The following is a 57,671-nucleotide window of genomic DNA, read 5'->3' as shown; positions in this document are numbered from 1 at the left end:
CAGGCGAGTATGCACGCCGTGGACGTGGGCCTGCCGCAGCTGGCCATGCACTCGAGCTACGAGACCGGTGGTGTGCGCGACGTGATGTACGCGATCCGTGCCCTCACGGCTTTCTACAAGCGCGACCTAAACATCAACGGTGCCGAAAGTGTGGAGCTCTAAAACCTGCCAAAAAAAGGACGGGTTTATTTTGGCAGGTTTTATCTGGGCAAATGCCGCAATGTCAACGGTAAGACGGAGCTGCTAAGGCTTGCAGATGAAGCCGACGCCAGCGGAACCGCCGCAGGTAGAGCAAAAGTCAGCGAGAGCCCGCCGTTTGAGCCAAGGTGCCGTGAAATGAAAAGGCGCTGACCTTCTGGTCGCGCCTTTGAAATTGAACGGCAGATTGGCCAAACGGCGGGCTCGCAGCGTCGAGGGGTTCCGGCGTTTGGTAAAACGCCGGAACAATCTAATGATCAATCCAACAACGTAAAGTTTCGCCAGCCAGCAGGTGACGCAGATTCTCCGCGGCGATGTCGACCACGTTATTGAGCGTGGCGGCCAGGTGGAACCAACCCGAGACGTGCGGCGTGATGAGCATGTTGGGTGCATCCCACAGCGGGCTTGTGGCGGGCAGCGGCTCGGGATCGGTGACGTCGACCGCGGCGCCGGCGAGATGTCCCGATTCCAGAGCGGCAACCAGGTCGTCGGCAACAACAAGATCGCCGCGGCCGCCGTTGGCAAAGAACGCGCCCGGTTTCATCGCGGCGAAGAACTCGGCGTTCGCCAGGCCGCGGGTCTCGGGCGTGCTGGGCATAAAGGATGCGACGATGTCGGCCTCTGCCAGGCGCTCAGACAGGGCATCCATGCCGTCCATGTCCTCAAACACAATGGGGTAGACGAGCGGATGGCGCTTGATGCCGCGGACGTGCGCACCCATGCTGCGGCAGAGCGTGGCAAAGTGGCCACCGATATCGCCTGCGCCCAGCACCAGCACGTTGGCGTTTTTGAGCGAGGTGACCGGCCCCAAATCCTCCCAGCGATGCTCGCGCTGCAAGTCGTGATAGCCGGGCAGGCGCTTCATCATGGAAAGGACCATGGCAAACATGTGCTCGCTCACGGCCTGACCGTAGGCGCCGATCGAGCAAGACAGCTTGGCTTCAGCCGGCACGGTGCCGGCGGCAAGGTAGTCGTCATAGCCGGCGGTCTGCAATTGCAACAGCTGGAGATGGTCGCATGCCGTGAGCATGTCAGGGTCGATGTTGCCCAGGATCACGTCGGCATCGGCGACCTGTTCGCGCGTGATGTCGCCGGCGCTCGTGTAGATAAAATCCTCGCCCGGAGCGCTCGACTCAAGAATTGCACGATGGCGGTCGTTGACGGGCAGCAAAACCAGGATGTTCACAAGCATTCCTCTCCGCTCAACCTGCCAAAAAGGGACAGGTTTATTTTGGCAGGTTTTATCAGGCAAAACGTTCAAATAAAACGCCGGATGTAAGACGAGCGTGCCCGTCAGCATCTGGCGCATCTACGGCTACCAGCTCAGCAGCTCGTAGCCGTCCTCGGTCACCACGAGCTGTACCTCGCACTGGGCCGAGTCGCTGCCGTCCTTGGTGCGCACGCACCACCCATCGCCCTTGCTAATCTTAATGTCGGGTGCTCCGGCGTTGACCATGGGCTCGATAGTAAAGACCATGCCCGGAACCATGATAGTGTCCACGTCGGGCGCCTCGGTGGTAAAGCCCACAAACGGGTCCTCGTGGAACTCCTTGCCAATGCCGTGGCCACCATACTCGCGCACCACGCTAAAGCCGGCGTCCTCGACCGTCTTTTGTACGGCCTCGGCCATCACGGAGAGCGGCAGCCATGGCTTGACGGCTGCCAGACCCGCCTCCACGCTGGCGCGGGTGACGTCGACCAAGCGCTGGCGCTCGGCCGAGACCTTGCCGATGCAGAACATGCGGCTCGAGTCGCTAAAATAGCTGTCTAAGATCGTTGAGCAGTCCACGTTGATGATGTCGCCCTCGTGCAGTACGTCCGTATCGCAAGGAATGCCGTGGCAGACTACGTCATTGATCGAGGTGCACACGCTCTTGGGGTAGCCCTCGTAGTTGAGGTCGGCCGGCGTTCCACCATGCTCGACGGTGTAGTCGTAGATCATCTGGTCGATCTGGTTGGTGGTCATGCCCGCGGTGATATGCTCACCCACATAATCGAGCACGCCCACGTTGATGGCGGCCGAGCGCTTGATGCCCTCGATATCGGCAGGCGTCTTATAGAGCGTGCGGGGCAGGACGTTCCAGCCCTCTTCCCACAGGCGCTCGAGGCGCTCATCAAAGGAGCTGTGACATTTCTTGTATTTTTTGCCGCTGCCGCACCAGCAAGCGTCGTTGCGGCCAGGCACGGGTCCTTTGTCATACATGGCTAACTTCCTTTCATCCGAGGCTAGTATAGTCCACCCGCAGAGCAGCTAATTTGGGACGGGGCTTTTTTGACTGCTTTTGTCCGCGCGGCCTTGCGCCGCCCATATCGCTCCCAAAAGCAGTCAAAAAAGCCCCGTCCCAAATTAGCTGCTCTTGGGCAGACGGGTGCTAGTAACTCACCTGGCAGGGGATGCCGAGGGCGCGCACGCGTGCGGCAATCGCGTCGAGCGTCTCGGGAGCCGCTTTAGCAAGGCCGGCGACTGGTGTCTCGCGCGCCACCGTGTAGATGGTCGCCTCCTGCGGACGAATGCGCTCGAGCGCCGCAAGCCAAGGGCCGACGTATTCGTCGCCCGTGTTGTCAATAGACTTGCCTTGGTACTCGCCGGTGAGGAATATCGTCTGAATGATAACGTGGCCATCAAAGCTCGCGAACGTCTCGATCTGGTGCTCGACGTCGTAGGGACCAACGGGCTGTTCGAGCAGCTGGATAAATGCCGGATCGACCGTATCGAGCTTGAGGATGTTGTCGTCGACCATCATGAGCGCATCATGCACCTGGGGACGGTCGGCGCGCGTGCCGTTGGAAAGCACGGCAATCTTGGTGTTCGGGGCCAACTGGTCGCGAAGCGCGACAGCGCCGGCGATAGCCTGCGGGAACTCCGGTGCGGCGGTGGGCTCGCCGTTGCCGGCAAACGTGATTACATCGGGCAGCTCACCCTCGACTGTCATCTCGCGTAGTTTGGCTTCGAGTGCGTCGAGCACCACGGCAGCCGTGTTGTGTGACTCGTGGCAGGGGCGTTCGGCGTTGAGTCCGTTTTCGCAGTAAATGCAGTCAAAGGTGCAAATCTTGCCGCTGGCAGGCATCATGTTGACGCCGAGCGAGAGTCCAAGGCGTCGGCTGCGGACGGGCCCAAAGATGGGGCTGGCATTCAAATACGTAGACATAGGCATATGCTCCTCTAGACAATTGTGCCTAAGCATAGCATCGGCTCCAAAACAAGGTGCGGGCTCCTGCTTTACAAGTTTCGTTTTTTCACGTCGCTCATGATGCTGTGCCATGAAAAGCCTCGGCTCGGGTACAGTTAATCTGTTAACAAGGCATAAGGCAATGCGGGTCCATCCAACCGTACTGACGCGCAACTGGATGGGCATTGATGATGGGGGCACAACATGGATTTTACGGTCGAGAATGCGGGCACCACGATTGCCTGTCGCGAATATGCCGGCCCGGATGTGTCGCCTGATACTCCTGCCTTGGTGTGCGTGCACGGTGCTTGTGTCGACGGCACATTTTTCGACGGCATCGCTTGTGAGCTCAGCCGCAACTACCGCGTAATTGCCTACGACCGCCGTGGCTGTGGTGGCAGCAGCGAAGCGGCAGACGGCAGCTATGATCTTTCCACTCAGGCCGCCGACCTGCAGGCCGTGATCGAACACGTTGGCGCTTCGACAAATGTGCTTGCGCATAGCGCCGGTACGTTGGTGGCGCTGGAGCTTCTTCGCACCGAACCCCATCTCGTCGCCCGTGCGATTCTGCATGAGCCGGCTGTGTCGGCCGAAGGCGTCGGCATGGGCGCAGCTCCGGTTTTGCTCGATATGATTGCGGCTGGAAAGGTTTCAAGGGCACTCCGGCTTTTCTTGGGAGCCCTCGGCGACTTGGACCCCGAGGCTCCTGGGACGACCGAAGCGGAAGCCAAACATGCCCTGCGCAATGGTCGTTGCTTCATGGCCAATGAATACGGAACAAATATGACTTACGTTCCCAATTGGGATAGTGTCCGCGCATCGAAGTCCGTTGCTGCTGTGCTTCTCGGCGAGCTTTCGGTCGGTACGCCCCGCGAGGCTGGTACGCGAGCGGCTGCCGAATATCTCGATTGCCCCCTCGTGACGATCCCGGGCGCGCATAACGGTCTGCGCGATCGTCCCGTTACGGCGGCAAACGCCGTTCGCGATGTCTTGGAGCGTTAGCGCGCTCGATGACCTGCGGGGAGGGGGACTGTTGGCGTTTCGTCATTGTTAACGAATGCGCCCATAGCCGTGCGCCCGCGGCTCCATTACCGCTGTTTGCCAGGTCATAAAAATGCAACGATAATCGCGCATTTGCCTGCAGCTGTTAGATGATACCCTTGTATCATTTGATATGCGCCGTTGCCGTGCGTGACGATAGAAAGGGCCCCATATGCTCAATAATCACGAGGCAAATCTAACCGACGAGGAGGCTGCCGCTGAGGTCGCCCGCGTCGCGAAGACCTACCCCGTGGTGCGTTTGCTGTCGGCCGATCAGATTAAGAGCGAGCCTAACTGCTTGCTCGCCGGCGATCGCTGCCCTTGTCTGCGTCAGTCGAGTCTTGAGGCCTTGGAAGACTCCGATGAGGTATCGGAGCAACTGCTCAATGATGGTGTTGAGTACCGCGCCCGTCTGCGCCCTCTAAAGGTCGAGGGCGAGCCTCACGTCTTGCTGATGGTGCGTCCGATTGATGAGCAAGAGGCCACAGAAGAGGACCTTGTCTACACCGACGTGCTGACGGGCGTGCGCAATCGCCGATATTACGAGGAAAAGCTCCGTAGCGCCCGCATGAATGCCGGCGTTGCGATGATCGACCTTGATGATTTTAGGGTCTTCAACGATACGTGTGGCCGTCATGCCGGCGACCTTGCGCTCGGTGCTGTGGCGACAGCAATGCGCAGCGGAATCCGTTCGACTGACGAGCTTGTGCACTATGGCTGCGACAAGTTTGTGGTTGTCATGCCCAATATTCCCTCCGATGACTTCACCCGTCGCCTGCATCAGGTATCCGATGCCGTTCATGCCACGATTATTCCGGGCCATGAGCACGCGAGCTTGACGGCATGTGTTGGTGGCGTTCTCATTCATGGCGAGACGGTCGATGAGGGCGTTGGCCGCGCCGTCCAGTTATTGAGCCGCGCTAAGGCAAAAGCCGGTACGGTCGTGACCGATGCCGATTCCATCGAGACCTTCCAAAGCGAAAAGCCTTTGGTGCTTATTGTCGATGACTCCGAGATGAACCGAGCCATTCTCAACGAGATGCTTAAGGATGAGTATTGCATCCTCGAGGCTGATAACGGTCGTGCGGCGCTCGACATGGTCGACCGCTATGGCGATGAGTTGTCGCTTGTGCTGCTGGATATTGTCATGCCGGGCGTAAGCGGCTTTGAGGTGCTGGCCGATCTGTCGCGCCGATCGGTTAGTGACAATCTACCTGTCATCATGATTTCGAGCGAAGATTCCGATGATATGGTTCTGCGCGCGTACGAGCTGGGCGCCTCGGACTATATCAGTCGCCCGTTCGATGACCGAATTGTGCGTCGTCGCGTCAACAATATTATTCGACTGTATGCCAAACAGCGTCGTCTGACGAGTCTGCTGTCGCAGCAGTACAATGCGCGCGTCAATAACAGCCGTATACTCGTCGACATCATGGCGAGCGTCATGGAAGTCCGTAATGGCGAAAGCGGCAGGCATGTCACGCATATCGAGAAGTTGACTGAGCTGCTGCTTGGCGACTTGGCGCGACGGAGCGACAAGTACTCTCTTGGCAACGAGGAGCGTTCTTCGATTGCGTTGGCGTCGGCGCTGCACGATATCGGCAAGATGTCGATTGACGATGCGATTCTCAACAAGCCCGGACGTCTGACGCCCGAAGAGTTTGAAATAATGAAGACGCATACTACCATTGGCGCCGACATGCTGCGCAATCTGGGCAGAAACCATGAAGGAAGTGCCCTTTTGGACTATGCGTACCAAATCGCCCGCTGGCATCATGAACGTTGGGATGGTACGGGCTATCCTGACGGTCTTAAGGGCGACGATATCCCCATTGCCGCTCAGGTGGTCTCGGTGGCCGATGTGTACGATGCGTTGACGAGCGTGCGTGTGTACAAGGACGCCATTTCGCAAGAAGAGGCGATTCGGATGATTCTGGACGGTGAGTGCGGCGCTTTCAATCCGCTGCTTATCGAGTGTCTGCTCGAAGTGCGCGATCGCATTGCCGAGACGCTGGAGCGTCCTGCGGACGTTGTCGCGTTCCCTTCGGTTTAAGCTAGGCAAAGGGACGCCCCGTCGGACCATGTGGCCGGCGGGGCGTCCTTGTCTGTTGTGCGGTTCGTAAACTAGCGGGCCTGCTTTACCTTGGCCGCCGCCTCGACAAACGACTTCCACAGGTTAAAGTCGGTCTCGAGCGTCTGCCAGGTGTACTCGGGATGCCATTGCACGCCCAGGCAGAAAGGCTGGCCTTCGACCTCGATGCACTCGGGAACGCCGTCGGTTGCCTTGGCGACCAAGCGCGTGCTCTTACCCAGACGCTCGACGCAGCAGTGGTGTGCGGAGTTGGTCTGGATAAGCCTGTGCCCGCCAACCGCGCGCTCCAGAAGCGAGCCCGGCACGACCTCGACGGGATGCACAGGGTCGTTGAGCACGTGGGTATGGCGCCACTGCGTGCGCCCCTCGCGAGCGCCCAGGCTCGGTACGTCCATGCACAGGGTGCCGCCAGTGGCGACATTGAGCAGCTGCGTGCCGCGGCAGGTGGTAAAGAGCGGCTTTTTGGCGCGGAGTACCTCGTCGACCAGCTTAAACTCAAAGCTATCGCGGATCTCGCAGCAGAGGGTGGGGTCGTAGGGTCGATCATCGCCCCAACGTTTGGGATTGACATCGGGGCCGCCGGGAATGGCGATGCCGTCGGCGATATCGACGTAATGACGGATGACCTCAATGTCCTCGGTGATGGACATCTGCAGCGGCAGGCCGCCGGCGGCAAGGATGGCATCGACAAAGACACTTGCGATTTCCTCGTTGGGGGAGAGCGTCTCGCTTAAAAACGGCTTTGCCTCTTCCCAGCGCGGCGCCACCAGGATGAGCGGGCGGTCGGCGGGGGCAACGTCGACGTGCGGGGTATAGGACGAGGAGGTACGTGTTCCGATCATGGGTGCTGCTTTCGAATCTGAAGATGACAGGGCGCATGAAAGACGTGGGACAACACTTTCAATGGATTTGTCCCACGGGGTTGCTGGTTAGTGGCCCTTGATGGAGTTGAGGAAGTCCTGGGCGCGCTTGGTCTGGGGGTGGTCGAAGAACTCGTCAGGCGTGCCGGTTTCCACGATTTGGCCGTCGGCCATAAACACGACGCGATCGGCCACGCGGCGGGCAAAGTTCATCTCGTGCGTAATGACGATCATCGTCATGCCCTGCTGGGCCAGACGGACCATGACCTCGAGCACCTCATTGATCATCTCGGGGTCAAGGGCGCTCGTGGGCTCGTCAAAAAGCATGGCCTTGGGTTGCATGGCAAGCGAGCGGGCGATGGCTACGCGCTGCTGCTGGCCGCCCGAGAGCTGTGCGGGCACCTTATCGGCCTGTTCGGCAACGCCCACGCGGCCCAGCAGGTCCATGGCGCGCTCGCGGGCCTCGTCCTTGGAGACGCCCAGCACGTCGACCGGTCCCAGCATGACGTTCTGCAGCACGGTCATATGTGCGAACAGGTTGAACTGCTGAAACACCATGCCCAGCTCGGCACGCATACGGGCAAGGTCCTTGCCTTCCTGCGGCAGGGGCTCGCCCTCGATGAGGATCTCGCCCGAGTTGATGGTTTCCAAGCGGTTGATGGTTCGGCACATGGTCGACTTGCCCGAGCCCGAGGGGCCGATCACGACGACGACCTCGCCGCGGTCGACCGAGAGATTGATGTCGTTGAGGACGTGCAGATCGCCATAGTGCTTATCGACGTGCTTGAGCTCGATCAGCGGCTGATTGCCGGTGGAAGAGGTGCTCTGTGCCATGGTGCTCGGCTCCTTATGACTGGAAATGGTAAAGCGTTAGCGGATGATGGTCGCGCCGGTCTTGTGCGAAACGTAGACAGCGGCCTTGTTGATCGCGACGTTGATGAGGATGTAGATGACCGCGATTACCAGGTAGACCGACACGAGGGCGTCGTAGTTGGTAATGAGCACGCGGGCATTTTGCATGAGGTCGGGGTAGCTCACCACGTAGGCGACGGTGGTGTCTTTGACTACGACCACAAGCTGCGAAATCAACGACGGAATGATAAACCGAATCGCCTGCGGCAGCACGATTTTAAAGGTGATTTTAGCTTTGGAGAGACCGAGCGCTTGGGCTGCCTCGACCTGCCCGCGCGGCACGGCGTTGACGCCCGCGCGAAAGATCTCGGCCAGCACGCCGGCTGCAGCGAGCGCGACGGGGAGCGTGAGCATCCAAAACGACGGCAGCGCAATTTTGTACTGAGGTAGCACCAAAAAGAAGAAGTAGATGAACAGCAGGCTCGGTACGCCGCGGAAGAAATCGGTGAGCACGCGGCAGACCAGCTGCAGCGGTTTAATGTCGCTGGTGCGGCCGAGCATAAGGGCTAGGCCCAACACCAGCGCGATGGCGCCAGCGGTGAGTGCGACTTTAACGGTGCCCTCAAAGCCGGCAAGCAGGAACTTCCAGGTGGTGAGGTGCGTAAAGAAATACCAATAGTGAACCGAAAGCTGACCGGTCACATAAAAGCGCTGCAACACGAGGACGGCGAGCGCGGCGACGGCAACAAGCGAGATAGCGGTGCCGATGCGAATCTTGGCGCGCATCTTGGGGCCGGGAGCCTCGTAAAGCGCATCGCGCATGGTGAGAGCGGAGGTGGAATGCTTGCTCATCGGAGGATCCTCACCTTCTTATCGATGTAGTTGCCAATGTGGCTCACCACAAAGGCCGTGCCCAGGTAGCCGAGCGCCGAGATAAAGAACGCGGCGACGCCGCCGAGCGAGCGCGTGTTGATGTAGCTCACCACGCCGGTGAGCTCCTGCGGTTGAAGCGGTACCTGGCTGCCGAGTGCGGTGGTGAGCATGACGGCGATAAAGAGGTTGGTCATGGGCAGCACGCTCGAGCGCAGCGCCTGCGGAATCACGATCTTGGCGAGGATGCGGCTGAAGCTCATGCCGAGCGAGCGCGCGGCTTCCACCTGGCCGACGCCGACGGTGTTGATGCCGCTCATAAAGTTCTCGGAGCCAAAGGCCGAGCCCAAAAGGACCGTGGCGACGATAACGCAGGTGCGGTAGGGCAGGACGACCTTGAGCGGCGGCAGCGCATAGACGACGATGATAAGCAGCGCGATGCCGGGGATGTTACGGAAGACCTGAACATACAGGTCGCCAAAGATGCGCAGCGGCTTGAGCGGCGACACGCGCATCACGGTGACGGCGACGGCCAGCACCATGGCGATGGTAAACGACTCAAGCGTCATGCCCCAGGTTGCTAGCAGCGCGTCGATATAGTTCTGGCCATAGAGCGACCAGAGCTCGGAGAGACTCATGCGGACCTCCCGCCGATAAGGAAAGGGGCTCCCGTGTGTACGGAAGCCCCGACAACTCAGTGTGGAAACAGTTTAGCGCAATAAAGCGCATCGTGCGTTTCCGTATGGTTTCGTAGCGGCCGTTACTGGGCTCGCTGTCTAGGCGCCGATCTCGGGCAGCTCGGGAACGTTGGTGTCGCCCGTGCGATCGCCGATGCAGATCTGCCACAGCTCGGTCCAGGTGCCATCGTCCTCGATCTTCTTAAGGAAGTCGTTGACAAAGGCGACGCCGTCGGAATCGAGCGGCAGGCCGATGCCGTAGGGCTCTTTGCTGCCGAAGGGCTTGCCGGCGATCTTGTACTTACCGGGCTCGCGGACCAGGGCGCTCTGCTGCATGTTGTTGTCGATGACGTAGGCGTCAACGCGGCCCTGCTGAAGCGCCTGACGGGCCTCCTCGTCGGTCTTGAACTCCTGCTGGCTGGCCTTGGGGGCGAACTCCTCCAGGATGGCGGGGCCGTTGGAGCCGGACTGGACGGCGACGTTCTTGTCGGCCAGGTCGTCGACGCTCTTGATGTCGTCGTTGTCGGCGAGCACCAGGATGGCCTGCTGGGTGTAGTAGTAGGGGCCGGCAAAGGAGACAAGCTTCTTGCGCTCATCGGTAATGGTGTAGGTGGCAAAGACGGCGTCGACCTGGCCGTTCTGCAGGACGGACTCACGCGTGTCCGAGGTCACCTGGGTGATCTCGACCTTGTTCTCGCCCAGAATGTAGTTGGACAGGAGCTGCGCGATGCCGGCGTCGAAGCCACGGGTCTTGCCGTCCTTCTCGTTGAGGAGGGAGAAGAGCGTGGAGGTCTGAACGCCACCGATCTTAAAGACGCCGGCGTCCTTGACGGCCGTGGCCCAGGTGCTGGCGGCGATGGCGTCATCATCGGCCTTGGGGCCGTTGTCGATGAGCTTGTCGAATGCCTTGGCATCGAGCGTGGTGGAAGCCTCGGTGTCCTCGGGGCTCTTGGAGGAGCCGGCGGCGGAACCCTTGTCGGCCTCGGCGCTGGTGTCGGAGCAGCCGGCAAGACCAAGGCCGGCGACGGTTGCAAAGGTGGCGGCGATGAAGCCGCGACGGTCGAAAACGACCTGCTGGGAGAGGTTCTTGCTCATGGTAGAACACCTTTCTCAATAAAATCCCTAGCGGTTGAATAGAGTTATACCCCATCGCGCTCAAATGGGTCAACACGAAATAACTCAGAAACATACTTACCTTATGGGTAATTCTACCTACCAAAAAGGGACAGGTTTATTTTGGCAGGTTTTATCTGGGCAAACGTCGATTATTACAGCTGAGATAGCGTTTTGCGGATGGCATGGTCGGTCGCGGCGGTCGCTATAATGGCGGCAACGCGACCTTTGTGGTGGTTCTTGCAGATGTGGCGGCCTGCCTAGCTGTTTTGTCTCAATCTGTAACATCTGCAGCCATTTTTGCCGAGTAACTGTTACAGATTGAGATTTTCTCTTTAGGGGGACTTGAGTGTCTCGATCTGTAACATCTGGACGGACAAAAGGTTTCTATCTGTTACAGATTGAGATAAACAACAGGGGCAAAGACGGTTTGTCTAGATCTGTAACAATTGGGCGAGGATTTGTCCTCTAGGTGTTACAGATCGAGACAATTGAGTTGGGAAAATAAAAATCTCCGCAGGGGTGCTCCCCTTGCGGAGGTTTTTCTACTCGTTCAGCAGGCGTACTGCTTCGGCGGCCATGTTCTCGACCGTTATGCCGTTCTGAGCAAGCAACTCGTTGGGGTCGTAGCGGTCGGGAAAGCCCTTGGCGATGCCAAAGGTGCGCGTGCGCACGGGCGTGCAGGACAAGTAGCACGCGACGCGCTCGCCCCAGCCACCGTCCAAGATGCCGTCCTCGAGGGTGACGACAACGCGATGCTCGGCGGCAAGGCTATCGAGAGACTCGCGGTCAAGCTCGGTTGCAAAGCGCGGGTTGACGAGCGTGGCCTCTATGCCGTATTCGGCAGCCAAGCGGTTTGTCACGCGCTCGCCCAGCTCAAAGAAATCGCCAAGCGCGAGCACGGCAACGTCGCGGCCCTGACGCACCACGTCGTAGCGAACGGCGCTGTAGTCGGTGTCCTCTGCGAGCGCCAAATCGGGGCGGCTAACCAGGCCAATGCCCGGAACGCGGATCGCCACGGGATGCTCGCGGTGGTCGAGCGACCAGCTCAGCATGGACAGGTATTCCTCCATGCAGGCCGGTGCCAGATAGCGCATGTTGGGAAGTCCGCCCAGCATGGATATATCAAAGAACGAGAGGTGCGTCTCGGAAGTGGTGCCAAAGATCGACGCGCCAAACACCAGGATGGTTGCGGGGGTGTCGTTGAGGCACAGGTCGTGCCACAGCTCGTCGTAGGCGCGCTGCAAAAACGTGCCGTACACACCAAAGACTGGTTTGGCGCCCGAGCGCGCAAGCGCGGTGGCAAAGGTCACGGCGTGCTCCTCGGCAATGCCCACATCGACGAACTGTTTGCCGGCGGCAGCGCGAAGCTCGGGTGTAAAGCCCATGATGTAGGGCGTGGCGGCCGTGATGCCCACGACCTGTGGATCGCGCTCGATGGCGGCGCTGAGCGCCTCGCCCGTAATGTCGGCATAGGTGCGCGGCGCAGGCTCGCTCGGATGGCCCGGGCAGAGCTTGCGCCCAGTAGTCATGTCAAACGGACCCACATGGTGCCAGCGCTCGGGGTCGCTCTGGGCCGGCTCAAAGCCCTTGCCCTTGGCGGTGGAGACGTGCAGCACGATGGGATGATCGATATTGCGCAGTTCCTGCAGCGCGTCGACGAGGGCCAACACATCGTTACCGGCGTCCAGATAGCGGTAGTCGAGCCCCATCGCGCGGAAAACGTTGCGCTCACAGGCGCCGTTGCTGGCGCGCAGCTCGGCCAGATTGCGATACAGACCGCCATGGTTTTCGGCGATGGACTGGTCGTTATCGTTGACGATGATGATCAAGTTGCTGTCGAGCTCGGCGGCGTTGTTGAGGCCCTCAAACGCCAGGCCGCCCGAAAGCGAACCGTCGCCAATGATGGTAATGACGTTGTACGCGTCACCCGCCAGGTCGCGCGCGTGGGCAAGGCCGCAGCCCAGGCTCACCGACGTGGAGGTATGGCCCATGGCGAACAGGTCGTGCTCGGACTCGTCGGGATTGGCAAAGCCAGAAGCCTCACCATAACGATCCGGATCGATATAGGTGTACGCGCGCCCCGTCAGCGCCTTGTGGGCGTAGGTCTGGTGCGAAACGTCAAAGACAATCTTGTCGATGGGGGAGTTAAACACGCGATGAAGCGCAACCGTAAGCTCAACGACGCCCAGGTTGGGGGCAACGTGCCCACCGACGACGGCGGAGCTTTCGAGGATTGCCTGGCGGATCTCGCCGCAGAGCAGCGGAAGCTCGGCGCGGTCGAGAGCCTTGACGTCCTCGGGCGTTGTCGTTTGCGTAAGCAGCATCGTTGTGGGTTACTCCATGCGAATCGAGCGCCGGCGCTCCCTCGGCCGGCACAATTGCACAAAACAGTCTCGCACATTTTGGCGTTTGATATGTGACGGCGGCGCGGTAATTCGCCAACTGGTGGGGCGAAACGTTTTGTCCGATGCCATACTGGTAGATTCGATGATGATTAATTCAATGCGTGCAGGCTGTGGCTTGTCGCCGTGAGTCGCTGAAGGAGGCAGCATGTCCGATGTCGTTCGTGCCGAGAAAATCGCGTGCGAAGTAGACCATGCTGCCCGTCAACTGGCGCAGGCGGGCCGTCTGGACCTGACGCGCGGGTTTATCCAGCATGGCGATGTGACGGTCTATGCACATGTGACTTCGGTAGCGCGGGCGAGCCTGTCCTTTGCCGAGCGCTTGGGCCGTGTCGGTATCTCCGTCGACCGCGCCTCGTTGCTGCGCGGGGCCCTGCTGCACGATTACTTTCTTTATGACTGGCACGATCCCGACCCAAGCCATCGCCTGCACGGATTTCGGCATCCGTTTTTTGCCCTGGCGCGTGCGGAGGAAGATTTTGAGCTGACGTCGCGCGAGCGGAATATTATCGTGCGGCATATGTTTCCGCTGGTGCCGGTGCCGCCGACGTGTCGTGAGGCATGGATTGTGTGCCTGGCGGATAAATGGTGTGCTCTGCGCGAGACGGTCGCCGGCCGTCTGCCGCGCAAAGACGGCGCGAACGATTTGAGCGAGGGCTCGAGCGACGGCTCGAGCAAAGATTCGAGTGAAAAGAGGAGAGGATAGACGGTGGGGACCGCGATCGACATGGCATTTGACGGCGCGACGCTTGCCGCCTGTCCGCTTTCGGCGCTGGTGCTCTCGTTTGCCTTCTACGGTTTTTGCGGTTGGGCATGGGAATCGACAGTATGCGCTATGCTCAACCACGGGCGATTTGCCAACAGTGGCTTTTTGCTGGGGCCGTGCTGCCCCATCTATGGCGCGGGCGGCATTGCCTGCTGGCTGCTGTTGCGCGGAATTCCTGACGCGTCGAGCCAGTTTGTCGCGGCAGCGCTCGTATGCAGCGTGATTGAGTACAGCGTGGGCGTGCTGCTGGAAAAAACAACGGGCGCACGCTTTTGGGACTATTCGCACCTACCGTTTAACCTGCACGGACGTATCTGCCTGTACTGGGCCTGCGCGTTTGGCCTGGGTGCGTTGTGCATTTGTCGCGTGGTGGAGCCGGCATTGCTGGGGCTGCTTGGCCATCTGCCGGTGCTGATTGTGCGGCTGTCCGCCTTTATCGTCTCGGTTGCGATGATGGTTGACGCAGCGTGCTCTTTGGCCAGCTGGCGTCGCTTGTCCGATCAGCTGGAGCGTGTGCGCGCCGACCTTGCCGACCGCATCAATGAGTCGCTTGCCGACGCGTCCGACTCCATGCTCGAACGTATTCCCGATTCGACGATTGACTCGGTAGCGCAGACGCATATCCGTAGCCGCGCCGTTAACGCGTGGCTGGCCGAGCTGGGCGACGCGGCGCTCGATGCCCTTCGTGAGAAGGCTTCGATGCCGACGTTTATCTCGGATGGTGCTCGCGGCCTGGCGCTCGCTGCCCGCCGCGTCGCCGATGCCGCGCCGAGTATGCCGCGTCCATCGCTCAGTCGTCGCCTTGCCGGCAAGCGCATGAGCCGTCCGGTGCCGAGCGTGTCACTCAGTCGTCGTGACCTGCGCTTTTTCAATGCCTTCCCGCGTCTGCGCATCAATCGCTACGAGGGCGTCATTCGAGCAACTAATCTCCGCGACCGCGCCCACGAGCTGTTTCGGCGCTAGCCGGGACGGGCACGCTCACGGCTCCCTTGCTCGCGTATTTCCCGTTCGTTTCGCGCCCGTTGCCGTGCCGTTACCAAGATTGCGGCACCGTTTCCATTCGACAACGCAGCGTTTAACAACGCCGTATCTGGTCTACACCAGTTGCCCCTCGGCCGCATTATGGGCGCCGACAACGTTCATGCGATCAAGGGGGAGCGAATGTACGATACGGGATCGACAACGTTTATGCTCATCTGCACCATGCTCGTGTTTTTAATGACACCGGGTCTGGCGTTTTTCTATGGCGGCCTGTCCAGGCGCAAAAATGTCATCAACACCATGCTTATGTGCTTTGGCGCCATTGGTCTGGTCGGTGTGCTGTGGATTGTCGCCGGCTGGTCGCTGGCCTACGGCGGCGACGGCTCGAGCCCGTTTATTGGAGGCCTTGACCAGCTGCTGTGCTTGCCGGTGCTCAACCAGGTGCTGCAGGCGGCCGAGGGCAATGCTGCGGACGGTGCCGTCTACCCTCAAATCATCAACATCGCCTTCCAAATGGCGTTTGCCATGATCACGGCTGCTATCGTCACGGGCAGCCTGGCCGGCCGCGTTAAGTTTGGTGCCATGACGGCCTTCCTGGGCATTTGGCTGCTCGTGGTCTATGCGCCGCTCGCCCACATGGTCTGGGGCGGCGAGGGTTCCTTTATCGGCGACATCATCGGCGCGCTCGACTTTGCGGGCGGCGACGTGGTGCACATCTCGTCCGGTCTGACGGGCCTGATTCTCTGTTTAATGCTTGGCCGTCGTCGCGGCTTTGGCATGGTGAGCTACCGCCCGCATAACGTGCCGTTTGTGGCGCTGGGCGCCGGCCTGCTTTGGTTTGGCTGGTTTGGCTTTAACGGCGGCAGCGAGTTTAAGGCCGACGCCGTGGCGGCGCTCGCCATCCTCAACACCGTGACGGCCAGCGCGGCGGGCATGGTCTCGTGGCTTGCCGTTGAGCGCGTGCGCACCGGTCGCCCCACGCTGGTGGGTGCCAGCACCGGTCTGGTTGCGGGCCTTGTGGTGGTCACGCCGGGTGCGGGCTTTGTCGAGCCGTGGGCGGCGCTGGTCATGGGCCTGATCGTATCGCCCGTATGCTACCTGGCTATCAGCCATCTTAAGACCAAGTTTGGCTACGACGATGCGCTCGACGCGTTTGGCTGCCACGGCATCGGCGGCATCTTGGGCGGCGTGCTCACGGGCCTGTTCTGCGTGCCGGAGCTCTCGTGGACCGGTAAGGGCGGCCTGTTCTACACGGGCGACGTGTCGCTGCTCATCTCGCAGATCTTGGGCATTGTGGTGACGGTCGCTCTTGTACTGGTGCTCGATTTGGTGATCGCCGCGGTGGTCAAGGCGCTGTTCCGCGGCAGCCTGCGCGTGGACGAGGCAGACGAGGCGCTGGGCCTGGATGCGAGTCAGCACGGCGAGAGCGCTTATCCTTCGTTCTCCGGACTCGATTAGCAGCACGGCTTTCCCAGGTGCCCGACCTTGCCCCTCAAACCGTCGCGCGGCTTCCCCAGGCACCGCACCTTGGGTTTCAAACCGTCGCTTGCGTACAAAAGTACGCGGCGCTCCTCTTTCAACCCAATCTGCGGCACCTGGGAAACCCGCGTCTCATGTAAAGGGATACGTTGATTAAAGAGAGGAATTCACTATGAAGAAGATTACGGCTATCGTGCGTCAGGAAAAGCTCGAGGTTCTTAAGGACTCGCTGTTTGCTGCTGATGTTCGCGGTATGACTATCAACCAGGTGCAGGGCTGCGGTGCGCAGCATGGCTGGAAGGAATACGTGCGCGGCAACGAGTTGCTTGTCAACACGATCCCTAAGGTGCAGTTCACCCTCGTCTGCGCCGATGAACATGTCGACGGAATTGTCGAGATTATCTGCAACGCCGCTCGCACCGGTGCCGTCGGCGACGGCAAGATCTGGGTCGAGCCGGTCGAGGAAGTTATCCGCATCCGCACCGGCGAACACGGCCCCGCCGCGGTGTAGGACAATCTTTCGCCTGACGGGCGTGCCTCTCTTGGGGCGCGCCCGTTCTCGTCTACAATATCGTGCAGACGAAGGAGAGGCATGCCCATGATCAAGATGTTTGCGAGTGACTTAGACGGAACGCTGCTGAACGCCCTACACGAGGCAGATGGGACCATCCGCCGTGCCATTCGCGAGCTGACCGAAGCTGGCCTGCATGTGGTTCCCGCAACCGGGCGCTCGACGCTGCCGATTGGCGAGCATGGCTTTACAGGTCTGGCACTCGACGCCTGCTGCTCCAACGGATCCATCGTACGCAACAGCCATGGCGAGGTGCTCAAGACCTGGACCATCGACCCGCAGGTTACCGAGGAGCTGCTCAAGGCGTTCCCGGACATTTGCTTCGACTGCTCCACGCCCGATGGCATGTTCTCGAGCGGATCGTTCGAGATGCACCAGGCGGGCTTTAAAAAGGACAGTCCTATCAAGCGCATCGTGATGCGCGGCATGCGTGCACGTGGGGGGTATCACGAGGAGCAATATTTCGACCAGTCGATCGGTGACATCCTGCGCCATGACGTATGCAAGATCAATTGTCGCGTGACCTCGCCCGAGCTGGAGCGCGACCTTAAGGCGTATTTGGCCGAGCGCTCGGACCGCGTGGTCAACGCGCCGTTTGACCCGGTGATGTTCGAGATCACGGACGTGGCGTGCAACAAGGGCGAGAGTGTGGCTTGGCTGGCGGGCTACTACGGTATTGCCGAGGATGAGGTCGCGGTCTACGGCGACGGCGGCAACGACATCGCCATGCTCAAGCGCTTCCGCCACAGCTACGCGACCAAAAACGGCAGCGATGCCGCCAAGGCCGCCGCGAGCGCGACTATCGGCAGCTGCATGGTCCACGCCGTCCCCAAACACATGCTTGCCACCATGCATAAGCAAAACTCCCGCACCATCATCGAATAATGTGACAAAGGGACTGCCCCTTCGTCGCATCCAAATATTGCCTTTACGTGTTGATACACACGGTGTGCAATAATACTCGCACTGTGCAATAGTGCACAGGCTGAGTAACAAGGAGGACGCTTGTCCCAGCTCGAGAAATGCGATCGCCGGTCCCTTCGCTCGCAGCGTGCCCTTCGCCAGGCACTTGCCAGCGAACTAGCCGAAAGCGGCGATCTTTCGCGCATTAACGTCGCTTCGCTCACCGAGCGTGCTGGCCTCACGCGCCGTACGTTCTATTCGCACTACCGCGATATCCCCGACTTTATCAATCAAATCGAGGACGGCTTGCTGGCCGAGATCCGTGAGCGCATTGAACTCATCACCGCAGCTCGGCTGCCCGATCTCTATCACAACATCGATGAGCTCGAGCCGGCACCCGGTTCGGTTGAGCTACTGCGTTATCTTGCGGCCAACCGCGACTTGATCGGTGCGCTGCTGGGTCCGGGCGGCGACCAGGCCTTCATTAAAAGGATTATCGACACCGCGCGTGAGGCTGTGGTGCCGCGTGCACAGACGGGCATTTTAGGCCTGGCGCTGGGCACGTTCTTTGACTACTACGTCACCTACGTCGTGAGTGCCGAGGTCGGCATGATTCAGCGCTGGTTTGAGCGTGGGCTCACCGAATCGCCCGAGGCTATGGCGCGCATGATGACGGTGCTCGCTTTTGTGCGTCCTGGTGATCTGTATGGCCAACCCATCGATATCAACGTGCCGGAGTACGGCATGAAGCTATTGAACTTGCAGCTCGAGGACGCGGCCGACACCCCCGCAACCGTCGAGTCCAACAACTAAGAGGAGAGACAATGAGCAAACTCGTCGAGGGCATCAAGGACCGCATGGTCGCTGCCGCGCGTGAGGCCGCGCCCGCCGTGGTGGATGCCGCGCAGAAGGCCGCGACCGCAGCTGCCGAGAAAGTTGTCGAGGCAGTTGCCGATGCCAAGAACTCGGTAGGGGAGACGTCCGTCGCTAGCGAGCCCGCCACCGACGCTGAGCCCGTAGCCGCCGCCCACGCCCCCGAAGGCGCAATCTTCAACCCCGACAACGCCCACGGCAACCTGCACCTGGGCATCGATGTGGGCTCCACCACCGTTAAGCTCGCCGTGCTCAACGATGACAACCAGCTCGTCTACGCCAAGTACCAGCGCCACCACACCGACGTCCGCGCTTGCGCCCGCGACTTGTTCGAGGGCGCCGCGACTGTGCTGCCGACGGCCCAGATGACCTGCGCCATCACCGGCTCGGGCGGTCTGCTGCTGTCCCAATGGCTCGACCTGGAGTTTGTCCAGGAGGTCATCGCCAGCAAACGCGCCGTCGAGACCCTCATCCCGGCCACCGATGTCGCCATCGAACTGGGCGGCGAGGACGCCAAGATCATCTACTTCGATAACGGCATCGAGCAGCGCATGAACGGCACCTGTGCTGGCGGTACGGGTGCGTTCATCGACCAGATGGCAACCCTGCTGCACACCGACGCTAGCGGCCTTAACGAACTCGCGGCTAACGCCACCACCATCTATCCCATCGCCAGCCGCTGCGGCGTTTTTGCCAAGACCGACGTCCAGCCGCTGCTCAACGAGGGCGCCCGCCCCGAGGACGTGGCCGCCTCCATCTTCCAGGCTGTCGTGACCCAGACTATCTCGGGCCTGGCGTGCGGCCGTCCCATCCGCGGTAACGTCGCCTTCCTGGGCGGCCCGCTGCAGTATCTCTCCGAGCTGCGCCATCGCTTCTACCTCACGCTCAACCTGGACGAGGAGCACCGCATCGTGCCCCAAAATGCTCACCTGTTTGTGGCGAGCGGTGCCGCCATGGCGCACGAGTCCAATAAGCTCAGCACGTTCCCGCAGCTCATCGAGGCCATCGATGCCCTGGGTGACACACAGGGCGCCGAGGTCGAGCGTCTGGATCCGCTCTTTGCCACCGACGAGGACTTTGCCGAGTTCAAGACCCGCCACGACCAGGAAGTCGTCCCCAAGGGCAAGCTCGAAGGCTACACCGGTCGCGTGTTCATCGGTATCGACGCCGGTTCCACCACCATGAAGGCCGCGCTTGTGGGTGAAGACGGCCAGTTGCTGCATACCTGGTACGGCAACAACAACGGTGACATCCTGGGTACGGCCAAGGTCATCATGGCCGATTTCTACAACCACATCCCCGCCGGCTGCACCATCGGCCACGTGACCACCACGGGTTACGGCGAGGCGCTGCTCATCGAGGCCCTCAAGGCCGACTCCGGCGAGATCGAGACCGTCGCGCACCTGCGCGGCGCCAAGGCATTCCTGCCCGGCGTCGAGTTTATCCTGGACATCGGCGGTCAGGACATGAAGTGCCTTCGCGTCAAGGACGGCGTTATCGAGCACATCATGCTCAACGAGGCTTGCTCGTCGGGCTGCGGTAGCTTTATCGAGAGCTTCGCCGTCTCTATGAACATGGACGTGCGCGCGTTCGCCGACGCCGCCATCCATGCCAAGGCTCCGGTGGACCTGGGCAGTCGCTGCACGGTCTTTATGAATTCGCGTGTTAAGCAGGCGCAAAAGGAAGGTGCCACGGTGGGCGACATCGCGGCCGGTCTGTCCTATTCCGTCATTAAGAATGCCCTGTTCAAGGTCATTAAGCTGCGCGATCCCAAGGAGATCGGAAGCCAGGTGATCGTCCAGGGCGGCACCTTTATGTCCGATGCCACGCTGCGCGCGTTTGAGCAGCTCACCGGCGTTCACGCCGTGCGTCCCGACATCGCCGGCTGCATGGGCGCCTATGGTGCGGCCTTGCTCGCCCGTGATCGCGCTGGCGCCGACGGCACCTCGACCATCCTTTCGGCCGAGGACATCGCGCACCTCACTGTGACGCAAAAGCACGTCCGCTGCGGCCGTTGCTCCAACAACTGCCAACTCACCGTCAACGACTTTGGCGGCGGCAGGCGCTTCATTACCGGCAACCGCTGCGAGAAGGGCGCCGGACACAAAAAGCAAAAGACCGAGGCCCCTAACCTCTTCAAAAAGAAAAACGAGTTGCTCTTTAATCGCGAGGTACTGAGCCCCGACGAGGCCCCGCGCGGCACCGTGGGTATCCCGCGCGCACTCAACATGTACGAGAACTACCCCTTCTGGCACGCGTTCTTTACGCGCTTGGGCTTTAGCGTGCAGCTGTCCGACCAGTCGAGCAAGAAGACCTACCAGGCGGGCATCGAGTCCATGCCGTCCGAGAGCGTGTGCTATCCGGCCAAGATGAGCCACGGACACGTGATGAACCTTATCGACCGCGATGTCGACTGTATCTGGATGCCGTGCGTGCGCTGGGAGCGCAAGGAGGATCCGACGGCTGGCAATTGCTATAACTGCCCCATCGTCATGAGCTACCCCACGGCGCTGGCACTCAATATCGACGAGATCCGTGAGCAGAACATCGAGTTCCTGTACCCGTTTGTGCCCTATCACGACAAGACCGAGCTCAAACGCCGCTTGTACCAGGTGCTTGCCGTCGACCGCGTGGCCGATGCGCAAGCTGGTCGCGGTCGCGTGCGCGGTCCCAAGATCACGCGCTCCGAGGTCGATGCCGCCGTCAACGCTGCCTTTGAGGCCGATGCGCGTTTCCACGAGGATATCCAGACCATGGGCGAGGAGGCCCTTAAGTGGGTCGAGGACCATGGCGGTCACGGCATCGTGCTCGCCGGTCGCCCCTACCACAACGACCCCGAGATCAACCACGCCCTGCCCGAGCTTATCTCGAGCTTTGGCTTTGCGGTCTTTACCGAGGATTCGCTTGCGCACCTGGTGAAGCCCGAGCGTCCCATCCGCGTCGTCGACCAGTGGATGTACCACAGCCGCCTGTACGCCGTCGCCCGTTTTGTGACGATGCGCAACGATCTGGACCTGATCCAGCTCAACTCTTTCGGCTGCGGCCTGGACGCTCTGACTACCGATCAGGTGCAGGAGATTCTGGAGGCCAGCGGCAAGATCTATACCGTGCTCAAGATCGACGAGGTGTCCAACCTGGGCGCCGCGCGCATCCGCATCCGCTCACTCATGGCCGCGCTTAAGGACCAGGAGGCCGAGCGCTTGGCCGAGGCCGCGGCCGCGGGCGAGACCTACGAGCAGGGCGATGCCGCGCCGGTGGCTCCCTCCACGGATGCCCCCGCATTCGCGAGCCGCAAGTACACGTTCGAGGCTCAGCGCGAGAGCGCATCGACCGCGTGGCCCAAGGTGCCCTTTACCGAGCAGATGCGCGAGGAGGGCTACACCATCCTGTGCCCGCAGATGGCGCCGATCCACTTTGACCTGGTCAAAGAGGTGTTCCGCGGTGCCGGCTACAACTTGGAGCTGCTGCCCTCGACCGATCACGACGCCGTCGAGGCCGGCCTGCGCTATGTGAACAATGACATTTGCTATCCGTCCATTTTGGTGACCGGCCAGATTATGGAGGCCATCGAGAGCGGCCGGTACGACCTGTCCAAGACGGCCGTGGTTATCAGCCAGACCGGCGGCGGCTGCCGTGCCACCAACTACATCGCACTCATCCGCAAGGCCCTGCGCGAGAGCGGCCACCCCGAGATTCCGGTGATCTCGCTTTCGGCGGTGGCGCTCGGTGAGGACAACCCCGGCTTTAAGATTACGCCGGCGCTGCTTAAGCAGGCAGTCTACGCGGTGCTCTTTGGCGACGTGATGATGCAGATGCTTTATCGCTGTCGTCCATACGAGGCTACGCCCGGTGCCGCCAACGCACTCTACGAGGAGTACATGGCGCGCGCCCGCAAGCTGGCGCCCAAGTTCAACCGCCACAACTACACCAAGCTGTGCCGCGAGGCCATCCGCGCGTTCGACACCATGCCGCTCGTGGGTGAGGGCACCAAGCCGCGCGTGGGCGTGGTCGGCGAGATCTTGGTCAAGTTCCACCCCACAGCCAACAACCACGTGGTCGACCTTATCGAGCGCGAGGGCTGCGAGGCCGTGGTGCCGGGCCTGCTCGACTTCTTCCTGTACTCCATGAGCAACGCCGAGCTGCAGAAGGATGAGCTCGGAAGCTCTGCAACCACGCGCGCTGGTATGCAGGCGCTCATCAAGCTCGTGGACTGGATGCGTACGCCGGTGGAAGAGCTGCTCCAAAAGTCCCGCCGCTTTGAGGCGCCCGAGCGCATCGGCACCATGGCGGACAAGGCCCGTACGGTGCTTTCGGTGTGCAACAACATGGGCGAAGGCTGGCTGCTCACGGCCGAGATGCTCGACCTGATTGACCATGGCGCGCCCAACATCATCTGCACGCAGCCCTTTGCGTGCCTGCCTAACCACGTGGTGGGCAAGGCCGTGATCAAGGAGCTGCGCCGTCAGCACCCCGAGAGCAACATTGTCGCGGTGGACTACGATCCCGGCGCGTCCGAGGTCAACCAGCTCAACCGCATTAAGCTCATGATCAGCGTGGCCAAGGAAAACATGCGCGCCGGTAAGGGCTTTAAGCTCGAGAAGGTGGCGCCGCTCGCGATGGACGAGGTCACCGGCCAGATGCGTGCCCATGATGGCTGCGTGAGCTGTGGCTCGGTCAGCGAGGAGGCCGTTGCATCGGTCGCCAAGCGTCTGGGACGCGGCATTAAGAAGTAGTTGGCCTGCTATGTGCTAGATATGAGACAAACGGGTGGTAGTCGTGCCGGCTACCACCCGTTTTGCTGGACATATGCTGCGTAAATGCCCCAACTATCATCTCTTCCGAAAGCGACGTGTCAGTGGCACCAAAAATCGCTCTTGGAACCCTGAGATAATGAACATATGTAGCCGTTCGCCGCAAATTACCGTCCGTTTATGGAACCCACCCCCAGCGCGCGTCATCCTTACGGTTGAATAAATACACATCCATGGAATTACGTAAGAGAGGACTGTTCCTATGAGCTACAAGACCGTTTGTGTTGCCGGTGGCGGCGTGTTGGGAAGCCAGATTGCCTTTCAGGCTGCCTACTGCGGCTTCGATGTGACGATCTGGCTGCGCAGCGAGGGCAGCATCGGCCGCACTCAGCCCAAGATCGATCATGTGCGCGAGGAGTACATCGCGGCTATCGAGGGCATGGCGGACGGCACGGGCGAGTGGTGTGCCGGTATCGCCGATAGTGACCAGCCCTTCGACAAGGAGGCGGCGCTCGCCGCCGTCGAGCGTGCCTACTCCACACTTAAGCTAGAGCTCGATCTTGCCAAGGCAGTGGCCGACGCCGATCTGGTTATCGAGTCGATGGCCGAGGACACCCAGGCAAAGATCGACTTCTACAAGAAGCTCGCCCCGGTTCTCCCGCAAAAGACCGTTGTCGTGACGAACTCCTCCACGCTGCTACCGAGCACCTTTGCCAAGTACACCGGCCGCCCCGAGAAGTACCTGTCGCTGCACTTTGCCAACTCCATCTGGAAGAACAACATGACCGAGGTCATGGCTCAGGACCAGACCGACAAACGCTATTTCGATGAGCTCGTCGACTTTGCTAGCGACATCCGTATGCTTGCCCTGCCCGTCAACAAGGAAAAGAACGGCTATCTGCTCAATTCCATGCTGGTGCCGTGGCTGCTTTCGGGCCTTGATCTGTACGTCTCGGGCGTCAGCGACCCCAAGAGCATCGACCTCGCATGGACGCGCGGCACTGGCGCGCCCAAGGGCCCGTTCCGCGTGTTCGACACCGTGGGCATCCAGACGGCCTACAACATCGTCATGCAGTATCAGAAGGTGCCGGGCTTGGTGAGCCCGCTGCTCAAAAAGATGATGATGCCCTACAACTTTAAGGCCATGGCATCCGTCCTCAAGCAGATGCTCGACGAAGGCAAGTTGGGCGAAAGCTCGGGCGAGGGTTTCTTCAAGTATTAAAAAGATCCCTCGGCAACATTGAGAAACGTGTCATTTGCAGTGTCAGTGCGCCGCAGCTCCGCTCGGCAACGGGACAATCCGCTTTATGCGCCAACGCGAACTTGTCGACTTTGCCGTGGACTGGATCGAGCACCATCGCGGCCGCCCCGATTGATCACTTGGGAGCGGAAGGATTGCGGATTCCCTTCGCGCCCCGCGTTTCCGTATCGCTAGAAGCTTAAACTTGCATTAAGGGGCGTTTGTTAAACTGTGAGTCATAATTAGACAGGGCTGGGCAAACGCCGTGGTATATGAGGGAACGACAATGGTATTCAAAGACGGTAACGATATGGAATTGAGTGACAAGGACAGCAGACTGTTTTCGCGTCGAGCGGCTCTTGCGGGTGCGGCGGGCGCGCTGGCGCTTGCCGGGACAGGGCTCATGGGCTGCTCGGTCGGCGGGGCCGGCACGGGCGCCGCATCTACTGCGAGCAACGAGCTCACTGACGAGCAAAAGAAACTCCACAAGCAGATTGTCGCGACCTACGACGTCGAGAAGCAGGCGGCCATCAAGGAGCGGCTCGATGCCGAGTACGCTGACGGCGGCTACAACGAGACCGCTCCGTTTATCGCGCAGGATCCCTTTGGCACCGATACCCTGAGCTGCTACGTTCGCTTTGCGACAACGGATTCCGTAACCGTCTCCTACAAGGTCGCCGGTCGCAAAAAGACTGGTGACACGCCCAAGGTCGCCGCTTTTTCCCATACGCCCCACGGCGGCGACGCGCCGGCCACGGAACACGAGTTCAAGGTCATCGGCCTCATTCCCAACCACAAAAACACGGTAACCATCACTTGCACGGCACAAGATGGTATCAGCCGCACCTCGACGTTCACGGTCAAGACGCCGGCTCTCAAAGGCGAGGAAGAAGAGCAGCTCACCGTCACGTCGGGGGAGTCCAATACGCCGCTTGCCGATGGTCTCTTTACTATTCTGGGCAACGACTCGTCCAAGCTCGACTTTATGTACCTCTACGACAACGACGGCCAGATTCGCGGCGAGGTGCCGATTGTCGGCTACCGCAGCCACCGCTTGCTGTTCCCGGGCGACGGCAGCATGATCATGAGCATCTCGACTACCAAGATGGCCCAGATCAACGCCATCGGCCAGGTGGTAAACGTCTGGAGCACGGGCGACTACGAGCTACACCACGACTACGCTTTCGATGACGATGGCAACCTGCTGGTGCTGGCGAGTCACGCCGGCTCCGAAGCCGATTTGGACGTCGATCGCGCGGCTGCCAAAAAAGATAAGGATGATCGCGTTAATGTAGAGGACCTCATCATTAAGGTCGACATAACAACAGGTGACGTCTCTCTCGTCGTGGACCTGGGCGATATATTCCCCGACCTCAAGGCAAGTGCCAAGGTTGCCTCGGACGGCGACCTGGATTGGATTCACATCAACACGATCCAGTGGCTCGGCGGCGGCACCGTTTTGCTCAGCTCGCGCGAGACCTCAACGGTCATCAAGCTCACGGATATCTACGGTACGCCTACGGTCGATTGGCTTATGGGCTCGCCAGAGTTTTGGGCCGGCTCGGGCTTTGAGGACAAGTTGCTGCAGGCTCAAGGCGATTTTTCGCTCAACGCAGGCCAGCATAGTGTGACCTATCTGCCAAACGACGAGACGACCGCGACTGGTCGCTACCAGGTGCTGCTATACGACAACAACTTTGGTGTTGCCGAGAGCTATCCCAAGTTCGACTGGGGCCAGCTGGGCGCTGCGGTAGTGACCGACTACAGCAAGGGAACGCATTCGTTTGGGCGCATTTTTACGGTGGACGAGACCGCGCGCACCTACGAGCTTGTGGACCAGATCGCAGCGCCGTTCTCAGGTTACGTAAGTAGTGCGCAGCGCGTCGGCGATTCGAATAGCATGCTCGTGGCATCGGGCATAGCCAAGACCTTTGCCGAGTACGATCGCTATGGACTGCCCATTGCCACGTACGAGATGGAAGCCGAGAAGTACATCTACCGCGTGTACAAGTACGAGCTGTAGCGCTGCGCTTGGCTGTGCCTGTGCCCCGCGGCTGCGCGCGCTCGTACCGGGCCTACCTCACGTTCCGCATCACTTCACGTCAAACTCCACGCGATCGAGTTCGGGCACGTTGAGGTCGATGAGCTTGCGGGCAACACGGCGGTCGTGCGCCCCGAGCGTCTCGCTTGTCGTTACGTGAGCGACAATCTGGCGCTCGACAACGCCCTCCTTGTCGCCTTCGGCGGCCGAGGTCTCGACGGCGACGGTGTAATCCTTAAAGCCCGGCAGCACCGCCGCAAGTTCGCGCGTGGTTTCAGTGACGCCGTAGCCGTCTTGCACGCCGGCCTGCGCCGAGCCAATAGACCCCGCCGTCATAATAATGCAGGGGATGGCAAAGATTACCGTGCCCACGATGATGCGGCGGCGCACCTTGCGCGATAGCTCGTTGACTTCGGCGTTTTCTTCAGCAGTCACAATACCGTCGCCGTTCAGGTCGCGCTTGAGCGGCACGCGCAAAAGAAGCAGCACGGCTTCGGCAGCCAGTGCAATAAAGACCACGTTGATGCCAAACTCATAAAGCGCCGAGAGAAACAGTGACCCGCTTGCAATGGCGATGCCATAGCCCGCCGCGCACAGGGGCGGCATGAGCGCGGTCGCCACGGCCACGCCGGCGATAAGCGTGGCAGGTTCCTGGTCACGCGAGTTGCCCAGCCCGCCCGCAAAGCCGCCCGCGAGCGCGACGGCAAGGTCCCACACAGTGGGCGTCGAGTTGTCGATGATGGCGGCCGTGGTGGTGCCAAGGGGCGAGAGCTTAAAATACAGCGTAGACGTGATCAGACAAAAGGCCATCTGTAGCGCGAGGCCGGCGACGGCCTCGACGGCAATCTCGCGGTCGAGCGTGGCGATGCCATATGCCATGGCAAGGACCGAGCCCATGAGTGGGCAGATGAGCATGGCGCCCACGATGGCAATGTCCGAGTCGATATCGAGGCCGATGCTCGCGATGAGCATGGCGATGATGAGGATGCATAAGTGCGAGCCGGTCAGCCGCGCCCCGTTTACAAAGCGCTTGCGAATCACGTGATAGGGCGCGCGACCCTCGCGAATGTTGAATGCGCGCTTGAGGAATCGGCCGGTGTTCTCCAGGGCCTCACTATGGGCAGGTCGAATGCCGTGGCGCCGGTGATGGCGTTTGCGTAGTCGCTTGATCTGTTGTTTGTCGAGTTCCATGTCCACCTCGTATTGCCGCAGGAACGCGGGTGCGCTCGCAGCATGTACTCTACACCGTGGCGGGCGGGGCGGTCATCTTGACGTGAAACTTAGACGAGCAGGTAAGGGGGACGTCAAATGCGGTTGCGGCCGAGTGTTTCGACAGATACAGAGCGCGGGGCCGGATGGTCTCCGGCCCCGCGCTCTGTACGGGTACATTGTTGTTGGGTTTAGCCCAGCAGACTCAGGCCGACGGAGACAAACGCCAGGATAACGCCAACGACAGACTCGCCTCCCAACAGGCCGCTGGCGACGACCAGGCCCTGCTCCTGGAAGGCAGCATCCTTGGAAGCCTTCTCTTTGCCCGAAAGACCGGAACCGGCGTCGCGGTGGGCTGCCCACTTGTCGTAGGCGAGCTTGACGCAGGAGCCCAAGAAGGCCGTGAGCGACATGTAGAACGGCAGGTACACGCCCAGACCGATCATCATGGCCGGAATGCCGAGCCAATACATGACGATGCCGGCGATAAAACCGCCTGCGAACCACGGCACGCTCGGGATGCCCGAGACCATGGTGGCGACTACGCTTGCCTGCGCGGCCACAAAGCTCTTGTCGGGACCAAAGGCGTCCGGACCATAGGCGGTGACGAGCGCGACCATGACGGCGGCAGCGACCAGTGCGCCCACGATGCCGCCGATGGCCTGGCCGATCCACTGTGCGCGCGGGTTGGTGCCCAGCACGGCGCCGGCCTTAAAGTCGTTCATGACGTCGCCCGCAAGGCCGCATGCCACGGCCACGATGCCGGCGATAAAGAACAGCTTGACCTGCGCAAGCTGCGCGAAGGCCGCTACGATGAGCATGACGATGAGCCCAAAGATCTCCATGGGGTCGATACCCGTCTGGCCGCAGCTCTGCGCACTCATGATGGTGGTGACAAAGGTGAACAGTGTGACGATGACGGCTGGGACGGGGCCAAGGTCGAGCGCGATGGCGATGATCACGGCGATGGCGGCGGTGCCCAGGCCGATGATGCCGGCGTCGAGCTTAAGCGAGCCCGAGATGAGCGACTGCTCGTCGGTGTCGGTGGAGCTGTCGGCGGCAAGACCGCGGACGATACCGGCGACCTGCGGCAGGATGTCTTTAAGGACGACGGCGACGCCAAAGCCCATCATAAGGCCCATGCCTAAGGACTTGACGATACCCTGCGCGGTCACAATATCGAACAGGCCGGCAGCGGTGCCGCCGACGATAATGCCAAAGTTGCCCAGCAGCGCGCCGGCAAACCAGAAGGCGACGGGGGCAAAGCCCACCAAAAAGCCGATGGACAGCAACATGGGCGAGTTGTAGATGGCAAAGGTCACGCCGGGGATATTGAGCGTGCACAGCATGCTGGGCACCACGCCCAGGGCGTCGCGCAGCACGCTATAGATGCCTGCGATGGCCATGGAGCCAAAGAGCTGCTTGCCGGTCTTGCCGCCAGCCTCGGTAGCACGCAGGGTCTGGGCTGCGGCGTTGCCGGTGGGAAACTCCAGCGCGGCGTCCACGATAAAGTGACGGTGGATGAGTGCCGTTGCCAGAAGGCCCAAGATGGTGCCGGCGAGCGCCACGATAAACATGTCGAGCCAGCTGATCTGGTCGGCATAGCCCAGCATCCAGGCGCCCGGGATGGTAAACGCCAGGCCGCCGGCGACCATGGCACCCGCGGACATGATGGTGTGGGTAACGTTGGCCTCGTTGAGGCTGGCATTGCCCATGAGCTTAAGGAAGAACAGCGAGATGACGGCAGCGAAAATGATCGGCCAGGGGAGGGCGCCCATCTTGAGGGCCGTGTAGGCCGAGCTTGCCGTGATAATCACGCAGCCAAGGACGCCGATGACGACGCCGCGCAGCGTGAGTTGACCGCGCATAGAAGTGCGGTTCGAGGGATTGCCCATATAGAACTCCTTTGCGTATATCCGCTTCCCCCGCAAGCGCCGCTACGGATACGGCGCGGGAAGTCGGGTTACCAAGGGCCGCCGCGTGAGCTCGCGCACGACCGCGCATCAGTATAGCGGCAAGGTAGTCATTTTGGGACGGGGCTATTTTAGCTACCCTTTGACAGTCGACGAATTATCTGGGATTGGGGCAAATATCAACCGACATATTGGGGTAGCTAAAATTGCCCCGTCCCAAAATGACTACCTGGGATGGCTGGTTCGGGTAGGCGATATACTGCTGGGCAGACGAAAGGAGCGCCGACGATGCTTAATGGGTGCGCATATATATTGACGGTCGACGTGGGCAACACGTTCATTCGCTTTGGTCTGTTTGCCGAGGATTCGGCCGCGGCGCAGGAATGCCCGCTTGCGACGTGCGAGATCACGACGCCGCCGAGCATTACGGCCGATGAGGCGCGCATGAGGCTCGCGCGGGTCATGGGCGCACTGGCAGCCGATGCGGGCATGCCTGGTGTGCTCGTTCCCGCGGCAGCAGTGCTGAGCTGTGTGGTGCCGGCGCTCGAGCGCCCGTGGAAGGCGGCACTTTCCCGTACCTGCACGGGGCGCGTGCTCACCGTGGGGCCGGGACTTAAGACCGGCATGCCCGTGCACTACGACGACCCGGCCGAGATCGGTCCCGATCGCATCGCCGACGCCGTGGCGGCCCGTGCCGTCTACGGCTCTCCGTGCATCGTGATCGACCTGGGCACTACGACCAATATCGAGGTCATCGATGCGCGCGGAACCTTTGTCGGCGGTGTTATCGCGCCGGGGCTGGCGCTCGGCGCTCGCTCGCTCTCGGCCGCTGCGGCGCGGCTGCCGCAAGTCGAGCCCTCGGCACCCACGCATGTGATCGGTCGCAACACGCGCGAGGCCATGCGCTCGGGTGTGGTCTTGGGTGAGGTGGCCCGTATCGACGGCATGCTCGACATGGTGCTTGCCGAGATGCGCTCGACCAAGGCGGCAGGCGAGGGCACCATGCCCATTGTCATCACCGGCGACGATGCCGAGGCGCTCGCGGCGTTGGTCGGCCACAGCCTGACGGTAGACGACGCGCTGACGCTGCGGGGTCTCGCCGAGCTGTACCGCATCAACCAAAAGCCTCGCCGCGCATAAAGCCAAGGACGTCGGCGCCGGGAGGAAACAGCCCCACCTTTCACCTGCTACAATGGGCCAAACTATTTCGATTTCGGAGGTGTCTGCCATGTCGGACGATCTTCATCAAACCGCGTCGGGCAAGCGCCGCGACGTTATTAGCTGGGACGAGTTCTTTATGAGCGTGGCCATCGCCGCGCAGCGCCGCAGCAAGGATCCCAATACGCAGGTGGGCGCGTGCATCGCCAGCACCAACCACCGCATTCTTTCGGTGGGCTACAACGGTACGCCCTCGGCGCTCAACGACGACTTTTTCCCGTGGGGCACGAGCGATGACCCGCTGCAGGACAAACATAACTACGTAGTTCATGCCGAGGCCAACGCCGTGCTCAACTACCGCGGCTCGCTCAAGGACCTTGAGGGTTCCACGGTCTACGTCACACTGTTCCCGTGCCACGACTGTGCCAAAATCCTGGCGCAGGTAGGTGTGGGCGAGGTTGTCTATCTGGACAATAAGTACGCCGACACCGACGACGGCCGCATCAGTCGCCGCATTCTCGACTCCTGCGGCATTAGCTTCCGCCAGGTTATCGTCGATGTCCACATTGGTACCGGGGAACAAACTCAGCAGTAGCGGCAGCGTGTACGAGCGCCGGGCGTTGGCAAAAGCGGCTAATTAAGCCCCGTCCCAAATTGACTGTCAAATTAACTGCTCGTGAAAGTCGTGTCCGCGCGCATGGACGGCTCGCGAGCGGGTACATGGCTGTAGTAACATAGCTCTGTCCGCGGGCGCGCCCGCGTTATTGTGAGAAAGGAGCCCCTGTGGCTGTTAACGAAGAGCTGCTTAAGAAGGTTCTTGAAGAGATTCGCCCCAACCTGCAGGCCGACGGCGGCGACATGGAGTATATGGGCGTTGATGACGAGGGCGTCGTCAAGCTGGAGCTCCAGGGCGCCTGCGCCGGTTGCCCCATGAGCGCTCTGACGCTTTCCATGGGCGTCGAGCGTATCCTCAAGGAGCACGTGCCCGGCGTTACGCGTGTCGAGCAGGTCAATGCCTCCGGCGAGGTCGAGGATCTGTACGACGAGTATGCGCCGTTCTGAGAAGCGAAAGCTGCGGGCGATGTGCTCCGCATAGACGTCATGCCCAAATGTGCGGCTGCGAGCGAAAGGCCCGCGGCCGCATTTGTATGTAGGGAGCAGGGGGACCGATATGCTCAACGACCTCTACCATATGCTTGATCCTGTCGCCATTTCGGCGGGGCCCATCACCATCTACTGGTACGGCTTGGCCTATGTGGTCGGAGCTCTGCTCACGGCGGTCGTCATGTACCGCACGCAGCGTCGTTGGGGTTTTGACATTACGGTCGACGACCTGATGAGTGTCGTGGTTGGTGTGGTCTTTGGCCTCATCATTGGCGCCCGTCTGTTCTACGTCATCTTTTACGGTGACGGCTACTACTGGGCGCATCCGCTCGAGATCTTTGCCACCAACGAAGGCGGCATGAGTTTCCATGGCGGCCTGGTGGGCGGCATCATCGGCGGCGTGCTCGTGTGCCGTATGTACAAGCTCGACGCCTGGACCATCGCCGACCTTGCCGTTATCGGTGCTCCGCTGGCCCTGTGCCTGGGGCGCTGCGCCAACTTTGTCAACGGCGAGCTGTGGGGCAAGCCGACCGATTTGCCCTGGGGCGTGATCTTTGGCGGCACCGCGGGCGATATGCCGCGCCATCCATCCCAGCTCTACGAGGCATTTCTCGAGGGCATTGTGCTCTTTTGCATTCTGCAGGTGCTCAGCCGCAAAAAACCGCTGCTGCCCCAGGGTACGTTTATGGGTGTGTTTGTGATGGGTTACGGCATCGTCCGCTTTTTCGTTGAGTTCGTGCGCGTGCCCGATGCCCAGCTGGGCTATCTGCTGGGCGGCGTCATCACCATGGGCCAGCTGCTGAGTTTGCCGCTCGTGATTGCGGGCCTGGCGCTCATCATTTTTGCCCTCCGCCGCAACCGTCCCCAGCGCATCTATCTCGACGCCTAACCACCACATACACCACAAAGGGGACAGGCACCTTTGTGGTGGTTTTGCCAGGCAACGATGACAGAACCGTAACGTTTCCCCAGATAAAACCTGCCAAAATAAACCTGTCCCTTTTTGGCAGGTTTCTAGAAAGGCTTTTCGGACTGTGAAGGATTCCGATCTCTCCACAACGGCTGCGCGCGACGCCGCCCGCATCGTTTGGTTTAAGCGCTATCCCGCCAAGCAGACGTTCGTCGCATTTTTGCTCGCCCTGCTGGCGACCACGGCGTTTTCCATCGATCCCGCCCCGGTGTCGAGCAACGCGGTCCTGGCGATCGATCCAAAGGCCTCGGGCATGCTTTACGTGTGCTACGAGGTACTCCTCTCATTTGCCGGCCATACCGACGCTGTGATGCTGCTCGCGCTGGCCTGCCTACTTACGCTGCCGTTTCGCTATGTGTTCTTTGGCCGCGGTGACGCTTGGCGTCCTTCGGTCGTGCTGCCATCGCTATTCTTTGCCGTCTGCATGGTGTTCGGCCGCAGTTACGACCTCACCGATTCGGCCGAGATTGTGCTGGGCGACAAGGCGCGCGTTATCTGCGCCTGGATTGGCGGCGCGGGCTGGATGCTTCTGGCGATTGTGTCCTTCTATCTGGCTTTTGAGTTTTTGGATTGGTTGAGTTCTCGCCGCATTCCGTTTTCGGAGGCGCATTTTGGCCGCGTGTGGCGTGTTACCCACGCCGTGCTCTCGGTCCATCCTTTTGTTGGGCCGTTTCTTGTACTCATGATTGTCTGGGCGCCCACGCTTATCGCCTCGCTGCCCGGCCTCTTTATGGGAGATACGGGCGCGCAGATCCGCCAATGGTTCAACTACCCCAACGGCACGAGCGACTACCTGCGCCTGCTTAACCCCAACGTGCTACTCAACGGCCATCATCCGGTGGTGCACACGGCCATCATCGGCTCGTGTGTGCAACTGGGGCTTTCGCTATTCAATAGCGCCAATGCGGGTCTAGCCATCTACACCTGCGCCCAATTTGTCATCACGGCCGCCTGCGTGGCCTATTCCATATCGTCGCTGCGCAAGCTGGGCGTGAGCCTGCCGGTCCGCGGCGTCATCTTGCTGTTCTTTGCGTTTATGCCGATGTTCTCCAACTACGCGGCGCTGCTGACCAAAGACGTACTGTTTGCCGATGCGTTTCTGGTACTGCTCGTTCAGACCGTCAAGCTCGTGGCATGTGGCCTGCCCCGTCGCGATGTCAATGCCGAGCGCGCGGGCGAGCGCACGCCTGTGCTCTTTGCGCGACACGACTGGCTGTTGCTCGTGCTGGGCGCCATGGGTTCCACGTTTTTGCGCAATGGCGGCCTGGTCTTTCCGTTGGCGGCCTGCGTGATTGCGGCGGCGTTTTGCGCCTGGGACGCGCATGTGGCCCGTCGCGTGGTCAAACAGTCTGGCGTCGCACCCTCATGCGCCACGCCGCGCTTCCGCTGGGCCGGCGTTCTCGCGGTGCTCGTGCTCTGCCTTGCCTCCAACATGTACTTTACCAAGGTCTTTATGCCCGCGCACGATATCACGCCGGGCTCCAAGCGCGAGATCCTCTCGATTCCGTTTCAACAGACGGCGCGCTTCGTCCAAAAGCACGACGGCCTTAATTCGGGCGTTAACCCCAAGGTCAAAGACGACGGCACGATTGAGGAAGCTCCCTGCGACGGTCTGGTGACCGATAAGGAACGCGCTGCGATCGATCGGGTGCTCAAGTACGAGAATCTGGGCCGCCGTTACAACCCCGACAAGTCGGATGCCGTAAAAAACTGTTTTAACGAGTACGCCTCGCAGGAGGACATCAAGGCCTATTTTGAGGTGTGGGCCCAGATGTTCAAAAAGGATCCCGAGTGCTATATCTCGGCGCTCATCAATAACTACTACGGCTACTTTTATCCGAGCGCCCGCGATGCGTGGGTCTACAGCACGGCGCGCAGTGCCGAGATCATGGCGAAGCCCGATAACCTCAAGTACTTCGACTTCTATCCGGCCGATAGCAAGGTTGTGCGCTGGTGCGACCACCTGATCAACCTGTATCGCGTGGCAGTACAACGCATCCCGTTTATCTCGCTCACCATGAGCTCGGCCACCTATGTGTGGATCATGATCGCTGTGGTGGTCTATCTGCTACGTCGTCATTCGTGGCGCGGGCTGGCCATTTGGGTGCCGCTGCTGGGCGTGCTCGCCGTGTGCCTGATCGGTCCCTGCAACGGCTCGACCTACATGCGCTACCTGTATCCAGTCATCGCCTGCATGCCCTTCGCCATCGGCGCCACCATCACCCGCAGCGACCTTCTCTGGTTCTAACTTGGTGCAAAGGGGACAGGTTACTTTGCACCAAGGGGCTGCATCATCACGACGCCTTCATTTTGGGGTTTATCTCGCAGGCCAGTAGGTATATCATAACGACGTTTGTTTATATTGCCCGAGCATCTGCGCTGGGCTTTAGGTCGAAACCGATAGGAGACACGTATGTCCGGACACTCTAAGTGGGCCACAACCAAGCATCGTAAGGGCGCGCAGGACGCCAAGCGTTCCGCCCTCTTCTCCAAGCTGAGCCGCAACATCACCGTTGCTGCCCGTCTCGGCGGCGACCCGCTGCCCGAGAACAACGCCAGCCTCGCCGCTGCCGTTGCCAAGGCCAAGGCTCAGTCCATGCCCAAGGACAAGATCAAGTCCGCTATCGACAAGGCCTTCGGTTCGGGTGCCGATGCCGCCGTCTACGAGAACATCGTGTACGAGGGCTATGGTCCCGCCGGCGTTGCCGTCTACGTCGACTGCCTGACCGATAACCGCAACCGTACCGCCGCCGATGTCCGTTCCGCCTTCTCCCACGCTGGCGGCAACCTGGGCACCTCCGGTTCCGTCGCCTTCCAGTTTGAGCGCAAGGGCCAGATCGTCGTCGCCAAGGAGATCCTGGACGAGAACGCCAAGAAGGAGACCATGATCGCCAACGGTGCTGCCGGTGACGAGGAAGAGTTCATGATGGCTATCGCCGAGGCCGGTGGCGACGACTACGAGGACGCCGGCGAGGAGTGGATCGTTTGGACCGCCGCCAACGACGTCATGGCTGTTTCCAAGGCGCTCGAGGAGCAGGGCATCCAGGTCAAGGGCTCCGAGACCACTATGGTTCCGACCACCCCGACCGAGGTCTCCGGTGCCGACGCCAAGAAGGTCCAGCGCCTCATCGACCGTCTCGAGGAGCTCGACGACGTTCAGGATGTTTACAGCACCATGGACATGACCGACGAGGTCATCGCTGCCCTCGAGGAGGAGTAGCGCCTGCACGGGTTAAGCCGTGCATATCTGGGCATAATGAAGCGAGCATACAAGCCTCGTGGAATAGATGAGCCGGATCCGCGTGCGTATGGCACCGGACCCGGCTCTTTTATAATGATGCGAATCGTTTTGCATTCTGCGGACCGAAACCTGAAGGGAGCGCGCGTGCGCGTACTCAAACGAGCCCTAGCAATCGTGTACCTTGCCGCCGCCATCGTGGCGCTGGGCACGCTTGTCTGCCAGTTCTGGGGACCGTATACGTATCGCTTTATGCTGCTGTTGCGTGACACCATGCCTCGCGTCGTCGTTACGGTGTGCGCCGCCATCGTGGCACTTGGCGTGCTCATCGGGTTTTTCCGCCTGGTGTTCGCGCGTCGCGAGCCCTCCTGCGTGCATCCGGCGGGGGAGCGCAACATCGAGGTCACCCTCGCAGCGCTTTCCTCGTGCGCCCGTGCCGCGGCGGAGTGCGATGATCGCGTGATGGTTGAGCGTATCGAGGCACGCGTTCAAGGCTCCGACGAGTCGCACGTTCGTTTTAAGGTCGAAGCCATCGCGCTCGACGATAAGGACGTTGCCGCTCTTGCCACCTCGATGCAGCAGCGCATCGAGAAGGCCTGCGACACCATGCTCGGCACGCCGGGCACGACCGCGCGCGTCCGTTTTTTGCCGTCCAAGACTACCGTCCAGACCGTGGAGGTTTCCGGTGAGTGATACCAATCAAGACAAGACCGTCCGCACCCCGCGCCTGACGATCGACCAGAACGCTACGCCGGCAGGCGAGTCCGCCGACACCACCCCCGAGACCGGCGAGCAGCACGACAGCGCCGCCAACGACTTTGACGAGGCCATGGGTCTCATCAAGGGTACGGGGGCGGCCATCTGGAGCTATGCCGTCCGTCATCCCAACACCACGCTCGGAGCCGTCGCTGGTTTTGTGCTCGCCGTGCTGGTGCTCACGCTCGGCCTGTGGGACACACTCGTCATCGCATTCTTTGTGCTGATTGGCGCCGTGATTGGCCAGATCCGTGACGGCGAGAACGGGATCGTCAACTTCTTCGGCCGTCTGTTTAGCGGCCGCTAGTATGTATTCGACCGCCGCGTGTGCGGTGGGCATAAGGAGGAACCATGGCTTTTAACACGAAGGTCGATGTGGCCGATACCGAGCTCGAGGCAGACGAGACCGTTGCCGCCGAGGCTGAGGACGTAACGCTCGAGGACGGGGCGCTCGTCGAGGCCGAGCCCACCGACGATGCGGACGAGGATGATGAGGAAGCGGACGAGTCCGAGGATTCGCTGACCTATTCCAACGGTGTGATCGAGAAGATCGTCGCCATGGCCACCCGCGAGGTGCCGCACGTCCTGGGCATGAAGGGCAACCTTATGCACTTTGTGCAGGAGCAGTTTGGTGCCGAGAACCTGACCAAGGGCGTGACGGTCGAGGTCACCGATGACAACCGCGTGGTCGTCAACATTTCCGTCATTATCGAGTACGGCGCCTACGCACCCGCGATTTTCGACGACGTTAAGGCGCGCGTGACCGAGCGTCTGGCCGCGATGACCGGCCTTGAGGTGGCAGGCGTCAACCTGCGCATCGAGGATGTCATCACCCCCGAGGAGTACGAGCACCGCACCAGCCAGCACGAGTAACCTACCAAATAGGGACAGGTTTGTTTCGATAGGTTTTACCTGCGAAAACGCTAAACGGTCGACCGCGCAAGCAAAAGTGCGGTCGACCGTTTTCTATATGCCCTCGATGTAGTCATTCCGCTCGTCTAACTTAGGGTTGCAATCTTCGCGTTCCGCGTTACCCTAATGGGCGCATTGTTTCCAAATTGTTAACGAGGGGTTGCCGTAATGGCCGACGAGCACGAAACAGAAAGCAAGGCATGGGCGATTGAGGCCGCCGCGGCAGAGGCGGCATCGCGTGCCGCCGAGGAGGTGCATCGTCCTCCCGTGGTGCCGATGGAGCGCGTGGTCGATCGCGCCGATATCGAGCGCGGCGAGCGTGCCGGTCAAAAGCGCAGCCAGGAGCCGGGCTTCCCGCGCTTTTTCGCCGAGCTCAATCTGGGCCTGATCCTCACGGCGTTCGCCATCGTTGCGTTTAAAACCCCTAATCATTTTGCCTTCGGCGGAACCTCGGGCGTGTCGGTCATTCTTTCCACGCTGTTCCCGACTCTGCCCGTCGGCGTCTTTATGTGGATCATCAATGCGGTTCTCGTCGTCTTGGGCTTTATCTTTTTGGAGCGCAAGGCAATCCTTTGGAGCGTTTTTGCCTCGTTTGCGCTTTCGGCCTATGTTTCTCTGTTTGAGCTCTTCATTCCGACGGATGTTTCGATGACGGGCGATATGTGGCTCGACCTGTGTTTTGCCGTTATCTTGCCGGCGCTTGGCAGTGCCATTGTCTTTGATATTGGCGCCTCGACGGGCGGCACCGATATCCTTGCCATGATTCTCAAGCGTCGCACGACGCTCGAGATCGGACGCGCCTTGCTACTGGTCGATATCGGCATCGTGACCATCGCGGCCTTTTTGTACGGTCCGCGCGTTGGCCTGTACTGCGTGCTCGGCCTGTTTGCCAAGACGCTTGTGGTCGACAAGGCCATCGAGAGCATTCACTTGCGCAAGGTCTGTACGATTATTTGCGCCGAGCCGCGCAAAGTCGAGGAGTTTATCGTCAAGCATCTCAACCGCACGGCAACGATCAGCCGCGGCTACGGCGCCTTCTCGGGCAATTGCGTCACAGTGATTATGAGCGTGTTGAGCCGTCGCGAGGCAGTGCAACTGCGCCGCTATACCCGCGATATCGATCCAGATGCGTTTATCACGATCGTTGACAGCTCCGAGATCGTGGGCAAGGGCTTCCGCGGCACGAACTAGCGCGGATATACCCTTCGAACCATTGAATAAAGCCGCCTACGTTTCAAATCGGTCATCTTGGGGTATTTGTCCCCACATTACGCGATAATGTTGCGAAAGACGTCGTTTGCGATCCAGGTGATTCGCTCTAGATACGAAGGGATGATTTCGATGTTCTGTTCGCAGTGTGGCGCCCCCCTGGGCGATAACGACAAGTTCTGCGGCGTGTGCGGTGCCCCTAATACCGTGGTCAAGGCCGCCGGCCCCGCTCCCCAGGGACAGTCTCAGCCCCAGCAGTTTGTTCCGCAACCGCCCGTGGCGAATGCGCCAAAGGGCTGTGTGGCTCAGGCGTTCCAAGACATGACCAAGACTCCGGGCGTGCTGCAGCGCGTGTGCCAGATTGCTTTTTTGCCGGCGCTTATCTGTGTCGTGTCGGTGCTCGTGCTGTTCATTCCCGTTATCGGCGGTATTGCAGCTGCCATCGGCTTTTTGGCCGCCTGCGTGGCGAGTGTGTGCGGTTCGGGCTTTGGCATCGAGTGGGGTCGCGACCTGTCGCTTAAGATCGATGACGGCATGGATCGTCCGTTGATGCGTTCCACATCGTTTGGCCTCGGGGTCTTTTCGAGCGTTATTTCGGTCGTGCTCGAGATTATCGCTGCCATTCCCGTTATTGGTGTAGTGCTTTCGCTGGTGGAGAGCGTGGTAATTGGCGCGGCGGGCTCGTATTCGTATTACGGCTCTTCTGCGCTCGAGACTGCGCTGTTTGGCTCGCTTGGCCTGCTTGTCCTGGCTATGATTGCCACGGCGGTCTTGGGAGTCTTCTTTAAGATGTTCGCCGATATCGCCGTGATGCACTTTGCGGTGACCGGTCGCGTCGAGAGCGCGTTTTCGCTCGACAAGGTCTGGGCGGCCTTTAAGAACAATAAGACCAAGCTGTTTTGCGCTTCATTCCTTCCCGAGTTTTTGACGGGCCTGGTCGCCAACGTTGTCACATGGATCTTGACGGCGGTCTTTGGCGCCATTGCCTCTGTCGGTATGTATAGCTACTACTATCGTCCTACGGGTATTGAGGCAATTGTTACCGGCGGTGGCATCTCACTCGTGCTGTTCCTGGTGCTGATCGCTTTCGTCACCGTATTTCTAACGGTCTTTGGCAAGATGCTCAAGCACCGTGCCGTTGGCTATTGGGTCGCACGTTATGCAAGCGAGTGGGCCGACGAGGATAAGGACGACGTCCTGACTTTTGTATTGCCCTTCGAGAAGAAGTCCGCTCCTTCGGGTTACAGCGCTCCGGATGTCGCGCCCGAGCCCGAGCCTGAGTCTGTCCCGGGATCTGCGCCGGAGTCCGAGCCCACGACGGAGCCCGCGCCAAGCTCCGACGAGGACCCGCAAGACGAGTAGCCCTGTCACCTGCCATTTGGGGACGGAGTAGAAATGGTAGAAATAGTGCTTGACGAATGAGTGGGGGCGGACGCGTCGAAACGTCCGCCCCCACTTTGACGTCGCGATGTGGCTACGGCTGCGAGATGGTCGCGATTCGACTACTCGTTGTGCTTCTCCTCGTGACGAGCGGCGGCGCGAGCTTCGTGGATGCCCTTGATCGCGGCATGGCGAGCCGTGCGGGCATCATGGATGGCGTCACGAGCCTCGGCGGACATCGCCTTGGCAGAGCGTAGCTTGGCGGCCAAGGCAGGATTGGTTTCGGCGACTGCGGCGATGGTGGGGCCGTCGAGCTCCTCTTGCGTGGGCTCGGCCAAAAAGTCGATAGCATACTGAGCGGCCACCATGGAGCCCTTGGCGAGCACGCTCTCGTCGATCTTATAGAAGCAGGAGTGCTGGGCATAGGTGGCGCCGATCTGGGGATTGCGCGTGCCCACAAAGGCAAGCACACCCGGTACACGGCGCAGGTACTCCGAAAAATCCTCGCCCGAAAGCGTGCCGCGATAATGGCCTTCGCCGGCTGCACCCAGACACTTGACCACGGCCTGACGACAACGCTCACTCGAGGCGACGTCGTTTTCGACCTTGTAGTTGGCGATGGTGTAGTCGGTAAGTTCAGCCTCGGCGCCCAGGGCCGCCGCAGTGTGCTCTACGATGCGGCGCATGAGCTCGGGCATTTCCTCGTGCGTCGAATCGCCATAGGTGCGCACCGTGCCGGCGAGGTAGGCGGTACCGGCGATAACGTTGCGCGCGGTGCCGCCGTGCAGCTCGCCGACGGTAATGACGGCCGGCTCGTAGGGGCTGATCTCGCGCGAAACGATGGTCTGCAGGGCGTTGACGATCTCGGCCGCCACCATGACGGCGTCGTGGCCGCGCTGGGGCATGGCGCCGTGGCACGAGGTGCCGCGGACATCAATGCGGAACCAGTCGGTATTGGCCATGCGCGGACCGGGCTCGCAGCTTACGGTGCCGGCGTCGACCTCACTCCAGATGTGTGCGGCGTAGGCGCCATCGACGCCGTCGAGCACACCCGTGCCGATCATGAGTTTGGCGCCTTGGCCGTTTTCCTCACTGGGTTGGAAGACGATGCGGACCTCGCCGTGGATGTCGTCGGTCATATGGCGCAGGATCTGCAGCGTACCGAGCATCATGGCAATGTGGCAGTCGTGGCCGCAGGCGTGCATGCAGCCCTCGTTGACGCTGGCGAACTCCTCGCCGGTCTGCTCGGTGACGGGTAGGGCGTCGATATCCGCGCGCAGCAGGATGCAGCGGCGCGGCGTGCCGTCCTCGCGGTAGGCGTCGGGTGCGGTGCCGCGAAGGGTCGCCACCAGGCCCGTCTTAAGCGGGCGCTCGTAGGGGATATTCATGGCGTCGAGCTGGTTGGCGATGTCAGAAGTCGTGCGCTCTTCGGCGAGGCTCAGCTCCGGGTGCTTATGGAAGTGCCGGCGCTGCTTGATGATGTAGGGCTCAAACTCGGCGGCGATATCTTGGATGGCTGCGGTGACGTCATCAGCCGCGCGGGCCTCGGTCGCTGCCATAATCTGCTGTGCCTTGGTCTTCGTCATGGTCGATTTGCTCCTTGCTGGTTTATCGCAAAATCGTACAGGCTCTTTCCAGTATGCCACCTGCCACTTGGGGACGGGGCAGAAATGGTAGAAATGGATACCTCCGTAACCTTGACAGGTCCAAATTGCTTATTCACGCAGCCTTGGATGCGGCTGTCAAGCTTGAAATCTACCATTTCTACCCCGTCCCCAAGTGGCAGGCGGGGCCGTTGGGGTTGGGAAAGGTGCCGTTTACCGCTTGACGTTTTGCAGCTGTGGCGGTGGAGTACACTCGGGGGTGTTGAATTACCTGCCAGAGATGGGGATGCCCATGCAACATATCGATCGGATTATCCGCTCTAAGAACGTCTTTACCTCGCAAGATGGCATCGATACCGCCCGTGAGCTGGCGATTGCCATCGCAGGCGACCGTATCGTCGCAGTCGGCAAGCCCGATGACGTGATCGCCGCCGCGCCTGCCGCCACGCCGGTTATCGACTACGGCGAGCAGTTTGTCTGCCCCGGTTTCCATGACGCTCATCTGCACTTCTTTCATACCTCGGTCGGTTCCTCGCCGTATATGCTCATGGATGGGGGCACGTCCGAGGTGGCGCTGGTACAGCACGTGCTCGAGTTTTCCCAGAATCTGCCCGACGACGCTTGGGTTGTGACGCAGGGCTGGCGCGACTACCGTTGGGACCCGCCCGAGCATCCTACCAAGGCGTCGCTCGATGCGGTATTTCCCGATCGTCCCTGCGTTATGTACTCGGGCGACGGCCACACGCTGTGGCTCAACAGTCGCGCTCTCGAGGCGCTCGGCGTCACGCGCGATAGCGAGCCGCCAGCGGGCGGCAGCTACGACAAGGACGCAAACGGTGAGCTCACGGGCATTGCTCACGAGGCGGCTGCCATGCAGCTGTTGCCGCGCTGCCTTGAGTGGCTGGGCGAAGATCGCATCGCAAGCGCTTACGCCGATCAAATGAGGCGCATGGCCGAGCAGGGCATCACCTCGATCTGCGACATGTCGCTCATGCCCATGCCGGGCTGCGATTTTATCCGCGACGACGTCTACGACAAACTGCAGACAGCCGGCAAGCTGGGCATTCGTGCCCATCTGTTCCCCACGCTGCTGGATGACCAGTCGCGTCTAGAAGAGCTGCAGGCACGTTACGCGAACAACGCACTGCTTTCGGCGCCGGGCTTTAAGCAGTTCTTTGACGGCGTGTCGAGCGAACATACGGCATATCTCACCGAGCCCTATACCAATCCGCGCTTCCCGGGCGACCAAGGCCGTCTGACGGTTTCCGCCGAGCGCATGCGCAAGCTGGTTCTGGCGGCTGCGGAGCGCGGCCGCGCCGTGCGCATCCACGTTATCGGCGACGGTGCGATTCATGCCGCGCTGGATATCTTCGAGGAAGCCGCCGGTCTGTACGGCCCGCCCCAGCACGGCCACAACACGCTCGAGCACCTGGAGAACCTCCTGCCCGAGGACATCGACCGCCTGCGCAAGCTCAACGTCGTCGCCTCGAGCCAGCCCTGCCATATTACGCTCGACCCGGGTGGACCGGAGCGCGATTTGGGCTTGGAGCGCAGCCGCATCATGTGGCCGTTCGCAACCTATAAGCAGCGCGGCATTCGCCAAGCCTTCGGTACCGACAGCCCCATCACGCCCGTTACCAGCATGGACGTGCTCTACACGGCTATCACACGCCAGGACCCCAAAAGCCACTGGCCCGAGGGCGGCTGGTTGCCGAGCGAGCGCATCGACGCGGCAACGGCTTTGCGCAACTACACCTTGGGCAGCGCCTATGCAGCAGGCGACGAGCAAAACCTCGGCAGCTTGGAGCCCGGCAAGTATGCTGACCTGGTGGTCTTGGACCAAAACCCGCTCACCGTTGACCCCCAAGAGCTGCAAGCCACCAAGGTTCAGGCCACCTACCTAGCCGGTAACCTCATCTACGAGCGCTGATGCTCATGCCGTGTCGTTAAACGCGGCCCGGGCGACTTATTTTGGGATGGCGCTCGAGCCACGTCTGTATATCGGTGGGGACTCGTTATGAGCGTCCCTGCTCTGCCGGATTTGTGCGTGGGGTGGAGGCGCTGCTGCCCCGCGCGTTCAAATTGGACATTTGCAATGCTGCCTCATGGTGTTTTGCATACTTCCCATTACAGATTGCATAAAAAGGTTGGGATGTTCTTTCTGGCCCTGGTGTACCCCCGCCTGGGCCGTGCAAAGAACGGAGTATTCAGCACTGCGAGCTCTGCCGGCGCCGTTGCGGTCGGGTAATGTCATGGGGATTGACGTCATTTTGGCGTCCGGGCAGGCACGAGGCATGCCTTTATGCCCTGATGGGGTCTGCCTGCCGACCCAAATCGCCGGTCGAAGGCGTCCTTGGGACCAATAAGATGTGTCTGGCGCGTATACAGCCATCCTGGTCTGCTGAATACTCCCAAAAATGCACGGTGCTCCCCAGGGGACCCGTGCGTGCAGCGAAAGCCATGCCCATGTTCCCATCTGCATCGCCATTTTGCTGCACTGACGTTTCTGAATGCCGCGCCCGAACTAGTTAACTTGGCTCCCGTGTGGCGCCGGAGGGGCGGGGTATAAGGTTTATCGCGAGTTCCGCACGAGCCGAAGGCCACTTAATGTGGCCTTCGTGCGAGCAGGACTGCCCGAGCAGGAAACCTTTTGCCCCGCCCCTCCGGCGCCACACGGGAACTGCGCACAAGTTATCCCCCGGCATTCAGAAAATCTAAGTGCCAAAAAATAAGATTTTTTGACTCTGTGTTGTATAACCCGCCATTCGTGGGTACCATTCAACGCGTACGCAAACAAATAGGGTTAATTCGCGTGGCATAACCACGCGGCCCAAAAAGGAGGAGACAAGCATGTCGTCTTTGAAGCCGCTTGCAGATCGTGTTCTGGTCAAGCCCGACGAGGCCGAGCAGAAGACCGCTTCTGGTCTGTATATCGCCAGCAACGCTCAGGAGAAGCCGCAGCGCGGCACCATCGTTGCCGTTGGCGCTGGCAAGGTCAACGACAAGGGTGAGCGCATCCCCATGGACGTCAAGGAAGGCGACGTTGTCATCTACGGCAAGTTCGGTGGCAACGAGGTCAAGGTCGACGGCGAGAAGTATCTGCTGATGCGCGCCGACGACATCTACGCCGTCGTCGAGGCCTAGTCTCATCAGGCTCTCTGATTCGTCTTTGAACGCGGTCGCCGCATAGGACTCGGAAGCGGCGACGTGAGTCACATTTCTTTTGGAGGATTACCTACCATGGCAAAGAACATTACGTTCAATACCGATGCCCGCGCTAAGCTCGCCAAGGGCGTCAACACTCTGGCCGATGCCGTTACCGTCACCATGGGCCCCAAGGGTCGCTATGTCGCCCTGCAGCGCACGTTCGGTGCCCCGACCATCACCAACGACGGCGTTTCCGTCGCCAAGGAGATCGAGCTCGAGGACAACATCGAGAACATGGGTGCCCAGCTGGTGAAGGAGGTCGCCACCAAGACCAACGACACCGTGGGTGACGGTACCACCACCGCAACCCTGCTCGCTCAGGCCATCGTTAACGACGGTCTTCGCAACGTCGCCGCTGGCGCCAACCCGCTGGCCATCCGTCGCGGCATCGACAAGGCCGTCAACGCCGCCGTCGCCGAGATGAAGAAGCAGGCCAAGCCGGTCGAGACCAAGGAGCAGATTGCTTCCGTCGGTACCATCTCCGCCGGTGACCCCGAGGTCGGCGAGAAGATCGCCGAGGCCATGGAAGTCGTGGGCAAGGACGGCGTCATCACCGTCGAGGATTCCCAGACGTTCGACATCACCATCGACACCGTCGAGGGCATGCAGTTCGATAAGGGCTACGTCTCCGCTTACTTCGTGACGGACAACGACCGTATGGAGGCCGTGATGAAGGATCCGTACATCCTCATTACCGACCAGAAGATCTCCAGCGTCCAGGACATCATGCCTGTTCTCGAGGCTGTCCAGCGCGCTGGCCGTGGCCTGCTCATCATCGCTGAGGACATCGACGGCGAGGCTCTGCCCACCCTCGTCCTCAACAAGATCCGCGGCGCCCTCAACGTCTGCGCCGTCAAGGCTCCGGGCTACGGCGATCGCCGCAAGCGCATTCTCGAGGACATCGCCGTCCTCACCGGTGGTCAGGCTGCTCTGGACGAGCTGGGCGTGAAGGTCGCTGACATCACCGCCGATATGCTCGGTACCGCTAAGTCCGTCACCATCTCCAAGGACAACACCGTCATCGTCGGCGGCGCTGGCTCCAAGGAGGCCATCGACGCCCGTATTGCTCAGATCAAGGGCGAGATGGAGAACACCACCTCTGACTTCGACCGCGAGAAGCTCCAGGAGCGCCTGGCCAAGCTCTCCGGTGGCGTTGCCGTCATCAAGGTCGGCGCTGCCACCGAGTCCGAGCTCAAGGAGATCAAGCACCGCGTCGAGGACGCCCTGCAGGCAACCCGCGCTGCTGTCGAGGAGGGCATTGTCGCTGGCGGCGGCGTCGCCTTCATGGACGCTGTTCCTGCGCTCGATGCAGTCGAGATCGACGACCCCGAGGAGAAGATCGGCGTCGACATCGTCAAGAAGGCTCTGACCGCTCCGGTCGCAACCATTGCCAAGAACGCTGGCTTTGAGGGCGCTGTCGTGGTCGACAAGGTCGCCGAGCTGCCCGCTGGCCAGGGTCTCAACTCTGCCAACGGCGAGTGGGGCGACATGATCGAGATGGGCGTCCTCGACCCCGTCAAGGTCAGTCGCGTCACCCTGCAGAACGCTGCTTCTGTCGCCAGCCTGATCCTCATCACCGAGGCCACGGTTTCCGATGTGCCCAAGAACACTCAGCTTGAGGATGCTATCGCTGCTGCTACCGCTGGTCAGCAGGGCGGCGGTATGTACTAAGGCCGACAAGGTCTAGAACTCCCACCGGGAATCCCGGGGGCGTGACGGGGCTTCTCTCCGGAACGTCCTCGGACATGCAAAGAGGCTCCGCATCGCGCTTCGCGCTGCGGAGCCTCTTTGCGTCCTGCGGAATGTTCCGGAGAGAAGCCCCGTCACGCCGCCGGATTCCCTGCGTTTACGGCCTTGAGGTCGGCTCGCGGAGAAGGACATGGTTGATGGGGGTACGTGTCCCTTTCGCTGTTTCGCGGCTTTGCCGCGAAAAGCGCGTTACTGTGGGATGGGTGGGGAACGTGGTTGTTGCGGCAACTGATCCCCACCATAAATTACCCATGGCATACTTGCGCGAAAGCCTACCCGTGCTAGACTTGGAATTGCTGTTTCAGGGCGGGGTGAAATTCCCCACTGGCGGTAAATCGGACGGTGCCAGAGGGGCGCCGTGGCGCAGGCGAGGTGCCTGCGTCCGAGCCGATGAGTCCGCGACCCGTGCGTGCGTTGGTTCACATGCCGGCTGAACTGGTGAGACCCCAGTACCAACGGTTAGAGTCCGGATGAAAGAGGCAGGTGATCTTATGTCTGAACAGTCGCAGCATATCCATTTTGAGAACACGAATAGGTGGAGCACCAAACAGCTCGTTACCATGGCGCTGATGTGCGCCTTGGGCACCCTGTTTATGTACGTGCAGCTGCCCATCCTTCCTTCGGCGCCGTTTTTGACCTACGACCCGTCGCTGGTGCCGGCGATGGTGTGCGGGTTTGCGTATGGTCCCGGCGCCGGTACTGCTGTTGCCGCTATGGCTATCGTTATTCACGCGCTCACCACGGGTGACTGGGTCGGTGCGCTTATGAACCTGGTTGCCACGCTGGGCTACATTCTGCCCGCGGCTATCGTCTACCAGAAGATGCATACCTATAAGGGTGCCGTGATTGGCCTGGTGTTCGGCGTCATTGCCGCTACGGCACTGTCTATGGTCGCAAACCTTACCATTGGCGTATGGTTCTGGTATGGCTCGGTCGATGCGATCGCTCCGCTCATGGTTCCTGCCGTGCTGCCGTTCAACCTTATCAAGACCGTGCTCAACTCGGTGCTCACGCTTGCAGTGTACAAGGCGGTCTCCAACCTCATCACGCCTAAAAAGAACCAGGTCAAAGGCCGCGCATGATTGATTGTCGAGGCGTTTCCTTTAGCTATGACGGTGTCACGCCGGCGCTCGACGGTATCGATCTGAACATCGAGGATGGCGAGTTTTTCTGCATCCTCGGCGGCAATGGGTCGGGCAAGTCGACGTTTGCCAAGCATCTGAATGCGCTGCTGCAGCCCGATGCAGGAACGGTGCGTATCAACGGCATGGACGCGTCCGATCCCGAGCTGGTCTACGACATCCGCTCGACCGCGGGCATGGTGTTCCAGAATCCCGATGATCAGCTGGTGGCAACGCTTGTCGAAGATGACGTTGCGTTTGGTCCCGAAAACCTTGGCGTGCCATCGGCGCAAATTGCGCAGCGCGTACGCGAGGCGCTGAAGGGTGTAGGCCTGGTGGGCTTTGAGCGCCACGAGACCCATGCACTTTCGGGCGGCCAAAAGCAGCGCGTGGCGCTTGCCGGCGTGCTCGCCATGGAACCGCGCGTGCTCATATTGGACGAGGCTTCCTCGATGCTCGATCCGCGTGGACGTAAGGGCCTCATGAAGGTTTGCCGCGCGTTGCACGATCGCGGCATGACCATCGTGATGATTACGCACTTTATGGAAGAGGCCGCCGAGGCCGATCGTGTCGCGGTGTTTCGGGCGGGGCGCGTTGCCATGCTCGGTGCGCCCGAGGAAATCTTGACGCGGGCGGACGAACTTGCCCAGCTCAACCTGGATATGCCGGCGTCGTGCTGTCTAGGCAGGGCACTCCGCGAGAAGGGCGTACCCGTTTGCGCGCAGGTGCGTGAGGCGGATATGGTCGCCGAGATTGCACAGGTTTATGCTGAGCGGAGCGGGGCGGACGTCGCTGGGCGGCCCTCCGCATCCGATTCTCGTGTGCTTGACCATGCATCCTCTGCAGCCGACGGGATGGTCGCGTCGGAACCCGTCATCGAGATTTCGCACCTCTCGCATAGTTACACGCTGAGCGCCCGCGAGCGCCGCCGATGGCGCAAGCACTCGACCACTGTGGGCGCATCGGGCAAACAGGCTCTTTGGGGCAGCGATCCAAACAGCCCCTGGGCGCTACGTGATGTTTCGCTGACGGTGCGTCGCGGCGAGTTTCTGGGCCTGGCGGGTCATACCGGCTCGGGTAAATCAACGCTGGTTCAGCATCTCAACGGGCTGATTCGTCCACAGGAGGGGGGCGTTTGCGCACTGGGACTCGACCTATCAAGCAAGAAAGGCGCCTCCGCGGTTAAGGCCAAGGTCGGCGTGGTGTTTCAGTATCCTGAGCGCCAGCTATTTGCCGAGACCGTGGCGCAGGACGTGGCGTTTGGCCCGCGCAACCTTGGCCTGCCGCAAGACGAGGTTGTTCGCCGTGTCGCAACATCGCTTGCGCGCGTGGGCCTCGACCTTGCTGCGATAGGCGACAAGAGCCCCTTTGAGCTTTCGGGCGGTCAGCAGCGCCGCGTGGCGTTTGCCGGCGTGCTCGCCATGGAGCCCGAGGTCCTGGTGCTCGACGAGCCCATGGCGGGGCTCGATCCGGCTGCGCGCAGGGATTTCCTGGAGCTCATCGATCGGCTCCATCGTGAGGGCCTGACCGTTGTCATGGTTTCGCACAGCATGGATGACCTGGCAAATTGTTGTGACCGTATCGTTGTGATGAACGAGGGCGCGGTGTTTGCCGATGGAACGCCCGCACAGGTTTTTGCGCACGCGAACGAGCTCAAATCGATCGGTTTGGGCGTTCCCGCTGCGCAGCGCATGGCATTGTCGCTCGTGCAAGCCGGTGTGCCGCTCCGCTGCGACAAGCTTTATACGGTTGAGGCGCTGGCCGACGAGTTGGCCGGCATGCTGCTAGGCTGCGCGGACGGACCTTTGAGGGCGTCGCGTCAGGCTGGTTCCAAGATGGCCACGCAAGAGGAGGGCTGCTAATGGAGGCATTCTCATTTGGCAGCTACTATCCGGGGGAAAGCGCAGTGCATCGCCTGGATCCGCGCACTAAGTTGCTCCTAGGTTTCGCATTTCTGATCACTGCGCTCACCGTCGGCAGCTTCCGCGGGCTGCTTCCGGTCGCAATTTTTGTCGTGCTGGTCTATGTCGCGGCCCGGGTTCCGTTGCGTCGGGTCCTATCGTCGATGGCACCACTGCTGGCGATTGTCGTGGTGGTCGCGGTGCTCAACCTGTTTTCCGATCAGAGTGGCCGCATTTTGTGGCAGTTTGGCTTTTTGCAGGTGAGCGAGGGCTCGCTGCGTTCTGCGACGTTTATGGCGTGTCGCCTGACGATGATGATGGCCGGCATGAGCGCCATTACGCTCACCACGCCGACGCTCGACCTCACCGCGGGTTTTGAGCGCCTGCTCGCACCATTCGCGCGCGTGGGGCTTCCGGCGCACGAGCTCGGCATGATTATGGGTATCGCACTGCGGTTTATGCCACAATTTGCCACCGAGATGAAACAGACGGCCGATGCACAGGCAAGCCGTGGCGCGCGCGTGACGGGCGGTCCGCTCGGTGGCGTGCGCATGCTCGGCAGTGTGGCGATTCCGCTGTTTGCTGGCGTGTTCCGTCATGCCGAGACGCTTTCGGCCGCCATGGATGCGCGCTGCTATCACGGCGAGCGGGGACGCACGCGTCTGCATGCGCTTACGTTTGGCCGCGGGGATGCACTGGCCGCGGTGGCGATGGCGCTGCTGGTGGCATGCGTTGTCGTTATCAATCTTCAACTCGTCTAAGCTCGATTCGAGCGCAAGAAAGGGGTCTCTATGACAGACATCGATCGCATGGCTCAGCTCGAGCGCGTCTGCTCGTATCTCAGGCGCATTCCGGCGTGGTATCTTGCCACGACCGATGCAAACGACGGACATCAGCCCCGCGTGAGGCCGTTTTCGTTTGCCATGGTCGATAACGACAAGCTGTGGTTTTGCACGTCGCGCGACAAGGATGTGTGGGCGGAGTTGAGCAAGAATCCCAAGTTTGAGGTATCGGGCTGGAAGCCGGGGGAGTGCTGGATCGTGTTAACTGGCGAGGCCGCACTCGAGGACGATGCATTCGTGAGTGACAAGGTGCGCCAGACGGGCTTTAAGCACATGGTGGGCATTGGCGAGCAACACGATAGTGCCAACGATGGCCGTCTTGCGTTCTTCTCGGTCCGCAACATCGCCGCGCGGTTCTGCGATATCGACGGCAGCGAAGAGCTCCTCGAGCTTTAATTTCCCAAATTAGCTGCCCATTCCAAAAAGACTGGTCAGATGACAGGAGGAAACGTGGACGGATTGAATACGGTGCTGGAGTATCTGACGTCGGTGCCGGCGTGGTACCTAGCGACGAGCGTGGATGGGCAGCCGCATGTGCGTCCGTTCTCGTTTGCGCAGATTCAGGACGGCAAGCTGTGGTTTGTAACGGCGCGCACCAAAGATGTGTGGCAAGAGCTGCTGCAAAACCAGCGCTTTGAGGCCACGAGTTGGTGGCCGGGCCATGGTTGGTTGATCCTGCGCGGGCGTGCGGGTCTGGACGACCGGGCTTCGGATGAAATGCGCGAAGCCGGGTGGAAGCATCTTGAGCGCTTGAGCGAGCACTATGAGGGGCCTAACGATCCCACGCTCGTCTTCTTTAGCGTCGAGGACCCCGAGGCTTTTATCTGCAATCACGACGAATGGGTTCCGGTCGAGCTCTAGGCTGCTCTGGGCGACCCTTAAGTTTGGTATTCCGCATAAGGTGGGCTCTGCATTGGCCAGCAGTATGATGCGCTGCGGCTAATGCAGAGCTCGCTTATTTTTTGTCAATTCTTTCAAGCGAATGTGTCGGGTATGTTTCAATGCATGAAGACACAAATTATTTGCGTAAATATGCATTCTCGGGTGCTAAAGTTTCAACCTACCTCATAACGACGGCTGCGGAATGCGCAATGACGCATAAGACCGCAGACAAGGAGTCCGATATGTCTTTAAAGGTTGGAATCGTCGGCGCGGCTGGATATGCCGGCGCCGAGCTTATTCGCCTCGTGCTCGGCCATCCCGAGTTTGAACTTGTTGCCATTACGTCCAACGCCGATGCCGGCCAGCTGCTGTCCGCGGTGTATCCGAGCTTTGCTGGCGTGAGCGATCTGGTTTTCACCACGCATGACGCCCCTGAACTCAAGAGCTGCGATGCGGTTTTTCTCGCCGTGCCGCACACGGCTGCCATGGCACAGGTGCCCGCTCTGCTTGCGTCGGGTGTCTCTTGCTTTGATCTTTCGGCCGATTACCGTCTGAGCGACGCGTCTGTCTTTGAGACATGGTATGCCGCCGAGCACACGAGCCCCGAGTTGCTCAAGACACGTGCCTTCGGTCTGCCCGAGTTGTTCTGCCGGGACTTAGAGACCGCTGCTTCCAGCCATGCCGCTGGCAGACCCGTGCTGGTCGCCTGCGCCGGTTGCTATCCCACCGCAACGAGTCTTGCTGCCGCGCCTGCCGTGCGTGCGGGCTGGGTGGCCCAGAGCGGCCCCGTAGTCGTCGACGCCATCAGTGGCGTGACGGGTGCCGGTAAGTCGTGCAACACCCGCACCCATTTTTGCAGCGCGGACGAGAGTCTGGAGGCCTATGGCGTAGGAAAACATCGCCATACGCCAGAAATCGAGCAAATTCTGGGCCTTACCGATCGCGTCGTCTTTACTCCGCACCTGGCACCGCTCAAGCGCGGCCTGCTCTCTACGGTGACGCTGCCGCTCGCAACGCAGGCTCTCGAAGCGCTGACTCTTGAGGATGCCGTCGACCATTACAAGAAGTTCTACGCCGGTCGTACCTTTGTGCGCGTGCTCGATGCCGGCCAGCAGCCCAAGACGGCTTCGGTTGTCGGTACCAATGCCGCCCAGATCGGCCTTGCGCTCAACAAGCGTGCGGGCGTGCTGGTGGCGACGGGAGCCATCGACAATTTGTGCAAGGGCGCTGCGGGCCAGGCGGTCCAGTGCGCCAACATCGTCTTTGGTTTTGACGAGCGACGAGGCTTGCCCACAGTGGCGTGCCCGGTGTAGCACATTCGATTATTAACGATTTGGTAGTCGGGTATCGAGTTTGGCGCCACTTTTAAGCTGGTCTCATGATTGTGGCTGGTATGGCGCACCAACCGATGCCCATTTTTTGTTTGACATAAGGAGTCGTAAAGACGATGAATGCTGAGCAGTTCGATATCAAGATTCGCGCCGTAGAGGGCGGCGTAACGGCGGCAGCCGGCTTTAAGGCGGCGGGCATCCATGCCGGATTCCGCAAGAATCCCGAGCGCCTGGATTACGCGCTCGTTGTGCCCGATAAACCCTGTCCCGGGGCCGGCGTGTTTACGACTAACCGCTTTTGTGCGGCGCCCGTGCAGGTGAGCCGTGCCAACCTGGGCGGTACGGACAAGGGCTATGGCATCATCGCCGGTGTTTCAATCAACTCCGGCAACGCGAACGCCGCCACGGGCGAGACCGGCCTTGCCTGTGCGCGCGAGACGTGCAATATCGCCTCGCAGGTCATTGGCTGTGAACCCCAGCAGATTTTAGTTGCCTCCACGGGCGTGATCGGACAGATTCTGCCGATTGACACGTTTGAGACGGCAATTCCGTCCGCCTACGAGGCACTCTCTGCCCATGGCGGCGCCGATGCAGCCCGTGCCATCATGACGACCGATGCGCATTCCAAGGAGTATGCCGTTCGCTACCGCAGTGAGGCTGTGGGCCATGTGGGCAACGTTTATACGGTGGGCGGCATGTGCAAGGGATCGGGCATGATCATGCCCAATATGGCCACCATGATCGCGGTCATTACTACCGATGCCCCCGTCGAGTCGGCGGCGCTCCACACCCTACTGCTCTCGACCGTTAAACAGACCTTTAATAAAGTGACGGTCGATTCCGATACCTCGACCAACGACACCTGTATCATGCTGGCTTCTGGCGCTGCCGCCGCGGATGCCGAGGCCATCGTCGAGGGCACTGACGCCTTTGACGAGCTGGCCTTTGCCGTGCACGAGGTGTGCGAGAGCCTGGCACGTAACATCGCGGCCGATGGCGAGGGTGCGTCAAAGCTCGTGACGGTTAACGTCACCGGCGCCGCCAACGACGAGGAAGCCGATATCGCCGCCCGTGCCGTCGCCAACTCGCCGCTCGTCAAGACCTGCATCGCTGGCCACGACTGCAATTGGGGTCGCGTTGCCATGGCGCTCGGCAAGTGCGGCGTAAAGTTTAATCAGGAAGACGTTTCCATCGACATGATGGGCATGCCCGTCTGCCGCGATGGCCTGACTGTTCCTTTTGACGAGGACGAGGCCCTGCGACGTTTTGAGGCGCCCGAGATCGTGATTTCGGCCGACCTGGGCGCAGGCGACGCGGCAACGACCGTGTGGACCTGTGACCTCACGCACGAGTACATCTCAATCAATGGTGACTACCGCTCCTAGACTCCAGGCACGCTGCGCATCTCGCCGCGATTGCGGGCAGCGGAGCACAGCGCGATAACGATACGAAAGACGAGGCAGATTATGAAATTCGCACGCGATTGTCGTTCGAGCGAATCCAACGAAGCAACTGCGCAGCTGCTGTTCGAAGCGCTGCCGTGGATTAAAAACCTGACCGGCAAGACGGTCGTTATCAAGTATGGCGGGGCCGCCATGGTAGACGAGCAACTGCGTCGCGACGTGATGAGCGACATCGTTTTGCTCAAGATTATCGGCATGCGCCCCGTCATCGTGCATGGCGGCGGTAAAGCCATCAACGAGGCGCTGAGCCATTACGATATGCCCGTCGAGTTTAAGAACGGTCAGCGCGTGACCACGCCGGCGACCATGGATATCGTGCGCGAGGTGCTGGGCGGCAAGGTTAACCAAGAGCTGGTGGCGGCAATCAACCACCACGGTAACTTGGCCGTGGGCGTATCGGGCAGCGACGCCGGCACGCTCATCGCCGAGCCGCTCGACCCCGAGCTCGGACGCGTGGGCAAAGTGACGCATGTCAACACCGACTACATCGAGAACTTGCTCGATAGCGAGTATATTCCCGTCATCGCTACCGTCGCGGCGGGGGAGGACGGTGGCTTCTTCAATATCAACGCCGACACCGCCGCCGGTGCCGTTGCGGCGGCGCTCCACGCGCACAAGGCGATCTTTTTGACCGACGTCGACGGCCTGTACAAGGACTTTAGCGATAAAGACTCGCTCATCTCCAACCTAACGCTCGACGAGGTTAATGAGATGCTCTACGGTGGCGAGGTCGATAAGGGCATGATTCCCAAACTGCGCGCGGCCGTCGATGCGCTTGTCGGCGGCGTATTTCGCGCTCACATCATTAACGGTACCACGCCGCATTCGCTGCTCCTGGAGCTGCTGACCGATGCCGGCGTCGGCACCGTGATCCACTCTACCGAGACGGCCTACGAATTTGATACGCACCCGCACCCGCTTTCGACCTTTGCGGCGCGCCTGACCGAGAACCTCGACGAGGTCGAGAAGCTCCAGACGGTCTAGCTGGTTAGAAATCGTCACACCGTTACACCCACAGTCCGCGCCACCTGGCGCTTAACGAAAGGCATCTCATGTCACTTGCAGCTCAACAATCGCTCGAATCCCACTACGTTATGCAAACCTTTGGCCGCTCGCCGGTCGAGTTTGTCGAGGGCCACGGCATGAAGCTCACCGGCGACGATGGTCGCGAATATCTCGATTTTCTTGCAGGTATTGGCGTATGCAGCCTAGGCCACGGCAACCCGGCGGTGCTCTCGGCGCTCGAGGCCCAGGCCAAGAAGCTCCTACATGTCTCCAACTACTTCTACATTGAGCAGCGTGGCCAGGTCGCGGCGTTGCTGTCCAAGCTCGCCAACGACGATGCGGACGGTGCGCGCGTGCTTGCCGACGCGATTGCCGCTGGCGACGAGACCACGGCGGCGGCGCTTGGCGCTCCGGCTGCGGGCGAGCAGGTGTGGGAGACGTTCTTTGCCAATTCCGGTGCCGAGGCCAACGAGGGGTCTATGAAGCTCGCGCGTCTGTACGCCAAACGTGCCGGCAACGGTGGCAACACCATCGTGTGTATGCGCGGCGGATTTCATGGTCGTACGCTCGAGACCATTGCCGCGACCATGCAGGATTGGCTGCAGGACAGTTTCCGCCCACTGCCGAGTGGATTTGTGGCATGCACACCCAACGATGTAGATGAACTGCGTGCAATTTTTAAGCAGTTGGGAAGCGAGATTTGCGCTGTGATGCTCGAGCCGATCCAGGGCGAAAGCGGTGTGCATCCCATGACCGAGGAGTTTATGGCGGCGGCGCGCGACTTGGCACACGAGGTGGGTGCCGTGCTTATCGCCGATGAGGTCCAGTGCGGTATTTTCCGCTCCGGCAAGCCGTTTGCGTTCCAGACTTATGGTGTGGAGCCCGATATCATGAGTCTTGCCAAGGGCATCGCCGACGGCGTGCCCATGGGTGCCGTGGTGGCAAAGAAAGAAATCGCTGACATCTTTAAGCCCGGCGACCATGGTTCGACCTTCGGCGGCAGCTGCTTGGCCATCGCGGCGTGTGCCGCGACGCTCTCCGCGCTTGTGCGCGGTGACTACGCAGACCATGCCGCCAAGGTGGGTGCCTATATGGAGGCAAGGCTCGCCAAGCTGCCGCATGTTACCGAGGTGCGTGGTCGCGGCCTAATGCTCGGCTGCGATTTGGACGATGCTGCGGGTGATGCGCACGACGTTGTGGCTCGCGCATTGGTGGCTGGTGCCGTGATTAACGCTACAGGTGCACATACACTGCGCTTCCTGCCGCCGCTCGTGTGCGAGGAAGCCGACGTGGACAGCTTAATCGAGATCCTGGCGGGTGTTTTTGCTTAGCGTCATCAGGCATAGCAATTTGAAGCGGGTTCCAGACCGTCACGTGCCGTTTGGCGCACGATTGGGCGAACTGGAGCCCGTTTTGCTATCGATTTGCCATGGCTGGGATAGGCCGTGTGCAAAAAAGAAAGGCCCCCATCGCTGGGAGCCTTTTCAATCAAGTGGTGGGCGATGAGGGATGTCCGCGTGCGGCTGGCGCCGCCCGAGCCCCGCTTCGTCGCTCCGCTCCTCGCGTGCTGCGCTGGAAAACGCTTCGCGTTTCCTCAGCTCCGCACCCTTGCGGGTTCGAATCCCATGCACCGGGCGCAAACAAAAACGGTCCCCTTGCGAGGACCGTTTCCAATTCAGTGGTGGGCGATGAGGGATGTCCGCGTGCGGCTGGCGCCGCCCGCGCCCCGCTTCGTCGCTCCGCTCCTCGCGTGCTGCGCTGGAAAACGCTTCGCGTTTCCTCAGCTCCGCACCCTTGCGGGTTCGAATCCCATGCACCGGGCGCAAACAAAAAC

General features: G+C 60.7%; 47 protein-coding genes and 1 riboswitch (1 of these 48 running past the window's edge). Of the genes, 35 read left to right on the top strand and 12 right to left on the bottom strand.

Annotated elements, in window-relative coordinates; translation table 11 throughout:
* Nucleotides 1-162: the 3' portion of a M18 family aminopeptidase gene (locus tag ACTQXO_RS06980; protein WP_441032922.1), read on the top strand. It extends 1,224 nt beyond the left edge of the window; 162 of the gene's 1,386 nt are visible here — the last part of the coding sequence; its start codon lies off the left edge, out of view; it ends in the stop codon at nt 160-162.
* A gap of 286 nt (nt 163-448) precedes the next feature.
* Here ACTQXO_RS06980 and ACTQXO_RS06975 read toward each other — a convergent pair whose 3' ends face one another.
* The 3 genes from ACTQXO_RS06975 to ACTQXO_RS06965 form a co-directional block, all read right to left on the bottom strand.
* Nucleotides 449-1,390 carry a D-2-hydroxyacid dehydrogenase gene (locus ACTQXO_RS06975; protein WP_441032919.1) on the bottom strand — a complete coding sequence of 314 codons (942 nt, stop codon included), beginning with the start codon at nt 1,388-1,390 and terminating at the stop codon, nt 449-451.
* Between the two features lie 123 nt (nt 1,391-1,513).
* Complete coding sequence (gene map, locus ACTQXO_RS06970) at nt 1,514-2,401, bottom strand: type I methionyl aminopeptidase (protein WP_441032916.1); 888 nt, start codon at nt 2,399-2,401, stop codon at nt 1,514-1,516.
* Nucleotides 2,402-2,570: 169 nt separating this feature from the next.
* The gene (locus tag ACTQXO_RS06965) at nt 2,571-3,347 is read right to left on the bottom strand and encodes a radical SAM protein (RefSeq protein ID WP_441032913.1); all 777 of its coding nucleotides are present in this window, start codon (nt 3,345-3,347) and stop codon (nt 2,571-2,573) included.
* 225 nt (nt 3,348-3,572) lie between these two features.
* On the opposite strand from ACTQXO_RS06965, the gene ACTQXO_RS06960 reads away from it, so the two are divergent.
* Nucleotides 3,573-4,370 carry an alpha/beta fold hydrolase gene (locus tag ACTQXO_RS06960; protein WP_154514885.1) on the top strand — a complete coding sequence of 266 codons (798 nt, stop codon included), beginning with the start codon at nt 3,573-3,575 and terminating at the stop codon, nt 4,368-4,370.
* Between the two features lie 211 nt (nt 4,371-4,581).
* Complete coding sequence (locus tag ACTQXO_RS06955) at nt 4,582-6,462, top strand: HD domain-containing phosphohydrolase (RefSeq protein WP_441032909.1); 1,881 nt, start codon at nt 4,582-4,584, stop codon at nt 6,460-6,462.
* Nucleotides 6,463-6,533: 71 nt separating this feature from the next.
* On the opposite strand, the gene ACTQXO_RS06950 is transcribed toward ACTQXO_RS06955, so the two are convergent.
* From ACTQXO_RS06950 to ACTQXO_RS06925, 6 genes are all read right to left on the bottom strand, one after another.
* Nucleotides 6,534-7,343, bottom strand: coding sequence for a gamma-glutamyl-gamma-aminobutyrate hydrolase family protein (locus tag ACTQXO_RS06950; RefSeq protein WP_427718223.1), 810 nt, complete (start codon nt 7,341-7,343; stop codon nt 6,534-6,536).
* A gap of 87 nt (nt 7,344-7,430) precedes the next feature.
* A complete protein-coding gene (locus ACTQXO_RS06945) occupies nt 7,431-8,195 on the bottom strand; it encodes an amino acid ABC transporter ATP-binding protein (RefSeq protein WP_441032905.1) in 765 nt (254 codons plus the stop codon).
* Nucleotides 8,196-8,231: 36 nt separating this feature from the next.
* Nucleotides 8,232-9,065 (bottom strand): amino acid ABC transporter permease, encoded by an 834-nt coding sequence (locus ACTQXO_RS06940; RefSeq protein WP_373094275.1) that lies wholly within the window; start codon nt 9,063-9,065, stop codon nt 8,232-8,234.
* Nucleotides 9,062-9,721, bottom strand: coding sequence for an amino acid ABC transporter permease (locus ACTQXO_RS06935; protein WP_441032901.1), 660 nt, complete (start codon nt 9,719-9,721; stop codon nt 9,062-9,064). The genes ACTQXO_RS06940 and ACTQXO_RS06935 overlap by 4 nt, the downstream gene beginning before the upstream one ends.
* 138 nt (nt 9,722-9,859) lie before the next feature.
* Nucleotides 9,860-10,855 carry a glutamate ABC transporter substrate-binding protein gene (locus ACTQXO_RS06930; protein WP_441032898.1) on the bottom strand — a complete coding sequence of 332 codons (996 nt, stop codon included), beginning with the start codon at nt 10,853-10,855 and terminating at the stop codon, nt 9,860-9,862.
* 563 nt (nt 10,856-11,418) lie between these two features.
* Nucleotides 11,419-13,200 (bottom strand): 1-deoxy-D-xylulose-5-phosphate synthase, encoded by a 1,782-nt coding sequence (locus ACTQXO_RS06925; RefSeq protein ID WP_441032892.1) that lies wholly within the window; start codon nt 13,198-13,200, stop codon nt 11,419-11,421.
* Between the two features lie 226 nt (nt 13,201-13,426).
* On the opposite strand from ACTQXO_RS06925, the gene ACTQXO_RS06920 reads away from it, so the two are divergent.
* From ACTQXO_RS06920 to ACTQXO_RS06880, 9 genes are all read left to right on the top strand, one after another.
* Nucleotides 13,427-13,984 carry an HD domain-containing protein gene (locus tag ACTQXO_RS06920; RefSeq protein ID WP_441032890.1) on the top strand — a complete coding sequence of 186 codons (558 nt, stop codon included), beginning with the start codon at nt 13,427-13,429 and terminating at the stop codon, nt 13,982-13,984.
* A gap of 3 nt (nt 13,985-13,987) precedes the next feature.
* Nucleotides 13,988-15,007: a putative ABC transporter permease gene (locus ACTQXO_RS06915; RefSeq protein WP_441545585.1), complete on the top strand. Its 1,020-nt coding sequence runs from the start codon at nt 13,988-13,990 to the stop codon at nt 15,005-15,007.
* A gap of 198 nt (nt 15,008-15,205) precedes the next feature.
* A complete protein-coding gene (locus tag ACTQXO_RS06910) occupies nt 15,206-16,483 on the top strand; it encodes an ammonium transporter (protein WP_441032884.1) in 1,278 nt (425 codons plus the stop codon).
* A gap of 193 nt (nt 16,484-16,676) precedes the next feature.
* The gene (locus ACTQXO_RS06905; protein ID WP_441032881.1) at nt 16,677-17,015 is read left to right on the top strand and encodes a P-II family nitrogen regulator; all 339 of its coding nucleotides are present in this window, start codon (nt 16,677-16,679) and stop codon (nt 17,013-17,015) included.
* Nucleotides 17,016-17,102: 87 nt separating this feature from the next.
* Nucleotides 17,103-17,960 carry an HAD-IIB family hydrolase gene (locus ACTQXO_RS06900; RefSeq protein WP_427728054.1) on the top strand — a complete coding sequence of 286 codons (858 nt, stop codon included), beginning with the start codon at nt 17,103-17,105 and terminating at the stop codon, nt 17,958-17,960.
* 120 nt (nt 17,961-18,080) lie between these two features.
* A complete protein-coding gene (locus tag ACTQXO_RS06895; RefSeq protein WP_427728052.1) occupies nt 18,081-18,791 on the top strand; it encodes a TetR/AcrR family transcriptional regulator in 711 nt (236 codons plus the stop codon).
* Nucleotides 18,792-18,802: 11 nt separating this feature from the next.
* The gene (locus ACTQXO_RS06890; RefSeq protein ID WP_441032876.1) at nt 18,803-23,584 is read left to right on the top strand and encodes an acyl-CoA dehydratase activase-related protein; all 4,782 of its coding nucleotides are present in this window, start codon (nt 18,803-18,805) and stop codon (nt 23,582-23,584) included.
* A 280-nt stretch (nt 23,585-23,864) separates the two neighbouring features.
* Complete coding sequence (locus tag ACTQXO_RS06885; protein ID WP_154514839.1) at nt 23,865-24,824, top strand: 3-hydroxyacyl-CoA dehydrogenase; 960 nt, start codon at nt 23,865-23,867, stop codon at nt 24,822-24,824.
* 304 nt (nt 24,825-25,128) lie between these two features.
* Nucleotides 25,129-26,865, top strand: a complete 1,737-nt coding sequence (locus ACTQXO_RS06880; protein ID WP_441032873.1) for an aryl-sulfate sulfotransferase — start codon at nt 25,129-25,131, stop codon at nt 26,863-26,865.
* 69 nt (nt 26,866-26,934) lie between these two features.
* Here ACTQXO_RS06880 and ACTQXO_RS06875 read toward each other — a convergent pair whose 3' ends face one another.
* On the bottom strand, nt 26,935-28,074 hold the full coding sequence (locus tag ACTQXO_RS06875) for a DUF389 domain-containing protein (protein ID WP_441032870.1): 1,140 nt from the start codon (nt 28,072-28,074) through the stop codon (nt 26,935-26,937).
* A gap of 209 nt (nt 28,075-28,283) precedes the next feature.
* Entirely contained in the window at nt 28,284-29,987 is a 1,704-nt protein-coding gene (locus ACTQXO_RS06870; RefSeq protein WP_441033462.1) for an OPT/YSL family transporter, read from the bottom strand.
* Nucleotides 29,988-30,293: 306 nt separating this feature from the next.
* On the opposite strand from ACTQXO_RS06870, the gene ACTQXO_RS06865 reads away from it, so the two are divergent.
* The 11 genes from ACTQXO_RS06865 to ACTQXO_RS06815 all read left to right on the top strand — a co-directional run bounded on the left by ACTQXO_RS06865 (nt 30,294) and on the right by ACTQXO_RS06815 (nt 40,714).
* A complete protein-coding gene (locus ACTQXO_RS06865; RefSeq protein ID WP_441033459.1) occupies nt 30,294-31,145 on the top strand; it encodes a type III pantothenate kinase in 852 nt (283 codons plus the stop codon).
* Between the two features lie 88 nt (nt 31,146-31,233).
* On the top strand, nt 31,234-31,758 hold the full coding sequence (locus ACTQXO_RS06860; protein WP_154514829.1) for a deoxycytidylate deaminase: 525 nt from the start codon (nt 31,234-31,236) through the stop codon (nt 31,756-31,758).
* Nucleotides 31,759-31,946: 188 nt separating this feature from the next.
* On the top strand, nt 31,947-32,225 hold the full coding sequence (locus ACTQXO_RS06855; protein ID WP_427718265.1) for a NifU family protein: 279 nt from the start codon (nt 31,947-31,949) through the stop codon (nt 32,223-32,225).
* Between the two features lie 109 nt (nt 32,226-32,334).
* Nucleotides 32,335-33,156, top strand: a complete 822-nt coding sequence (gene lgt, locus ACTQXO_RS06850) for a prolipoprotein diacylglyceryl transferase (protein WP_427747670.1) — start codon at nt 32,335-32,337, stop codon at nt 33,154-33,156.
* A 145-nt stretch (nt 33,157-33,301) separates the two neighbouring features.
* On the top strand, nt 33,302-35,485 hold the full coding sequence (locus ACTQXO_RS06845) for a DUF6020 family protein (RefSeq protein WP_441033453.1): 2,184 nt from the start codon (nt 33,302-33,304) through the stop codon (nt 35,483-35,485).
* 165 nt (nt 35,486-35,650) lie between these two features.
* The gene (locus ACTQXO_RS06840) at nt 35,651-36,457 is read left to right on the top strand and encodes a YebC/PmpR family DNA-binding transcriptional regulator (protein ID WP_154514825.1); all 807 of its coding nucleotides are present in this window, start codon (nt 35,651-35,653) and stop codon (nt 36,455-36,457) included.
* A 165-nt stretch (nt 36,458-36,622) separates the two neighbouring features.
* Nucleotides 36,623-37,168 carry a hypothetical protein gene (locus ACTQXO_RS06835; protein ID WP_441033450.1) on the top strand — a complete coding sequence of 182 codons (546 nt, stop codon included), beginning with the start codon at nt 36,623-36,625 and terminating at the stop codon, nt 37,166-37,168.
* Nucleotides 37,161-37,538, top strand: coding sequence for a DUF2273 domain-containing protein (locus ACTQXO_RS06830; protein WP_441033448.1), 378 nt, complete (start codon nt 37,161-37,163; stop codon nt 37,536-37,538). Before ACTQXO_RS06835 ends, ACTQXO_RS06830 begins: the two co-directional genes overlap by 8 nt.
* 44 nt (nt 37,539-37,582) lie before the next feature.
* On the top strand, nt 37,583-38,104 hold the full coding sequence (locus tag ACTQXO_RS06825; protein ID WP_441033445.1) for an Asp23/Gls24 family envelope stress response protein: 522 nt from the start codon (nt 37,583-37,585) through the stop codon (nt 38,102-38,104).
* A gap of 207 nt (nt 38,105-38,311) precedes the next feature.
* Nucleotides 38,312-39,334: a YitT family protein gene (locus tag ACTQXO_RS06820; protein WP_427718279.1), complete on the top strand. Its 1,023-nt coding sequence runs from the start codon at nt 38,312-38,314 to the stop codon at nt 39,332-39,334.
* Nucleotides 39,335-39,484: 150 nt separating this feature from the next.
* The gene (locus tag ACTQXO_RS06815) at nt 39,485-40,714 is read left to right on the top strand and encodes a zinc-ribbon domain-containing protein (protein ID WP_441038947.1); all 1,230 of its coding nucleotides are present in this window, start codon (nt 39,485-39,487) and stop codon (nt 40,712-40,714) included.
* Nucleotides 40,715-40,854: 140 nt separating this feature from the next.
* Here ACTQXO_RS06815 and ACTQXO_RS06810 read toward each other — a convergent pair whose 3' ends face one another.
* On the bottom strand, nt 40,855-42,318 hold the full coding sequence (locus ACTQXO_RS06810; protein ID WP_441033439.1) for a M20 family metallopeptidase: 1,464 nt from the start codon (nt 42,316-42,318) through the stop codon (nt 40,855-40,857).
* Nucleotides 42,319-42,622: 304 nt separating this feature from the next.
* Between ACTQXO_RS06810 and ACTQXO_RS06805 the strand changes: the two genes are divergently transcribed.
* From ACTQXO_RS06805 to ACTQXO_RS06750, 12 genes are all read left to right on the top strand, one after another.
* On the top strand, nt 42,623-44,266 hold the full coding sequence (locus ACTQXO_RS06805; protein ID WP_441033437.1) for an amidohydrolase: 1,644 nt from the start codon (nt 42,623-42,625) through the stop codon (nt 44,264-44,266).
* A 920-nt stretch (nt 44,267-45,186) separates the two neighbouring features.
* Entirely contained in the window at nt 45,187-45,480 is a 294-nt protein-coding gene (groES, locus tag ACTQXO_RS06800) for a co-chaperone GroES (RefSeq protein ID WP_089572547.1), read from the top strand.
* Between the two features lie 96 nt (nt 45,481-45,576).
* On the top strand, nt 45,577-47,214 hold the full coding sequence (gene groL / locus ACTQXO_RS06795; RefSeq protein ID WP_117763491.1) for a chaperonin GroEL: 1,638 nt from the start codon (nt 45,577-45,579) through the stop codon (nt 47,212-47,214).
* Between the two features lie 371 nt (nt 47,215-47,585).
* Nucleotides 47,586-47,778, top strand: a riboswitch (FMN riboswitch).
* A gap of 5 nt (nt 47,779-47,783) precedes the next feature.
* Nucleotides 47,784-48,374: an ECF transporter S component gene (locus ACTQXO_RS06790; protein ID WP_441033432.1), complete on the top strand. Its 591-nt coding sequence runs from the start codon at nt 47,784-47,786 to the stop codon at nt 48,372-48,374.
* Nucleotides 48,371-50,275 (top strand): energy-coupling factor transporter ATPase, encoded by a 1,905-nt coding sequence (locus ACTQXO_RS06785; RefSeq protein ID WP_441033430.1) that lies wholly within the window; start codon nt 48,371-48,373, stop codon nt 50,273-50,275. The genes ACTQXO_RS06790 and ACTQXO_RS06785 overlap by 4 nt, the downstream gene beginning before the upstream one ends.
* Complete coding sequence (locus ACTQXO_RS06780) at nt 50,275-51,075, top strand: energy-coupling factor transporter transmembrane component T family protein (RefSeq protein WP_441033427.1); 801 nt, start codon at nt 50,275-50,277, stop codon at nt 51,073-51,075. Before ACTQXO_RS06785 ends, ACTQXO_RS06780 begins: the two co-directional genes overlap by 1 nt.
* A 30-nt stretch (nt 51,076-51,105) precedes the next feature.
* Complete coding sequence (locus tag ACTQXO_RS06775; RefSeq protein WP_427726998.1) at nt 51,106-51,552, top strand: pyridoxamine 5'-phosphate oxidase family protein; 447 nt, start codon at nt 51,106-51,108, stop codon at nt 51,550-51,552.
* A 54-nt stretch (nt 51,553-51,606) separates the two neighbouring features.
* Nucleotides 51,607-52,017 (top strand): pyridoxamine 5'-phosphate oxidase family protein, encoded by a 411-nt coding sequence (locus tag ACTQXO_RS06770; RefSeq protein ID WP_427718303.1) that lies wholly within the window; start codon nt 51,607-51,609, stop codon nt 52,015-52,017.
* 263 nt (nt 52,018-52,280) lie between these two features.
* The gene (gene argC, locus ACTQXO_RS06765; protein ID WP_441033423.1) at nt 52,281-53,351 is read left to right on the top strand and encodes an N-acetyl-gamma-glutamyl-phosphate reductase; all 1,071 of its coding nucleotides are present in this window, start codon (nt 52,281-52,283) and stop codon (nt 53,349-53,351) included.
* Between the two features lie 134 nt (nt 53,352-53,485).
* Nucleotides 53,486-54,754, top strand: coding sequence for a bifunctional glutamate N-acetyltransferase/amino-acid acetyltransferase ArgJ (gene argJ / locus ACTQXO_RS06760; protein ID WP_441033420.1), 1,269 nt, complete (start codon nt 53,486-53,488; stop codon nt 54,752-54,754).
* A gap of 81 nt (nt 54,755-54,835) precedes the next feature.
* Nucleotides 54,836-55,816, top strand: coding sequence for an acetylglutamate kinase (gene argB / locus ACTQXO_RS06755; RefSeq protein WP_427718310.1), 981 nt, complete (start codon nt 54,836-54,838; stop codon nt 55,814-55,816).
* 68 nt (nt 55,817-55,884) lie between these two features.
* Nucleotides 55,885-57,168 carry an aminotransferase class III-fold pyridoxal phosphate-dependent enzyme gene (locus ACTQXO_RS06750; RefSeq protein ID WP_441033416.1) on the top strand — a complete coding sequence of 428 codons (1,284 nt, stop codon included), beginning with the start codon at nt 55,885-55,887 and terminating at the stop codon, nt 57,166-57,168.
* Nucleotides 57,169-57,671: the final 503 nt, after the last annotated feature.

The organism is Collinsella sp. LCP19S3_D5 (genome assembly GCF_052121415.1).
In the GTDB taxonomy this organism is placed as follows: domain Bacteria; phylum Actinomycetota; class Coriobacteriia; order Coriobacteriales; family Coriobacteriaceae; genus Collinsella.
This window is presented reverse-complemented; position numbering and strand designations above follow the sequence as displayed.

What these genes read in the sequence shown, in the direction of transcription:
- ACTQXO_RS06905 (WP_441032881.1), top strand. Translation starts at nt 16,677, where the DNA reads ATGAAGAAGATTACGGCTATCGTGCGTCAGGAAAAGCTCGAGGTTCTT.
- ACTQXO_RS06870 (WP_441033462.1), bottom strand. Translation starts at nt 29,987, where the DNA reads ATGGGCAATCCCTCGAACCGCACTTCTATGCGCGGTCAACTCACGCTG.
- groL (WP_117763491.1), top strand. Translation starts at nt 45,577, where the DNA reads ATGGCAAAGAACATTACGTTCAATACCGATGCCCGCGCTAAGCTCGCC.
- argB (WP_427718310.1), top strand. Translation starts at nt 54,836, where the DNA reads ATGAAATTCGCACGCGATTGTCGTTCGAGCGAATCCAACGAAGCAACT.
- ACTQXO_RS06925 (WP_441032892.1), bottom strand. Translation starts at nt 13,200, where the DNA reads ATGCTGCTTACGCAAACGACAACGCCCGAGGACGTCAAGGCTCTCGAC.
- ACTQXO_RS06785 (WP_441033430.1), top strand. Translation starts at nt 48,371, where the DNA reads ATGATTGATTGTCGAGGCGTTTCCTTTAGCTATGACGGTGTCACGCCG.
- map (WP_441032916.1), bottom strand. Translation starts at nt 2,401, where the DNA reads ATGTATGACAAAGGACCCGTGCCTGGCCGCAACGACGCTTGCTGGTGC.
- ACTQXO_RS06775 (WP_427726998.1), top strand. Translation starts at nt 51,106, where the DNA reads ATGACAGACATCGATCGCATGGCTCAGCTCGAGCGCGTCTGCTCGTAT.
- ACTQXO_RS06885 (WP_154514839.1), top strand. Translation starts at nt 23,865, where the DNA reads ATGAGCTACAAGACCGTTTGTGTTGCCGGTGGCGGCGTGTTGGGAAGC.
- ACTQXO_RS06875 (WP_441032870.1), bottom strand. Translation starts at nt 28,074, where the DNA reads ATGGAACTCGACAAACAACAGATCAAGCGACTACGCAAACGCCATCAC.
- ACTQXO_RS06825 (WP_441033445.1), top strand. Translation starts at nt 37,583, where the DNA reads ATGGCTTTTAACACGAAGGTCGATGTGGCCGATACCGAGCTCGAGGCA.
- ACTQXO_RS06820 (WP_427718279.1), top strand. Translation starts at nt 38,312, where the DNA reads ATGGCCGACGAGCACGAAACAGAAAGCAAGGCATGGGCGATTGAGGCC.
- ACTQXO_RS06865 (WP_441033459.1), top strand. Translation starts at nt 30,294, where the DNA reads ATGCTTAATGGGTGCGCATATATATTGACGGTCGACGTGGGCAACACG.
- ACTQXO_RS06815 (WP_441038947.1), top strand. Translation starts at nt 39,485, where the DNA reads ATGTTCTGTTCGCAGTGTGGCGCCCCCCTGGGCGATAACGACAAGTTC.
- argJ (WP_441033420.1), top strand. Translation starts at nt 53,486, where the DNA reads ATGAATGCTGAGCAGTTCGATATCAAGATTCGCGCCGTAGAGGGCGGC.
- ACTQXO_RS06975 (WP_441032919.1), bottom strand. Translation starts at nt 1,390, where the DNA reads ATGCTTGTGAACATCCTGGTTTTGCTGCCCGTCAACGACCGCCATCGT.
- ACTQXO_RS06810 (WP_441033439.1), bottom strand. Translation starts at nt 42,318, where the DNA reads ATGACGAAGACCAAGGCACAGCAGATTATGGCAGCGACCGAGGCCCGC.
- ACTQXO_RS06790 (WP_441033432.1), top strand. Translation starts at nt 47,784, where the DNA reads ATGTCTGAACAGTCGCAGCATATCCATTTTGAGAACACGAATAGGTGG.
- ACTQXO_RS06900 (WP_427728054.1), top strand. Translation starts at nt 17,103, where the DNA reads ATGATCAAGATGTTTGCGAGTGACTTAGACGGAACGCTGCTGAACGCC.
- groES (WP_089572547.1), top strand. Translation starts at nt 45,187, where the DNA reads ATGTCGTCTTTGAAGCCGCTTGCAGATCGTGTTCTGGTCAAGCCCGAC.
- ACTQXO_RS06960 (WP_154514885.1), top strand. Translation starts at nt 3,573, where the DNA reads ATGGATTTTACGGTCGAGAATGCGGGCACCACGATTGCCTGTCGCGAA.
- argC (WP_441033423.1), top strand. Translation starts at nt 52,281, where the DNA reads ATGTCTTTAAAGGTTGGAATCGTCGGCGCGGCTGGATATGCCGGCGCC.
- ACTQXO_RS06840 (WP_154514825.1), top strand. Translation starts at nt 35,651, where the DNA reads ATGTCCGGACACTCTAAGTGGGCCACAACCAAGCATCGTAAGGGCGCG.
- ACTQXO_RS06860 (WP_154514829.1), top strand. Translation starts at nt 31,234, where the DNA reads ATGTCGGACGATCTTCATCAAACCGCGTCGGGCAAGCGCCGCGACGTT.
- lgt (WP_427747670.1), top strand. Translation starts at nt 32,335, where the DNA reads ATGCTCAACGACCTCTACCATATGCTTGATCCTGTCGCCATTTCGGCG.
- ACTQXO_RS06955 (WP_441032909.1), top strand. Translation starts at nt 4,582, where the DNA reads ATGCTCAATAATCACGAGGCAAATCTAACCGACGAGGAGGCTGCCGCT.
- ACTQXO_RS06950 (WP_427718223.1), bottom strand. Translation starts at nt 7,343, where the DNA reads ATGATCGGAACACGTACCTCCTCGTCCTATACCCCGCACGTCGACGTT.
- ACTQXO_RS06920 (WP_441032890.1), top strand. Translation starts at nt 13,427, where the DNA reads ATGTCCGATGTCGTTCGTGCCGAGAAAATCGCGTGCGAAGTAGACCAT.
- ACTQXO_RS06805 (WP_441033437.1), top strand. Translation starts at nt 42,623, where the DNA reads ATGCCCATGCAACATATCGATCGGATTATCCGCTCTAAGAACGTCTTT.
- ACTQXO_RS06750 (WP_441033416.1), top strand. Translation starts at nt 55,885, where the DNA reads ATGTCACTTGCAGCTCAACAATCGCTCGAATCCCACTACGTTATGCAA.
- ACTQXO_RS06965 (WP_441032913.1), bottom strand. Translation starts at nt 3,347, where the DNA reads ATGTCTACGTATTTGAATGCCAGCCCCATCTTTGGGCCCGTCCGCAGC.
- ACTQXO_RS06890 (WP_441032876.1), top strand. Translation starts at nt 18,803, where the DNA reads ATGAGCAAACTCGTCGAGGGCATCAAGGACCGCATGGTCGCTGCCGCG.
- ACTQXO_RS06940 (WP_373094275.1), bottom strand. Translation starts at nt 9,065, where the DNA reads ATGAGCAAGCATTCCACCTCCGCTCTCACCATGCGCGATGCGCTTTAC.
- ACTQXO_RS06910 (WP_441032884.1), top strand. Translation starts at nt 15,206, where the DNA reads ATGTACGATACGGGATCGACAACGTTTATGCTCATCTGCACCATGCTC.
- ACTQXO_RS06780 (WP_441033427.1), top strand. Translation starts at nt 50,275, where the DNA reads ATGGAGGCATTCTCATTTGGCAGCTACTATCCGGGGGAAAGCGCAGTG.
- ACTQXO_RS06935 (WP_441032901.1), bottom strand. Translation starts at nt 9,721, where the DNA reads ATGAGTCTCTCCGAGCTCTGGTCGCTCTATGGCCAGAACTATATCGAC.
- ACTQXO_RS06930 (WP_441032898.1), bottom strand. Translation starts at nt 10,855, where the DNA reads ATGAGCAAGAACCTCTCCCAGCAGGTCGTTTTCGACCGTCGCGGCTTC.
- ACTQXO_RS06945 (WP_441032905.1), bottom strand. Translation starts at nt 8,195, where the DNA reads ATGGCACAGAGCACCTCTTCCACCGGCAATCAGCCGCTGATCGAGCTC.
- ACTQXO_RS06880 (WP_441032873.1), top strand. Translation starts at nt 25,129, where the DNA reads ATGGTATTCAAAGACGGTAACGATATGGAATTGAGTGACAAGGACAGC.